Genomic DNA, 54,260 nt, shown 5'->3' with positions numbered 1-54,260 from the left:
GCCGGCGACCCGGCGCTATATCGCCTTGGCGCGCGAGCACGGGCTGGATCCGGCGCAGATGGCGATCGCCTATGCCCTGTCGCGGCCGTTCATGACCTCGGTGATCATCGGCGCCACCTCGATGGAGCAACTGCGCACCGACATCGCCGCGGCCGAGATCACGCTGTCGCCCGAGGTGATCTAGGGCATCGACGCGATCCACACGGCGTATCCGAGCCCCTGCCCGTAAGGGCTGACCGGCGGGGAGGCAACCCTTCCGGTCATCCATGCAGTTCCGTATAGTCCTCGCATGGATTGGGACGACCTGAAGTTCGCCTTCGCCGTCGCCCGGCACGGGTCGCTCAGCGCCGCGGCGCGACAGCTCGGCACCACCCAGCCGACGGTCAGTCGGCGCCTCGACGGGCTGGAGCGCCGGATCGGCGTCAAGCTGTTCGAGCGCTCGGCCGGCGGCCTGTCGCCGACCGCGCTCTGCGTCGCGCTGATCGACGGGCTGGAGCGGATGGAGGAGGGTGCGCTGGCGGTGGAGCGCCGGATCGCCGCGCGCGACACCGGGCTGCAGGGCGCCATCACCGTCACCAGCCTGGACTGGTTCGGCGACCATGTCGTCGGCCCGATCACGGCGCGGTTCGGCGCGCTGCACCCGCTGGTGGCGATCGAGCTGCTGAACGAGCCGCGCATCTTCAACCTGTCGCGGCGCGAGGCCGACCTGGCCTTCCGCTTCGCCGCCTTCGCCCAGGAAGACCTGATCGAGCGCAAGGTGGCGGAGGTCGGCTACGGGCTCTATGCCACCCCCGGCTATCTCGGCCGGCACGGACCGCCGGACTTTGCCGCCGGCTGCGCCGGTCATGCCGTGGTCACCATGTACGACTTCGCCAGGCGGTCGACCCAGGCAGTCTGGCTGGATGGCATCGCGCCGCAGGCGCGGGTGGTCCTGCGCACCAGCGGCCTGGGATCGCAGATGGCCGCCGCCGAGACCGGGGTTGCGATGGCCGGCCTGCCCCGGCTGCTGGGCGATCCGCGACCCGGGCTGCGGCGGATCGAGACGCCGGTGTCCTGCCCGGTGCAGTCGGTGCGCCTGGGGGTGCATGCCGACCTCCGCGACTCGCCCCGCATCCGCGCCTTCATCGACTTCGCCGTTGCCGAGCTGAAGGCGCAGGCAGCGCAACTCAACCCTTAGTTATACGGATTCGTATAGGATGCATACGGACCTCGCCGATGGCCGTCGCGCTGCTCCGGGGCCAAATCCCCTGTGGTCCGGGCCGCAAAACGAGCCCCGGCCTTTCTAGAAGGGGTTTGCTATGTCCGACCCGATCCACATCCTCGGCCTGTCCGGCAGCTTGCGCCGGGCCTCGCTGAACACGGCGCTGCTGCGCGCCGCCGGTGAGCTGCTGCCCGCCGACGCTGTGCTCAAGATCCATCCGCTGCACGACCTGCCCTTCTTCAACGAGGATGTCGAGGCCGAGGGCATCCCCGCGCCGGTCCAGGCGCTGAAGGCGAAGATCGAAGCGGCCGACGCGCTGCTGCTGGCGGTGCCGGAGTACAACTACTCGATCGCGCCGGCGCTGAAGAACGCCATCGACTGGGCGTCGCGGCCCTATGGCGCCTCGGTGCTGGTCGGCAAGCCGGTCGCCATGCTCGGCGCCTCGGCCGGGATGGGGACGGTGCGGGCGCAGCTGCATCTGCGCGACGTGGCCATCACCACCGGCCTGCATGTGCTGAACCAGCCGGAGATCTTCGTCGGCCGCGCCGCCGAAAAGTTCGATGACGAACTGCGCCTGACCGATGAGCCGACGCGGGCGATCCTGGCCCGGATGATGCACCGCCTGGTGCACTGGACCCGTGCGATCCAGGCCAGCGGGCCGCTCCGGGAGTCCGCGGCGTGACGGCAGCGCTCGCGCGGACCGAGGCGACGCCGACCCGCTGGGTTGCGGTCGCCGTGGTGGTCGCTTCCGGTGTTGTCGCGGCGCTGCAGGTCGGCAAGGGCGCCATCGCCCTGCCGGCCCTGCGCGCCGAATTCGGCCTGGGGCTCGAAGCCGCGGGCTGGATCATGTCGGTCTTCGCCCTGCTCGGCGTGGTCGGCGGCATCCCGGCGGGAGCGGCGGTGGCCCGGTTCGGCGACCGCCGGCTGCTGGCGCTCGGTCTCGCCGCACTGGCGCTGGGCAGCGTCGTTGGCTCGATGGCCGGCAGCTTCCCGCTGCTGCTCGGCACGCGCGTGCTCGAAGGGCTCGGCTTCCTGCTGGTCGTGGTCGCGGCGCCGGCGCTGCTGCAGCGCATCGTCGCCGCGCCGGACCGCGACCTCGCCTTCGGCATCTGGAGCGCCTTCATGCCGGGCGGCATGGCGATCGCCCTGCTGCTCGGCGCCGCGCTGGCGGGATGGCGTCCGTTCTGGGTCGCCAACGCCATCCTGGCCGGCGCCTTTGTCCTGCTGGTTCTGCTCGCCGTGCGGGTGTGGGACCGCGTGCCGGACGGCCTGTCCTGGCGTGAGATCGGCCGCGATGCGGCGCTGACGGCGACCTCGCGCGGGCCGCTGCTGCTAGCCTCCGCTTTCGTGCTCTACAGCCTGCTCTACTTCGCCCTGGCCAGCTTCCTGCCGGTGCTGCTGATGGAGCGGATGGGCGTGGCCGTCGCCGCGGCCGGGGCGCTCAGCGCGGTCGCCGTCGGGGCCAATGTCCTGGGCAATCTGGCGGCCGGTGTGCTGCTCGGGCGCGGCGCGGCCCGCTGGGTGCTGATCGCCACGGCGGCCACCATCATGACCCTGACCGGCATCGCCGTCTTCGCCCTCCCGCTGCCGCCGACGGTGGTGTTCCTGCTCTGCGTCGTCTTCTCCGGCGTCGGCGGGCTGCTGCCGGCCACGGTGCTCGGCGCCGCGGCGCCGGTGGCGCCGAAGCCGGGCCTCGGGCCGATGACGCTCGGCCTGATCATGCAAGGCAGCAATCTCGGCCAGGTGATCGGACCGGTGGCGGTCGGTGGCGTGGTCGACGCCGCGGGCTGGCCGGCGGCGGCGATCCCGGTCGCGGTTGCCGGCGTGCTGGCGCTGGCCGTCGCGGCGCTGCTTCGGGGCGTGTTCTCCGCCGGTTGATTGATCGGCGATCTGCCGTTCGTCAGTCGGGGACAGCCCAGCGAGCAGCGGCACATAGGCGGGGAGCCTGCGCGAGAGCCCTTGCCTATCGCTGCGAGTGCGGCTCGTCCGGTTGCTTGCGAACCGCCGACATCGTCCGCCACGGCTTTGGCCGGATCTATTTCGCACCACCCATATGCAAACTTCCGCACTGAACCCCTGACTCAGGCGGACCTATCTCCACGGCCTCGAGGGCAGCGTAGCCGGCATGCCGAGCGCGGGCAGCCATTGTCGCGGCGCAGAGCCCCTCAACGCTGTTCCCGGACGATCCGGGGACGCAGGCCGAAGGAAGCATCATGTCGAGACTGGAAGGCAAGGTTGCCGTGATCAGCGGCGGCAATAGCGGCATCGGGCTGGCCATTGCCCAGCGATTCGCGAAGGAGGGCGCCCATGTGTTCATCTTCGGCCGGCGCCGGGAAGCGCTCGACGAGGCGGTGAAGCTCATCGGCGGCGATGTCACCGCCATCCAGGCGGACGCGTCCAGGCTCGAGGACCTCGACCGTGTCGCCGACGCGGTCCGACGGGCGAAGGGCAAGGTGGACGTGGTCGTGTCCAACGCCGCCCTGGTCGAGCAGGTGCCGCTGCCCGACATCACGGAGGACCATTACGACCGCACATTCGACCTGAACGCCAAGGCAGCCCTGTTCCTCGTGCAGAAGATGCTGCCGATGATGGGGCGCGGCGGATCGATCATCCTCGTCGCCTCGGCCATGCACACCATGGGCCTGGCGAACCACTCGACCTACGCCGCCACCAAGGCGGCGCTGCGTTCCTATTCCCGGACCTGGGCGGCCGAGTTCAAGGACAGCGGCATCCGCGCGAACACGCTGAGCCCGGGCGTCGTCGACACGCCGATGCTCGATTCCCAGGCGACCACGCCCGAAGAGGCCGCCGCGATCCGCAAGGGGTACGCCAGCTACACGCCCATGCTGAGACTGGCTCGGCCCGAGGAGCTCGCCAACGCCGCCCTCTTCCTTGCCTCGGACGAGAGCTCGTTCATGACAGGCTCCGACATGGTCGTCGACGGCGGCGTCAGCAACGTCTGACGGCGGCCATCCGAGCAGACGGCGTCGGCCGCCCGGGACCGGCGCCCTCTCGGAAATCGATCGCTGCAGGGTTGGCGGCCGGGTCGGTGTCGGCGCTGCCGCGGCGATCGCGATGCGCCTCGCTGCCCGGTGGTCATGGGTCCTGACCCTGGCCGAACAGCGCCCGGTGCTCCCGGAACAGCCCGGCCAGCGCGTCGGCCACCGCCCGCACCCGCGGCACCTCGGCCAGGTCGGGGCGGATCAGTAGCCAGATCTCGCGCGGCGGCGGCAGGGCATCCAGCGCGACCGGCGCCAGGCCGGGATCGGGGTCGCCCAGGAAGCGCGGCAGCAGTGCGATTCCCCAGCCGGCACGGGCGGCCGCGGCCTGGGCCATCTGGCTGTCGCAGCGGAAGGCGATCGGGCGGCCGGGATGGTGGCGCGCCAGCCAGGCCGCCTCCGACCCGCCATCCTCGTCGCCGATCAGGGGTGGGGTGCCGCCGGCCGCCGCGCTGGCCGCCACCGCGGGCGCGGCATAGGCGCGATAGGTGATGCTCGCCACCCGCTTTCCGACCAGGGTGCTGTCCGCCGGCCGGCCCAGGCGCAGGGCGATCTCGGCCTCGCGCCGGGCCAGGCTGGTGATCCGGGTCTCCAGCACCAGCTCCAGCGCGATGCCCGGATGGCGCCGGCGCAGCCCGTCCAGCCGGTCGATCAGGAAGCCCAGCGCCAGCGATCGGGCGGTGGTCAGCCGAACCGGCCCGACAGGCCCGTCCTCGGCATGGTCCAGCCGGCGCAGCAGGGCCATCGCCCCGGCTTCCATCGCCTCGGCCTCGGCCAGCACCGCCGCGCCCGCCGCGTTCGGGCGATAGCCGTCCGGGCGGCGGTCGAAGATCGGTCGGCCCAGCGCCCGCTCCAGCCCGTCCAGCCGGCGCGACACGGTGGCATGGTTGACGCCGAGCGCCCGGGCGGTGGCGGACAGGCTGCCATGCCGCGCCAAAGCGACGGCGTAGCGGACATCGTCCCAGTCCAGGGCTGTGCGGTTTCGATCGGGCATGGTGCGGGGATGATAGTCCATGCACAGCCTGCTCGGCAGCTAGAGTCGCGGCATCGACATCCCGCGAGGCCGTGATGACCCTGCTGCGCGCCGCCACCGTCCAGTTCCGGCACCAGGCCGACGACAAGCCGTACAACCTGTCCCGCATCCGCCACTTCACCGCGGCCGCGGCGGCGCAGGGGGTGAAGATCCTGGCCTTCCCGGAGATGTGCATCACCGGCTACTGGCACGTCCGCAACCTGGGCCGAGACGCCATCGCGGCCCTGGCCGAGCCGGTGCCGGATGGACCGTCGGTGCAGGTGGTGCGCGACCTGGCGATGCAGCACGGCATGGCGATCGGCGTCGGGCTGGTCGAGGCGGGCGCCGACGGCCGGTTCTATAATTCCTATGCCGTCTGCCTGCCGGACGGATCGGTGCATTGCCACCGCAAGCTGCACGCCTTCGAGAGCGACCACATCGCCAGCGGCAACCGCTACACCGTGTTCGACACGGCCTGGGGCGTGCGGCTGGGCGTGTTGATCTGCTGGGACAACAACCTGGTGGAGAATGCCCGGGCCACGGCCCTCCTGGGCGCCGAGATCCTGCTGACGCCGCACCAGACCGGCGGCTGCGCCTCGCGCAGCCCGCACGGCATGAAGCCGATCGACCCGGCGCTGTGGGATCGGCGGCACCAGGACCCGGCGGCGATCGAGGCCGAGTTCGCAGGGCCGAACGGCCGCGGCTGGCTGATGCGGTGGCTGCCGGCGCGGGCGCATGACAACGGCATGTTCCTGCTGTTCAGCAACGGCGTCGGCGAGGATGACGGCGAGGTGCGCACCGGCAACGCCATGGTGCTGGACCCCTATGGCCGCATCCTGGCCGAGACCGGCGTGGCCGACGACGCCATGGTGGTGGCCGATCTCGACCTCGACCTGCTGCCGCTGGCGACCGGCCGGCGCTGGATCCGCGGCAGGCGGCCGGAGCTGTATGGCCTGCTGACCGAGCGGCAGGGCCATGAGCTCGACCCCCGCCAGGCCCGCTTCTCGCCGGACCCGGTGGTCAGGCGGCCCTCCTGAATCCTGCCGGATTGACCCCGTAGCGGGTGCGGAAGGCGCGGGCGAGGGCGGAGCCGGAGGCGAAGCCGCAATCGGCGGCGATATCATTGACCGGGCGGTCGGTATTTTCCAGCAGGCGCCGGGCCAGGGCCAGGCGCAGCTCGGCGTAATAGGCCTTGGGGCCGGTGCCGAGCGTGGCCCGGAAGCGCTGCAGCAAAGCGCGCGGGCCGATGCCCAGCTCGGCCGCGATCGCCTCGACCGGCAGTGGCGCCTCGATGTTCGCCTCCATCAGCCGGATCGCCCGCACCAGCAGCGGGTCCTGCCAGGCCAGACGGCCGGCGGCGACCATGTGCTGCGGGTCGTGGCCGGGATGCGTGCCCTCATAGAGGAAGGTGCTGGACACGGCGAGCGCCAGGCTCAGCCCCTGCTCGCGTCGCAGCAGGTCCAGCACCAGGTCCAGCGTCGGCAGCGCCCCGCCGGCGGTGATGCGGCGGCGGTCGACGACGAAGCGATCGGGCACGGCGGTCACCGCCGGAAAGCGCTCGGCGAAATCGCGCAGATCCTCCCAATGCGTGGTGGCGCGGTGGCCGTCCAGCACCCCGGCCAGGGCCAGCACATAGGGCGCCGATTCGAGCCCGGCGATCACGGCGCCGCGCCGGGCCGCCGCCCGCAGGAAGCGCCGGACCGCGGGCGTGGCCCGCGCCTCGGCCTCGTAGCTGGCGACGACATACAGCGTCTCGGCCGCGCCCGCCGCCATCGCCGCGTCGGCGTCGACCCGCAGCCCGCTGCTGCTGGTGACCGGGCCGCCATCCTCACTCAGCACCGACCAGTCGAACAGCCGCCGCCCCGCCATCCGGTTGGCGGCGCGCAGCGGCTCGACCAGCGCCGCCAGGGTGAGGTTGGAGAAGGCGTCCAGCACCAGGATGTCGATCCGCAGCGGCTCGGCCATGGTCCGATTCCGTATCGACTCAGTCCGAAACGGTATCGCCCGGCCGGCCCGCGCCGCAATAGCCTTCCGGAAAGCCAGGGAGGCGAGGATGGATTTCGGGCTCAGCCACGAGCAGCAGCTGGTCGTCGACACGGTGCGCGGCTTCGTCGAGTACGAGCTGCAGCCGCTGGAGCGGGAGGTGGAGCGCACCGGCCATGTGGCGCCGGAGGTCGGGCGCGAGATCCAGCGCAAGGTCCGCGACCTCGGCTTCTACGCTCCTAACATCCCGGAGGAATTCGGCGGCGGCGGCCTCGACCATCTGACCTTCACCCTGCTGGAGCGCGAACTCGGCCGCGCTTCGATGGCGCTGACGTTGTTCTGGGGCCGGCCCTCCAACATCCTCTGCGCCGGCACGCCGGAGCAGCGCGACCGGTACCTCCTGCCCTGCGTCCGCGGCGAGAAGGTCGACGCGCTGGCGATGACCGAGCCCGACGCCGGCTCCGACCTGCGGGGCATGAGCTGCAGCGCCCGGCGCGACGGCGGCGACTGGGTGATCAACGGCACCAAGCATTTCATCAGCCATGCCAATGTCGCCGATTTCGTCATCCTGTTCGTCGCCACGGGCGAGGACGGCGCCGGGCGCAAGCGCATCTCCTGCCTGCTGGTCGACCGCGATACGCCGGGCTTCGGGATCCATCCCGGCTACAATTCCGTCTCGCATCGCGGCTACCACAATTCGACGCTGACCTTCGACGACTGCCGGGTGCCGGCGGAGCAGATGCTGGGCGAGGAGGGGCGGGGCTTCGATCTGGCCAACACCTGGCTGCACGCCACCCGCCTGACCGTGGCGGCGATGTGCGTCGGCCGCGCCCGCCGCGCCTTCGACCTGGCGCTGTCCTATGCCGCCCAGCGCAAGCAGTTCGGCCAGCCGATCGGCCGCTTCCAGGGCACCGGCTTCAAGCTGGCCGACATGATCACCGAGATCGACGCGGCCGACTGGCTGACGCTGTCCGCCGCCTGGCGCATCGACCAGGGCCAGGACGCCAACCGCGCGATCAGCCAGGCCAAGCTCTTCGCCTCGGAGATGCTGGGCCGGGTGACGGATGCGGCGCTGCAGATCCATGGCGGCATGGGGCTGATGGACGACTTGCCGATCGAACGCTTCTGGCGCGACGCGCGGGTGGAGCGGATCTGGGACGGCACCAGCGAGATCCAGCGCCACATCATTGCGCGGGATCTGCTGCGCCCGCTGGGGGCGTGATGACCCGACGTTTCGACCTGTCCCGCCTGCTTCGTCCGCGCTCGATCGCGGTGATCGGCGGGAAGCCGGCGGCGGAGGTGATCCGGCAGAGCCGGCGCATGGGCTTCGCCGGCGAGATCTGGCCGGTGCATCCGCAGCACGACACGGTCGAAGGGCTGCCCGCCTTCCGCAGCGTCACGGAGCTGCCGGGCGCGCCCGATGCCGTCTTCCTCGGCATCAACCGCCATGCCGCGATCGAGGTCACGGCCGCGCTGGCCGAACGCGGCGCCGGCGGGGCGGTCTGCTACGCCTCCGGCTTCGCCGAGACCGGCGGGGAGGGAACCGATCTCCAGGCCCGGCTGGTCGCGGCGGCGGGCACCATGCCGGTGCTCGGTCCCAACTGCTACGGCGTGATCAACTATCTCGACGGCGCCCTGCTGTGGCCCGACCAGCATGGCGGGCAGCGGGTGGAGCGCGGCGTGGCGCTGGTCACCCAGTCCAGCAACATCGCCATCAACCTGACCATGCAGCGGCGCGGCCTGCCGATCGCCTATGTCGCGACCCTGGGCAACCAGGCGGTGGCCGGCCTTGCCGAGATGGTCGAGGCCTTCCTAGACGACCCGCGCGTCACCGCCATCGGCCTGCACATCGAGGGCCTGGCCGAGCCCGCCGCCCTGGCCCGGGCGGCGGCGCGGGCGCGGCGGCAGGGTGTACCGATCCTGGCGCTGAAGACCGGCCGCTCGGCGGAAGGGGCGCGGCTGACCCTCAGCCACACCGCCTCCCTGGCCGGGGCCGATGCGGTGACCGACGCCTTCCTGCGCCGCATCGGCGTGGTCCGCGTCGCCTCGCTGCCGGTGCTGCTGGAGGCGTTGAAGCTGCTGCATGTCGCCGGCCGGCTGCCCGGCCGCGACATCGCCTCGATGAGCTGCTCGGGCGGCGAGGCGGCGCTGATCGCCGACGCCGCGCTCGGCACCGGGCTGCGCTTCCGGCCGCTCGACGCGGCGCAGGCGGCCCGGGTGGCGGCGACGGTGTCGGAGCTGGTTACGGTGTCGAATCCCTTCGACTACCACACCTTTATCTGGGCCGACGCCTCGGCCATGACCGAGACCTTTTCGGCGATGATGGCGGCCGAGTTCGACCTGACGCTGCTGGTGCTCGACCTCCCGCGCGGCGACCGCTGCAGCGATGTCGACTGGGTGCCGTCGCTGGAAGCGCTGGTGGCGGCGTCGCAGCGCACCGGCCGCAAGGCCGCGCTGGTCGCCTCCCTGCCTGAGGGGTTGCCGGAGGATCAGGCGCAGCGCCTGATCGCGGTCGGCGTCGCCCCGCTGCTCGGCCTCGACGACGCGCTGGCCGCCACCGCCGCAGCGGCAGAGGTGGGCGACATACTCAGCGAGACCGATGTGCCGCTGCCGGCGGAGACGGTGCCGTTGGAGCCGGGACCGATCCGCACCCTGTCGGAATGGGACGGCAAGCGACGCCTCGCCGCGCATGGCGTGCCGGTGCCGGTGGGGCGGCTGGCCCTGTCGCCGGAGGAAGCGGTGGCGGCCGCCGAGGCGATCGGCTTTCCGGTCGTGCTCAAGGCCACCGGCGCCGATCTGGCGCACAAGACCGAGCTCGGCGCCGTGCGCCTCAACCTGGCCGATGCCGGCGCGGTGCGCGACGCCGCCGCGGCCCTGGCCGGACTCGGCGAGGCCTTGCTGGTCGAGCGCATGGTCGGCGGCGCGGTGGCCGAGTTGATCGTCGGCATCGGCCGCGACACGATGCTCGGGCCGCATCTCGTGCTCGGTTCCGGCGGCACGCTGGTCGAGCTGGTCGGCGACCAGCGGATCCTGCTGCTGCCGGCCCGCCGGGCGGAGATCGCAGCGGCGATCCGGTCGCTTAAGATTGCCAAGTTGCTGGAGGGCCATCGCGGCCGGCCGCCGGGCGATCTCGACGCCGCGGTCGACGCCGTGTTGGCGGTCCAGGGTTTCGCGCTGGCACACACTGGCCGGCTGGCCGAGCTCGACGTCAACCCGTTGATCGTGACGTCGCAGGACGCGGTGGCCGCCGATGTCCTGCTGCGACTGGTGGAGGACCCCGATGACCGATGATCCCCTGTGCGTCACCCGCGACGGCGCCGTGCTCGAGGTGGTGCTGGACCGGCCGAAGGCGAACGCGATCGATGCCGCCACCAGCCGCCGCATGGGCGAGGTCTTCGCCGGGTTCCGCGATGACCCGGCCCTGCGTGTCGCCATCGTCACCGGCGGCGGCGACCGGTTCTTCTCCGCCGGCTGGGACCTCAAGGCGGTGGCGGCCGAGGGCATCCGGCCGGACGAGGATTACGGCATCGGCGGCTTTGCCGGGCTGCAGGAGCTGCCGGGCCTGAACAAGCCGGTGATCGCGGCGGTCAACGGCATGGCGGTCGGCGGCGGGTTCGAGCTGGCGCTGTCCGCCGACCTGATCCTGGCGGCCGACCATGTCCGGTTCGCGCTGCCGGAGATCAATGCCGGCACCCTGGCCGATGCGGCGACGATCAAGCTGCCGCGCCGCATCCCGTATCATGTGGCGATGGACCTGCTCTACACCGGCCGCTGGATGGAGGCGGCGGAGGCGGCGCGCTGGGGCCTGGTGAACCAGGTGGTGCCGGCGGCGGAACTGATGGACCGCGCCCGTGCCTTGGCCCGGCACCTGGCCGACGGCCCGCCTTTGGTCTTCGCTGCGATCAAGGAGGTGGCGCGGGAGAGCGAGGCGATGCCGGTGCAGGCGGCGCTGGCCCGGGTGATGCGCCGCGGCTTCCCGACCGTGGCGACTCTCTACGACAGCGACGACCAGCTGGAAGGCGCCCGCGCCTTCGCCGAGAAGCGCAAGCCGATGTGGACGGGAAGATAGGGCGAGGGTCAGCGCGATTCCCCCTCACCCTCCCGTCGCCAACGCGACGGGCCTCCCCAAGGAGAGGGAAACAGGCCGCGCTCCCTACACCTCTCCTTGGGGAGAGGTCGAAATCGCGCAGCGATTTCGGGTGAGGGGGTGAGCCGGGACTATCCGAAGAGGGCCGGCGACAGCTCGCGGTCGGCGGCGGCGACCTCGGCCAGGACTTTGGCGAAGGCGGGGCGGGCGGAGAGCCTCTCGTACCACGCGGCCGAAGCCGGGAACCCGTCCAGCCCCGGCCCGCGCAGACGCAGCGCGAACAGCACGGCCATGAACAGGGCGATGTCGGCGACGGTCAACGACTTGAAGACGAACTCGCGGCCGGCCAGCCGGTCGTCCAGCCGGCGCCAATGGCCGCGCAGGGCTTCCTCGGCTTGACGGGCGCCGGCTTCCTGCGCCTCCAGCCGGGCCGGGTCGGGCGGCTCGCTGCGATGCATCAGCGGCCGGATGTCCGGCATCAGGATCTCGTCGGCCTCCAGCTCGGCCAGGCGGCAGCGGGCGCGGCCGGCGGCGTCGCGCGGAAACAGCGGCGGCGTAGGGTAGGCGTCCTCGAGATAGTCGAGGATCACGGTCGAATCGAACAGGGTGAGGTCGCCATCGACCAGCACCGGCACCTGGCCCTTGGGATTGCCGGCCAGCACCACCGGGTGCTTCGGCCGGTAGCCCTCGGTCTGGGTGAAGGGCACCATGATCCGCTCATGGGCCAAGCCCTTCTCGGCCAGCGCGATCTCGACCTTGCGCGAGAACAGGCTCAGCGGCCCGGAATAGAGCGTCATCCCCATGGCGATCCCCTCATTGTTTCGAGAGAGCGTTACGGGAACAATGGCCTGTCCGCAATGGCTGCGGGCGGCAACGAAAAAAGCCCGCGACCGTGGGCGGGCTACTCACGTAAGGGCGCGGCCGGGGCCGCGCCGAAGCCTGGGTCGATCAGGCCGCCTGGGCGGCGGCCTGGGCCTTGATGATGCGGTGCTTCAGGCCGCGCAGCTCGGCGTCCAGGGCCGAGTCCGGGGCGCCGGCGAGATAGCCGTCGAGGCCACCGCGATGCTCGATGGTCCGGATGCCGTTGGTGGACAGGCGCATGCGCACCGACACCCCGAGAACCTCGGAAATCAGCGAGGTGGTCTGCAGGTTCGGCAGGAAGCGCCGGCGGGTTCTGTTCTTGGCGTGGCTGACATTGTTGCCACTCATCACGCCCTTGCCGGTCACCTGGCAGCGTCGCGCCATGGGTCTATCCTCGAAACACGGTCAAAAACAATGGCCCGGCATTGCTGCCGGGACGAGGGCGTTCGTATAAGGGGCCGCACGCCCGGCGTCAAGCCGAGAGTCGCGGGCCCCTCCCGGCCCAGACTACGCCCGCGGCGCGCTCCGGGTCACGATCACGTTCCAGCTGGCCGGCTTTAGCTTCGCCCGCAGCCGCTCGCCATCGACCGAGACGTCCGGATTCGCCGCCGGCGCCACGGTGTTCGGCGCGTCCTTGGTGTTCACCGCCTTGAGGTTGGCGTGGTGGATCTCGGTCGCCTCCACCAGCTGCCGGTCGGCGCCGAGGCCGCGCAGCACGACGTCCAAATCCATCGGGTCGGACAGGCTGCGGTTCAGGGCGAAGACCGTGGTGGTGCCGTCGGCCGGGTTGTCGACCACGGTGGCGTAGAGATACGGGATCTCCGGCCACGACTGGGCGGCATAGCTCGGCGATTCGACCTTGGCTTGCAGGACCCTGCCATGGCCGTGGCGGGCGGCCAGGGCGAAGGGGTGGAAGATGGTCTGGCGCCAGGCGGCGCCGCCGGTCTCGGTCATGATCGGGCCGATGACGTTGACCAGCTGGGCGATGCAGGCGGTCTTCACCCGGTCGGCATTGTTCATCAGGGCGATCAGGGCGCCGCCGACGATCAGCGCATCCTCGGCGTTGTAGACCTCCTCGATCAGATGCGGCGCCTCGGGCCAGCCCGGCTTGCGCATGTGCTCGATCTTGTGGGTCTTGTACCAGACGTTCCACTCGTCGAAGGACAGCATGATCTTCTTGCGCGACCGGCGCTTGGCCCCGACCGCGTCGCAGATCGCCGCCACCTCCTTGATGAAGGCGTCCATCAGCTCGATCACGCCGAAATACTCCGGCGCCGAATCGGCGTTGTTGTTGAAGTAGGTGTGCAGCGAGATGAAGTCGACCTGGTCGTAGCAGTGGTCCAGCACCTGGTATTCCCAGGCGCCGTAGGTCGCCATGTTGCGGTGGGACGAGCCGCAGGCGGCGAGCTGGATGGTCGGGTCGACCCAGCGCATCACCTTGGCCGTCTCCAGCGCCGCCCGGCCGTATTCCTCGGCGGTCTTGGCACCGATCTGCCAGGGCCCATCCATCTCGTTGCCCAGGCACCAGAACTTGACGTCGTGCGGCGCCTCGTGGCCGTGCGACCGGCGCAGGTCCGACAGCGCCGACCCGCTGGCGTGGTTGCAGTATTCCAGGAAGCGGCGCGCCTCGTCCGGCCCGCGGGTGCCGAGATTGACGCCCAGCATCGGCTCGACCCCGGCGGCGCGGGCCCAGTCCATGAACTCGTTGGTGCCGAAGCGGTTGGTCTCGGTCGAGGACCAGGCCAGGTCGCGGCGCACCGGCCGCTGTTCCACCGGCCCGACCCCGTCCTCCCAGTCGTAGCCCGAGAGGAAGTTGCCGCCGGGATAGCGGATGATGGTCGGCCCGAGCTCGCGGGTCAGCTCCAGCACGTCGCCGCGGAAGCCGCGGGCATCGGCGGTCGGATGGCCGGGCTCGTAGATGCCGCCATAGACGCAGCGGCCCATATGCTCGACGAAGGCGCCGAAGACGCGGCGGTCGAGATCGGAGAGGACGAAGTCGCGATCGACGGTGAGCCGTGCGGAGATCATGGGTCGGTGGTCTCGATCGGATGGTGGAAGGATCGGCCGCGCCGGACGGCGCGGCCGGGAAGGGTCAGCGGGCGTTGGCCAGCAGCTCGTTGACGCGGCTCTCCGCGTCGGCCAGGGCCTGGTCGACGGTCTTCTGGTTCTGCGCCGCGGCGTTGAACTCCTCGGTCAGGATCTCCTGGATCCCGAACTGGCGCTTCACCGCCTGGGGCAGGGCTGTGCCGTCCTTGGTCAGGCTGACGATGTCCTTGCGGTGCGGCAGGTCGAGGAAGGCCTGGGACGTCGCGACCGAGGTCCGCACCGGCAGGTGGCCGGTCCGCGCCCATTCGAAATCGTTGTCCCACAGGAACTTCAGGACCTTGACCGCGGCCTTGCGCTTGGCGTCGTCCAGGCCGGCCTTGGGCACCACCCAGCTGTGGCCGTCGGCCCAGACCTTGGCGTTGCCATAGAGCTGCGGGAAGGGCACGACGGTGTAGCCGTTGCTCAGCGCGCCGCCGAGCTTGGCCGCCTCCTCGTTGTAGCTGTCGATCAGCCAGGTGCCCATGATGTAGACGCCGCCATCGCCCTGGGCGAAGCCGGCCGTCGACGCGGAATAGTCCTGGTCCTTGGTGGTGTCGCCGTTCTGATAGATGGACTTGAACAGCTCGACTGCGTTGCGCGCCTCGGGCGTCTGCAGCTTGATCTGGGCCGGGTCGGCGAAGAAGTCGGAGTTCTGCTGGTACAGCAGGGTGTAGAGCGTGCGGGCATAGTTCGCCTGCTCGTTCACCGTCGCCTGCACGAAATAGGGCTTACCGGTCTTCTCCTTGAACTGCTTGGCCTGGGCCAGCAGCTCCTCCGGCGATTTCGGCAGGATCGGCTTGCCGTCGTCCGACACCAGCCCGGCCTGCTTGAACAGATTCAGGTTGATGTGCCACAGCCAGGTATGGGTGTCGAAGGGCAGGGCGTAGATCTTGCCGTCCTTGGTCACCCCGGCCTTGGCTGCTTCGGTGAAGTCGGCGGTGTCGATGCCGGCCGCCTTGAAGTCCTCGTCCAGCGGCTCCAGCAGGTCGCGCGAGGCATAGTCGCTGATCACCGCCTCATGCATCACTGAGATGGTCGGCGGGTCGTCCGAGCGCAGCCGGGCGGTCAGCTGGTCGTAGCCGGGCCATTCGACGATATCGACCTTGACGTGGACGTCCGGGCTCTCGGCGTTGAACTTGTTGATCAGCGCCGTGATGATGCCGCACTCGCCATGCGCCTTCGAGACGTCGGTGACATCGGCATAGTCGGCCTCGCAGGCGCCGAAGAAGCGCGACAGCGAGATCTCGGTCTTGTCCTGCGCCCAGACGGGGCCTGCGGCCAGGACCAGCCCCGCCAGGGCCAAAGCAAAGCGGCTTCTCATGGCTCTCCCTCCTTGGTTCCGGCCGCTTCTGCCGCACGCCTCAACGGACGGCGGCGCCGGCGACGGCCGTGACGATGTATTTCTGGAAGAACAGGTAGACGATCAGCACGGGCAGCCCGGCGAAGACCGACTGTGCCATCAGGTAGCCCAAGCCCTCGGACTGGGCGAAGTTGGTCTGGGTCGAGGCCAGGCCGACGGTCAGGGTGAACATCTCCGGCTTGGTCGCCGAGATCAGCGGCCAGAGGTAGTCGTTCCAGGCGCTGAGGAAGGTGAAGATCCCCAGCGTCGCCTGGGCCGGCACGGTCAGCGGCAGCAGCACGCGCCAGAAGGTCTTGAAGCGCGAGGCGTTGTCCAGCAGCGCCGCCTCGTCCAGCTCGCGCGGGATCGCCTTGAAGTACTGCGTCATCAGGAAGACGCCGAAGGGCGCCGACAGATGCGGCAGGATCAGCCCGAGATAGGAGTTGTGGATCTTCAGGTCGTTGAACATCTGGAAGCGGGCGATGATCACCGCCTGCTCCGGTACGGCCAGCCCGATCAGCACCAGCGCGAAGACAATGCCGCGGCCCGGGAACTGGGCGCGGGCGAAGCCGTAGCCGGCCAGCGAGGCCAGCACCAGCACGCCCAGGGTCTGGCCCAGCGACACGATCACACTGTTCAGCACCCAGCGGAACACGCCGGAATTGGCGAGGATGTCGGTATAGTTCTTCAGCGTGTAGGGCGCCCGGAACAGCGTGCCGGTGCTAGTCATCAGCTCGCTGTTCGGCTTGAACGACAGGCCGGTGATCCAGGCCACCGGCACCACCCAGATCACGGCCAGCAGGATGACGGCCCACAGGATCAGCCGGTCGCCCAGGCTGCGGCCGACCATGCCCTGCCGCGGCTGCGCCGTGGTGATGGCGGTCATCCCTCGGCCCTCCGGCGGGTCAGCAGGTACTGCGCCATGGCGGCGATCAGCATCAGCCCGAACAGCACCTCGGACGCCGCGGCAGCGTAGCCCAGGTCCCAGTTGCGGAAGCCCTGCTCGTAGATGAACTGCACGATCGGGCGCGAGGCGTTGTTCGGCCCGCCGCGGGTCAGCAGGTAGGACTGCCCGAACAGCTGGAACTGGTAGACGATCTCGACCACGGCCACGAGCACCACGGTGCGCCGGATCGAGGGCAGGGTGATGTGCCGGAACGAGCGCCAGCGGCCCGCGCTGTCCAGCGCCGCGGCCTCGTACAGCTCGCGCGGGATCTGCTGCAGCGCCGCCAGGAACAGCATCATCGGCAGGCCGATGCCCCACCACACCGTGGCGGCGGCGATGCCCGGCAGGGCCAGGTTGGGGTCGCTCAGGATCGGGATCGGCGCCTGCCCGAACACGCCCAGGACATTGGTCAAGAGGCCGCGGTCCGGCAGGTACACCATCTTCCAGACGATGGTGACGATGGTGACCGACAGCACCGAGGTGGCGAAGAAGGTGGCGCGCAGCGCGGCGGCGGCCCGGGTCGGCCGGTTCAGCGCCAGGGCCAGGATCAGGCCGACGACGACGAAGGCCGGCACCGTCATCAGCACGAACAGCACCGTGTTCCAGACCGCGCCGAGGAAGATCTTGTCGGCGAACAGGCGCTTGTAGTTGGCCAGGCCGGCATAGGTGCCGGTGCCGTCGAACATGTCGAACTTCTGCAGGCTGATCCAGATGCCGTCGATCAGCGGCCAGACCAGCAGCAGCACGTAGACGATCAGGAAGGGCAGGACGAAGCCGACATTGCGCCAGTCCGCCCCGATCCGGGCGCCGCCCAGGCGGCGGGTCCGTTCGATGCTGCGGCCGGCGGCGGTGGCGGCGTCGGTCACCATGTCCTCCTCACACCGTGGCGTGGCGGCCGACGCCGTCGGCGCCGAACAGGTGGACGGCGGCCGGGTCGATGCGCAGGCCCACCCGGTCCTCGACCGCGACGCCGCTCAAGCCGGCATCCTCGGCGATCAAGGTCGACCCGTCCTGCAGCCGGACATGCAGATGGGTGCGGTCGCCCAGCCGCTCGACCACCTCGACCGTGCCCTGCATGCCGCCCTGATGATCGATCCGCACCGCCTCGGCCCGCAGGCCCAGCGTGATCGGCTGATGCGACGGCAGCCCGTCGGCCGGCACCGGGGTGCGCAGCTCGGTCCCGTCCGGCAGGCGCAGCACGGCGCCGCCGGCCTCGCCCACGACGGTGGCATCGAGGAAGGTCATCGCCGGCACGCCGACGAAGCGGGCGACGAATTTGGTGGCCGGCCGGGTGTAGATCTCCATCGGCGTGCCGACCTGCTCGATCCGGCCCTCGTTCATCACCACGATGCGGTCGGCCAGCGTCATCGCCTCGACCTGGTCATGGGTGACGAAGATCATGGTGGCGCGCAGCCGGCGGTGCAGCCGCGCCAGCTCGACCCGGGTGCGCACCCGCAGCGCCGCGTCCAGGTTCGACAGCGGCTCGTCGAACAGGAAGGCCCGCGGCTCCTTGACGATGGCGCGGCCGATGGCGACGCGCTGGCGCTGGCCGCCGGACAGCTGGCCCGGCTTGCGCTGCAGCAGCTCCTCGATCTCCAGCGTCCGCGCGGCGCCCTGGACGCGCTGCTCGATCTCCGGCTGCTTCAGGCCGATGTTGCGCAGCCCGAACGCCATGTTCTCGAAGATCGTCATGTGGGGGTACAGGGCATAATGCTGGAACACCATCGCCACCCGGCGGGCGCCCGGCGGCAGGGTGTCGACCCGGGTGCCGGCGATCCGGATCTCACCGCCGTCGACGCTTTCCAGACCGGCGATCATGCGCAGCAGGGTGGACTTGCCGCAGCCGGATGGTCCGAGGAAGACCATGAACTCGCCCGACTCGACCGACAGCGACAGGCCGTCGAACACCGTGACCGGCCCGAAGCGCTTGCTGACATCCCGGATCTCGATGTCCGCCACCCATTTCCTCCCCAATGGTATTATCATATGATTCGATCATCGGGGCGATCGGCGGGTTTTGTCAACCGGGGCTTCCCCGGCCTGTTCGATAAAAGGGGAAGGGTGGAGACGGTCTGATGCTGGAACGCGAGATGGTGCTGGTCGGGACGATGAGCGCCCAGGTCTCGAACAGCCTGGGCATGCGCATTGTGTCCGGCGAGTTCCGGCCTCACGATTCGCTGCCGATCGAGAGCGAGCTGTGCCAGACCTACGGCGTCAGCCGGACCACCCTGCGCGAGGCGATCAAGAGCCTGGCGGGCAAGCGGCTGATCGAGGTGTCGCCGAAGACCGGCACCCGGGTGCTGCCCTTCGGCGAATGGAACCTCTTGGACCGCGACGTGCTGCAGTGGCGGCTGGAGGCGCAGTTCGACGCCAAGATCGTCGAGGACATCTTCGAGATGCGGCTGTGCTTCGAGCCGCGGGCGTCATTCCTGGCGGCGCGCGACGGCACGGCCGACGACCATGCCGCGATCGAGCGCCACTTCCACCAGCTGGCCCGCGCCTATGACGAGAAGCAGCCGGTGAAGGCGTCGTCCGAGGCGGCGCTGGAGTTCCACCTGGCCATCATCACCGCCTCGCACAACGGCCTGTTCGTGACCATCGGCGCGGCGGTGAAATCGGCGCTGCGGGTGTCGTCGGAGATGCTGCAGCGCCACGCCACCCGGCCCAGCGAGGACGTGGCGCTGCACGACGCGGTCCGCACCGCGATCATCGGGCGTGAGCCGGAGGCCGCGGCGGGCGCGATGGCCCGGCTGCTGGAGGCATCGCACGCCCGGCTGCTGCCGCTGACCACGGAGCCGAGGACGTAACCGTCAATACTGGCTGCGCTTGGCCGAGACGATGTGGATGATCGCGGCAGGGTCGGAGATCCAGAAGCCGTCGAAGCCGTCGGGCAGGCGCTCGATCTCGTCGCGGCGGGCGACGCCGGCGGCGGCGAAATGCTCGGCCGCTTGCGGCACGTCGTCGGCCACGATCTCCAGCCACAGCTCGGCCTGGCTGAGGATGTCGACCCGGTCGATCCACAGCTGGTTGGCGCCGAATTCGAAGCCGATCGCCGGCGGGTGGTTGTCCAGCGGCTTCAGGCCGATCACGTCGCGGTAGAATTTGACGGTGGCGTCGTATTGGTGCGGCGGCACCTTCAGCGCGATGTTGCGGCCGCCGGCGAAGGTTGCGGTCATGGTCGTGTCCTCCGTGAGGGGTGGTCAGGCCGAGGCGATGCGCTTCTCGTACTCGCCCTCGAGCCGCGAATGGGTGATGAAGAAGGGCTGCGGCACCCGGCCATGCAGATGGTCGACCAGGATGCCGAGATGGGTGTGCCAGCCGCCGGCGACGCTCGTCATCTGCTCCGCGCCGATGCGGCGGTGGGTCAGCACCAGGAGGATGTCCCCACCCTGCGGCGTCAGCTCGAAGGTCACCTCCGACTCGTCGCCGGACGGCTCGGGCCAGCTGTGGCTCAGCAGCCGCGGCGGCTCCCAGCGCGTGACCCGGGCGGTGAAGCTGGCACCCTTTTCCAGCGACTTGTACTTGGCCGGAATCTCGTCCGGCAGCGGCGACAGCCCGGAATGGAGGAAATTCAGCCCCACCTGGCCGCCCGCACGCGGCTCGACGGCGCCGGTGGCGAGCCAGGTACCGCGCTTGTCCGTCTCCGTCAGATAGGCCCAGACCCGCTCGATCGGGCCCGGCAGCAGCCGCTCGAACCGGACCGCGCCGGGGGCGATGATGGTGCCGTAGTCGCTCATGATGCTTCTCCTGTGTCGGGGGCGGCGCGCAGCCGCCGCTCCAGCTCGTCCAGCCGGCCGCCCCAGAAGCGGCGGATGCGCCGCAGCCACTCGTCCAGCGCGTCGAAGCCCCTGGGGTCGAGCGCGTAGATGCGCCGCTGCGCGTCGGCCCGGACGGTGATCAGCCCGGCCTCGCGCAGCACCTTGAGGTGCTGGGAGACCGCCGGTCCGCTCATCGCGAACTGGGCGGCGATCTCGCCGGCGCTGCGCTCGCCCGCCGCCAGCATCTCGACGATCTGCTGCCGGGTAGGGTCGGCAAGGGCGGCGAAGGCGTTCATGAGTCTTTTATGAAGAATTCACTTAGATAAGTCAATTCTTAAATTAAGGCATCATCGCGAGCGCAGCGAAGCGATCCAGCGGCACCGGCCACTGGATCGCCACGCCGCTTCGCCCCTCGCGATGACGGAACCGTATGTCCGGAGAGCGTTGTCCCGGTCAGGCCACCGCGGCCGACGGCTCCTCGACCAGGCGGCCGGGGGCCGAGCCGTCCTTCTCGATCCGCCAGCGGCGGTTGTGGAAGGCGGCGACCTTGGGGTCGTGAGAGATGGTCAGCCAGGTGGTGCCGGGCAGCCGGTCGCGCAGCAGCGCGAACATCCGCTGCTCGGTCGCCTCGTCCAGCGCGCTGGTGGCCTCGTCCAGGAACAGCCAGCCCGGCCTGGCCAGGACCGCCCGGGCGATGGCCAGGCGTTGCTGCTCGCCCGGCGACAGGCGGCGGGCCCAATACTCCTCCTGCTCCAGCGCGGGCACCAGATGGCCGAGATCGACCGCGCGCAGGGCCTCGGTCGCGGCTTCGGCGGACACCTCCTCCGGCCTGGCCGGATAGGCGACGGCGGCGTGCAGCGTGCCCAGCGGCAGGTAGGGTCGCTGCGGCAGGAACAGCACCTTCGCGTCCTTGGGGATGCGGATCTGCGCCCGGCCGAAGGGCCAGATCCCGGCCAAGGCGCGGAACAGCGTCGACTTGCCGGTGCCGGACGGGCCGGTCAGCAGCAGCCGGTCGCCGGGGCGGACCGACAGGTCGCGGCCTTCGATCAGCGCCTGGCCGTCGGGCAGGGCGAGTTGGACCGAATCGACGGCGAGGTCGGCGCGGGGCTCGGCCGCGACGTTGATCTCGGCCGAGCGCGCCTGAGCCTTTGCCGTATTGAGGCTGCGGCGGAAACCGGTCAGGCGGTCGACGGTCGCCTTGTAGTCGGCCAGCGTGGAATAGGCGCTGACGAACCACGACAGCGAATCCTGGACGTTGCCGAAGGCCTGGATGACCTGGACGACACCGCCCAGCTCGATGGTCTTGGCGAAGTATTGCGGGGCGACGAGGATGCCGGGGAACACGGCGGAAGCCTGGCCATAGGCGGAGGTGAAGAAGCCGAGCTTCTTTGTCCGGCTCATCAGCTGGTAGAAGTTGTCCATCACCCCGCCGAACAGACGCAGCAGCCCCTGCCGCTCACTCGGCTCGCCGCCATAGAGCGCGATCGCCTCGGTGTTCTCGCGGAACCGGACCAGGCCGAAGCGGAAATCCGCCTCCCGCTTCTGCTGCAGGAAGCTCAGCCGGATCAGCGGGCGGCCGATGAGATGGGTCAGGATGGTTCCGACGATGGCGTAGACGATGGCGGCCCACAGCATGAAATGCGGGATGGTGATGCTGCTGCCGCCCAGCAGCGGGATCGTCAACGGCGCTGCCAGCCCCCACAGGATCACGGCGAAAGACGCAAGGTTCACCACATTGCCGAGGAAGCTGAGGCTGAGGGTGAGGGTACCGTCGACGAATTGCTGGATGTCCTCGGCGATGCGCTGGTCGGGATTGTCGGTCGCACCCGCCGTCAGCTGCTGGCGGTAATAGGCCCGGTCGGCCAGCCATTCGTTGAGCAGGTGGTCGGTCATCCAGCGCCGCCAGCGGATGCGCAGCCATTGCCCGAGATAGGTCGCGTAGACGCCACGCAGGACGGACATGGTCGCCAGGCCGGCGAAGATCGCGATCTCGCGCCAGAACGCGGGCTGATTGTAGTCCTGCAGCGCCTGGTAGAAGCGGTTATACCAGAAGCTGAACTGCACACTCAGGAACACGGCGCCGAGGGTGAAGGCGGCGATCACCACCAGCAGCCCGATCGCCGGCCATTTCTCCTTGGACCGCCAGAACGGCATCAGGAGGGCGAAGAAATCCTTCCAGAACCGGCGCGTGCTTTGCTTCATCGGGTGCGTCCGCCACGCGGCGGATCCTCGGCTGCCACTGCAGCAGCCGTGATATCCCCCGCAAGCGGGCCGCACCCGTGAATTTCACGTAAGTTTCCAGTAATCCTGGCGTTATCAGCGCAGGCCGGACAGGATTTCCTCCCGCTCCACCGTGGTCCAGGTGCCGGGCGCCAGGTCGCCGAGCTCCAGGCCGCCGAGGGCGACGCGGACCAGCCGCAGGGTCGGGTGGCCGACCGCCGCCGTCATCCGCCGCACCTGGCGGTTGCGACCCTCGGTCAGGGTCAGGCGCAGCCAGGCGGTCGGGATCGACTTGCGGTCCCGGATCGGCGGGTCGCGCGGCGGCAGGTCGGGCTCCTCCGCCAGCCGCTCGATCCCGCACGGGCGGGTCGGGCCGTCGGTCAGGGCGATGCCGCCGGCCAGCGCGGCCAGCGCCTCCTCCGCCGGGTCGCCCTCGACCTGCGCCAGATAGGTCCGGGGGTGGCCGTGCTTCGGGTCCAGCAGGCGCTTGATCAGCGGCCCGTCATCGGTCAGCAGCAGCAGCCCCTCGCTGTCGGCGTCCAGCCGTCCGGCGGCATAGATGCCGGGCGGCAGGCCGAATTCGTTCAGGCCGCGCCAGCGCCCCTCCGGCGTGAACTGGCTCAGCACGCCATAGGGCTTGTGGAAGACGACGTAGCGGGCCTGGTCCGGCTCCGGCGCCGGGCGCATGCGCCGTTCTTCGCGCCAGCGCTCGCCTGGTTTTGCCGGCGGCGGCTTCGGTGCTCCGGTGTCGCGGCCGATCCGGCGCGACGAGGTCAGCGGGCCGCGCGGTGCGGTCCTGGCCCGCGCCGCGGGGGCCTCCGTCGGCTCGGCGGGCTCATCGCGCACCGGACCGCGCGGGCGGCCGCGCCGGCGTGGGACGGTGTCTTCCGCCGGCTCCTCACCGCCGTCCCACAGCCATTCCGGGATCGCGGCGCGCGCGGCCTCCTGCGGCGTGGTCGCCTTGGATCGCGACCCGCGCGGCTTGCCGGCGGTCGGGGGGCGCCGTCCGGCCGCGGCCGGGCCGGCCCGCTTCGCGCCGCGTGGCGCCGTCTCGTCCTCAGCCTTCGCCGCGGCGAGGCGGGAGGGCGTCTTGCCGCCGCGGGGCGGCCGGCCTTTCGGCGTCGCCTCCGGTTCGTCCCGCCGGCCGCCGCGGCTGGAGGGAGCGCGCGCGGTGCGGCGAGGAGCGGGTTCGGCCTCCTGGCGGTTCGCTGGGCCCCCACGGTCCGACGGCTTGCCGTCGCGGGGCGGCCTGCGCTTCGGCATTGCCTCCGGCTCGTCCTGTCGGGCGCCGCGGCTGGTGGGTGCGCGCGCGGTGCGGCGGGGAGCGCGCTCGGCCTCCTGGCGGTCCGCCGGAGCCCCGCGGGACGGCGGCTTGCCACCACGGGACGGCTGGCGCTTCGGCTTTGCCTCCGGCTCGTCCTGCCGGGCGCTGCGTCCGGCGGGAGCGCGCCCGGTGCGGCGGGGCGCGCGTTCGGCCTCCTCGCGGTCCGCAGGGGCTCCGCGGGACGGCCTGTCGGGGCGCCGGGTGTCCCGCGCCGGCCGTTCGGCCTGGGCTCCGGCCCCGCCGGCGGGCTTGCGTCCGCGCGGCGGGCGCTGTTCGTCGCCGGCTTCGGAGGATCGGCCGGGGCCGCGCGCGCGTCCGGCGCCGGGCTTCGGCGGGCGAGGGGGGCGGCTCATGCCGTCGCCTGCCGGCGCAGGAAGGCGGCCAGACGGTCGATCTCGGCCCGCATCACCTCGACGTTGCCGGCCATGTGCAGACAGGCGTGGATCATGCCGCGCCACAGCCGGAATTCGTGCGGTTGCCCGGCCAGGGCCAGGCGGTAGGCGAGCTGTTCACTGTCGGTCCTCAGGCAATCGTATTCCGCCGCGGTCAGGTACAGCGGCGGCAGGCCGGCGAGATCGGCGTAGAGCGGCGCGGCCAGCGGCGTGCGCCGGTCGGTGCCGGCCGGGACATAATGGCCCCAGAACCACTCCATCTCGGCAGTCGACAGGAAATAGCGGTTGTCGCCGCCATATGCCAGATGCGATGGCGTGTCGTGGTCGGGGGCGAACACGCCATAGACCAGCGCCGCCCCTCGCAGCGGCTGCTCGCCGGCGTCGCGCAGCGCCAGCAGGGTGGCAAGCGACAGGTTGGCCCCGGCCGAATCGCCGGCGATCACCAGGCGGTCGATGCCCCAGTCGCGGCCCTGGGCGGCAAGCCAGCGCACCGCCGCGACGCAATCCTCGAGCGCGGCCGGGAACGGATGCTCCGGCGCCAGCCGGTAGCCGAGGCTGACCACCTTGAGGCCGGAGCGCTGCGCCAGCTCCCGGCACACGCCGTCATGGCTGTCCAGGTCGCACAGCACCCAGCCGCCGCCATGGATGTAGACGATGGCGGGCGAGGGGGTGGGCGTGCCGGGATCGTAGACGCGTGCGGCGATCGGTCCCTCAGCACCCGGCAGGGTGCGGTCCTCGACCCGCGCCACGGCCGGCGCGTGCTCGTTCAACAGCGGCAGCACCGCGGCCATGGCGCGCCGCGCTTCGGCCGGCGCCAGGCGCTCGGCCGGCGCTGTGTCCCCGGAAACAGCGGTGATCCGCTCAAGCATCGTCATGATCTGCGGGTCGACCGCCATGATCCGGCCTTCTTTACTTGATGAAACCGATCGCCGCCCGGCTGGTGGGAACCAATAGATCGATGCAGCGTTCGACCGCTGCCTCTCCCGCCTTGCACGTCAACACGTCGTTCAACAGCACACGGCCGAAACTACCGCAATCATGACCGGCAATCTCGAACACCTTGACCATGGTTTTGCCGGCGCTCAGCGGAGCCATGTCCACGGCCAGCTGGTCGACGATGATGCCCTTCGGGTCGAACACCACGAGGTCGAGCTGCAGGTTGCTGTAGCTCCGGTCGGTGCCGTTGTGCATGACCATGAAGGCCCGGCAGCCATTGTTGCCGGGTTCGAGCTTGTTCAGCTCGATGTCGATCGCTTCCTTCGGTGCCGACTCGGGGGCCGGCTTGTCCTGCGCCAGGGCCGGAAAGGCGGCAATCGCGATAAAAAAAGCGAAAAAACGTGCCGGGCGAACCCAGGCGGAACGGCGGATTTCAGCGGTTTTGCGGGACATATGGCCTTCCGTCGGTCTGGACTCGCAGCGCGCGCCATGATACCCGCGCCCCCCGTGACCGCAATGAAATGCACTTGGGCGGTCGGTGTTCCCGGATCCGTTGCGATCATCCCGGGCCCCGATCGCCGGCGCAGAGCGTTGCCCCGTCTCCCGGCGGCGCCGGGTGGAGTGCGCCCGGATGGGCTCCGCCCCACGCGCCGACAAGGGGGAGGTCGGGCATGACGTCGAAGGGCCTCCTTCTTCTGTCGATCGCGCTGGTCGGGGCTGCCGCCCTCGGCGGCGCGATCGCGATCGATTCCGCGCGCCCGAAATCGCCGCCCGTCATCGCGGTCGACCTCGCCGGGATCGCGGTCGAGCCGGCGCATGTGGTCGATCCGGCGGAGGCGGTGCGGCCGCAGCCCGCTATCGCCACGACGCGGCGCCTGGCCGAGGCGCCCCCCGCCCCCGCGCCGAGTGACAACCCGATGCGGGTCCTCTTCGGCTCCGCCTTCGCCGCGGTGCCGCGCCTGCCCGAGCCGGCGCCGCCGCTCGACCCCTGGGCCGACGCCCTGCAGGAGGTGACGCGCCCGGTGCCGGAGCCGCAGGAGGCCGAGCCGGTGCTGGTGCCGATCAGCCTGCCCGGCCCCAGTGCCGAGGCCGCGCGGCTCGACCCGCCGGCCCGCCTGGCCGACCCCTTGCCGCTGCCCGGACAGCCGGTGGCTACGCCGCCGGTGCAGGCGACCACCGAGCCGCCCCTGGCCCCGGCCGAAGGCCTGGCGGACACGGCGGTGGTGGAACCCGTCGCCGCTCCGGCGGCGCAGCCCGGCACCGCGGCCCTGATCGATGTCGCCCCGAACGAGGCGAAGCCCGTGGTCGTCGCCTCGCTGGGACCGATGGCGGAATTGCTGACCGACACCGCGGCCGCGTCGCCGTCCTCGATCGCGCCGGTGGCCGCGGTGATGCCGGCGACCGCCGATCCGGTCCCGGCCCAACCGGCTTTGGCCGCCCTGTCCGGGTCGGGCCAGGCGGTGGTCGCGGCCGATGCCGTGGCCACGGTGCAGCCCGCCGCGCCCGGCGCCGCGCCGGTCTCGGCCCGGTCGCGCTCCTCGCTGCTGCGGGTCGACCGGCCCGAGCCGGAAGAGACCGAGCGGCTGGATGTCGCCTTGGCCCGTGCCGTGTCGCTGCTCCAGCCGGCGGGCGCCCCCTGGCTGCGCGACGCCGAGGCCGATGATGCCGGCCGCCGCCTGACCGGCTGCGGCCCGGGCGACCTGGCCTGCACCATCTTCGTCTCCGCCGGCGGCACCGCGCTCGACCAGCCCTCGCCGCTGCTGCGGCTGTACGGGTCGGCGCCGATGAGCATCGGCGGCGTGCCACTGCCGGCCGAGCCGACCGAGGCGGAGCGCGCTCTGCGCTGCCTCGCCTTCACCGCCTATACCGAGGCCGGCAACCAGGGCACGCGCGGCATGGCGGCGGTGGTCTGGGTGGTGATGAACCGGATCGCCGTGGCCAACGACTTCGGCGATTCGCCTTGCGAGGTCCTGGCCGATCCGGGCCAGTTCGAGCCGCTGTCGCGCCCGCGCTTCCGCGCCTTCGCCAAGGCCGTCCGCGCCGGCGCCATGCCGAAGTTCCCGCAGCCGCTGAGCGCCCAGGACGAGATCCTGCAGCGCACCGCGCGCCTCGTGGTCTGGCAGATGCTGGACGGCTATTTCGCCGACGATCCGACCGACGGTGCCCAGTATTTCCTGGCCCCGTCGGCTATGCGGGCGCTGGGCCGCGGCATGCCGGCCTGGACCAACCGCTTCCGCCGCAGCGCCTCGATCGGCGACCACGTGTTCTACCGGCCGAAGCGCGGCGGCTGATCCGGAGCCGTCGCGCCGTCCGTCCGGGGCGGCGAGGGGCTGGTCCGCCCGGCTGTTCGACCCACCTTACCTGCGGGCCGGGACCAGCGGGGCGGCTTGCCCTGAAATCGTCACGAATCTTCCCTGGCTCCGGCCTTTCGGCCGACCTAGAACGGACGCGATGGCTGCCACCACCCCCGCTTCCGCGACACCTTCGCTCGGTTCGGTCCTCCTGGCCGTGGCACCGCTGCTGTTCAGCGCCGCGATCATGATCATGGGCAACGGGCTGTTCGGCACGCTGCTGGCGGTGCGGATGGATCTCGACGGCTTCGACGTCGGCACCATCGGCTTCGTGCTCGCCTTCTATTCCGGCGGATTCGCCCTGGGCACCTTGATCGGTCCGCGGATCGTGCTGCTGGTCGGCCATATCCGCACCTTCGCCGCCTTTGCCGCCATCGCCTCCGCCGCGGCGCTGTTCCACGCCCTCTGGGTCGACCCGATCGTCTGGGCGGCGCTGCGCCTTCTCACCGGCATCAGCATGGCGGTGCTGTTCACCATCATTGAAAGCTGGCTGAACGCCCGTGCCGTGAACGCCGTGCGCGGCCGGGTGATGTCCTCCTACATGGCGGTGAACTACACTGCCTTCGGCCTGTCGCAGCCCTGGCTGACGGTGATGGACCCGGCCAGCTTCGCCCTGTTCTCGGTGGTGGCGATGCTGGTGTCGCTGTCGCTGGTGCCGCTGTCGCTGACCCCGGTCGAGACGCCGCCGGTGATCAAGGTCAAGCGCTTCGGCCTGCGCACCCTGATCGCAATCTCACCGCTCGGCGTCGCCGGCTGCGTCTCGGTCGGGCTGATCAGCGCCGCCTTCTCCGGCATGGGGCCGGTCTACGCCCGCACCATCGACCCGGCGCCGAACTGGATCGCGAGCTTCATGATGACGGCGATCTTCGCCGGCTTCCTGCTGCAATACCCGGTCGGGCGGCTGTCCGACCGCTTCGACCGGCGCCAGGTGTTCCTCGGCATCACCATCGCGCTGGCCCTGGTCAGCGCCGCGCTGGCGCTGTTCGGCGGCACCTCGATGACGCTGCTGCTGGTGTTGCTCGCGGCCTTCGGCGGGCTGTCCTACACCATCTATCCGCTCAGCCTCAGCCACGCCAACGACTTCATGACGTCGGAGCAGCTGGTGCCGGCCGCGGCGGGACTCCTGCTGTGCTACGGTAGCGGCGCGATCTTCGGGCCGATCGTGGCGTCGCAGGTGATGCAGCTGCTGGGTCCGGACGGGCTGTTCGTCTGGACCGGCTCGGTCGCGGCGCTGCTGGCGCTGTTCACCGTCTACCGCATGACCCGGCGCGCGGCGAAGCCGAACGAGGAGCAGGGCAGCTTCGTCTCGGTGGCGCCGACCACCACGGCGGTGGCGGCCGAGCTCGATCCGCGCGCGCCGGACGAGTCGCCGCCGACCATGCGCGACGCCGCCTGAAGGGGACCACCATGCCGCTCACCCGCCGCCGCCTGCTGACCACGGTGCTTCCCGCCGCCGGGATGGCCGCGGCGGGGCTCGGCGGGGTGCTGCCGGCGCGGGCGCAGGACCCGCTGTTCTTCCGCATCGGCACCGGCACCACCGGCGGCACCTATTTCCCGATCGGCGGCATCATCGCCGGCGCCATCTCCGGGCCCCCGGGCCTGCCGCCCTGCGGCAGCGCCGGCGGCAGCTGCGGCGTCTCCGGCCTGATCGCGGTGGCCCAGGCCAGCGCCGGGTCGATCGACAACATCCGCCGAATCCAGAATGGCGAGTTCGATTCCGGCCTGGCTCAGTCCGACGTCGCCTTCGCCGCCTATGCCGGCGAGGGGCCTTTCGCCGGCGAGCCGCCGGTGACCAGCCTGCGCGCCATCGCCCATCTGTTCTCCGAATTCGTCCATGTCGTGGTGCCGGCGGACAGCCCGATGCAGTCGGTGGCCGATCTCAAGGGCAAGCGCGTCTCGGTCGGCGCCGAGGGCTCCGGCACGATCTACGACATCCGCCTGATCCTGGCCGCCTACGGCCTGAAGCAGACGGATGTGACCGAGGTCTTCGAGCGGCCGGAGCCTTCGGCCGACCTGCTGGCCGAAGGCGGGCTCGACGCCATGGTGATGACCGGCGGTCCGCCGCTCGGGGTGATCGCAGACCTGGCGCGGCGGCGGCCGATCCGGCTGCTGCCGATCACCGGGCCGGAGGCCGAGGCGCTGGTCGCCAGGGTGCCGTTCTTTACCCAGGAGCCGATCCCCGCCGGCCTCTATGACGGCGTCACCGTGGAGGTGCCGGCCCTGTCGGTCGGGGCGATCTGGCTGGTAGCGGAGCGGATCGCGGAGGCCACGGTCTACGAGATCGCCCGTGCCCTGTGGCAGAAATCGACCCTGGACCTGCTGGCGGCGGGCCATCCGCGCGGCAAGGAGATCTCGATCGACGGTGCCGCGCGCGGCCTCGGCGTGCCGCTGCATCCCGGCGCCGCCCGCTACTATGCCGAGCATGCGGTGCTGAGCCTGCCGGCCCGGGCGACACCGTGAGCCGAAGTCCGGCGAACCGGACGTCGCCGCGCATTCATCCAGTTGAAATATGCGGGCGGACCCCGTAGAACTTGCGGCACATCAGGAGTTGGGCACTGCCCGACGCCAACCTGCTTCCCGAGCAAGGTGGCGCCCCCGAGAGGGGGGATGTGGTCGAACCGACAACCAAACGGGTCCATCCACAATCGGTCCTGCTCACGACACGCGGAACAGAGCCGAATGCCGATCAAGATTCCGAACGACCTGCCCGCCCGGCCCGTCCTCGAAGCGGAAGGGGTCATGGTGATGCTCGAGGCGCAGGCGGTGCGGCAGGACATCCGGCCGATGCGGATCGGCCTGCTGAACCTGATGCCGAACAAGGTCAAGACCGAGACCCAGTTCGCCCGGCTGCTCGGCGCCTCGCCGCTGCAGGTCGAGCTGACGCTGGTCAAGATGACCAACCACGTGCCGCGCAACACGCCCAGCGACCACATCCTATCCTTCTACCGCGACTGGCAGGATGTCCGGGCGGAGAAGTTCGACGGCTTCATCGTCACCGGCGCGCCGGTCGAGACGATGCCGTTCGAGCAGGTGACCTATTGGGACGAGCTGCGCCGGGTCTTCGACTGGACCCAGACCAACGTCCATGGCTGCTTCAACATCTGCTGGGGCGCCCAGGCCGCCGTGCATCATTTCCACGGCGTGCCCAAGCATGCGCTGCCCGAGAAGAAGTTCGGCGTGTACCGCCATCGCATCATCGAGGCGGCCTCGCCCTATCTGCGCGGCTTCTCGGACGACTTCACCATCCCGGTGTCGCGCTGGACCGAGAACCGGCGCGAGGACATCCCGGCCGCCAGCGGCATGAAGGTGCTGATGGAGTCGGACGAGGCCGGGCTGTGTCTGCTGGAAGATGCCAGCCGCCGGTCGCTGCACATGTTCAACCATGTCGAATACGACACCGACACGCTCGGCGAGGAGTATTTCCGCGACGTCGCTGCCGGTAAGGCGATCGCCCTGCCGCACGACTATTTCCCGGGCAACGACCCCAAGCTCAAGCCGCAGAACCGGTGGCGCAGCCATGCCCATCTGCTGTTCGGCAACTGGATCAACCAGATCTACCAGACCACGCCGTACGACGTCGGCGACATCGGCCGGGGTTAGAACGTCAGTACCCAGGGCTCGGCCATCCCGGCCTCGACCCAGCGCCGCATCGCCGGCAGGGCCAGGACCGCGTCGGCATAGGCCCGGCAGGCGGGGTCGAGCGGCACCCGGTAGCGGTCGAAGCGGATGACGACTGGGGCATACATGCAGTCGGCCGCACTGAAGGCGCCGAACAGGAACGGCCCCTCGGCACCGGCCGCCGCGCGGCACTGCCGCCAGATGGTGGTGACGCGGGCGATGTCGGCCTCGGCCGCATCGCTGCGGGCCTTGCCGGGGTCGGTTGGCGCCAGGTCCATCGGCAGCTCGTTGCGTAGACCCGTGAAGCCGCCATGCATCTCCGCCGAGATCGACCGCGCCAGCGCCCGGCGCGCCGGGTCGCGCGGCCACAAAGCGAGATCCGGGAAGCGTTCGGCCAGATATTCCAGGAGGGCCAGGCTGTCCCAGACCGTCGTTTCGCCGTCGATCAGGGCCGGCACCTTGCCGCTCGGCGAATGGCGCAGGATCGCCTCCTTCGACCCCTCGCGGTAGAGCGGGATCAGGATCTCCTCGAAGGCGATCTCATGATGCGCCAGGGCCAGCCAGGGTCGCAAAGACCAGGAGGAGTAGCGCTTGTTGCCGATGATGAGGCGCATGACGGTCCGCTCGGGCTGAGGGGTTGGCAAGGGAAACGGGCTGGAGCATGGTGTGCCGCCCCGAGTTCCCGAACGCAAGAAGGCCTGCGCCGTGCTGCCGAATCTGGTCGATGCCGCCGAGGGAGAGACCGTCTCTCTGATCCCGCTCAGCAAGGCTGCGCTGGACAGCTGGCGATCCGCTGCCACGCCGGCGCAGCGGGCCTGGGCCGAGGCCAACGGCTTCGCCGCAGAATCGGGCCGCACCCTGGCGCTGCCGGGCGAAGGCGGGCGGGTCGACGCGATCCTGGTCGGCCTCGACTCCGCCTCCGACCCCTGGGCCTTCGCCGGGCTGCCGACCGGGTTGCCGGCGGGCACCTACGCGCTGGATGATTCGGCCGAGCCGGCGACCGCCACCGCCGTGGCCTTCGGCTGGGCGCTCGGCGGCTATCACTATGGCCGCTACAAGGGGCCGGACCGGGTCTCGGCGAAGCTGGTCTGGCCAAGGGCCGCCGACCGCGCCGCGGTCGAGCGCGCGGCCAGCGCCACCACGCTGGTGCGCGACCTGGTCAACACCCCCGCCAACGATCTCGGCCCGGCCGAGTTGGCCGCGGCGGCCGAGGCGCTGGCGAAGGAGTTCGGCGCCCGCTTCAGCGTCATTGCCGGCGACGAGCTGCTGACCCGCAACTATCCCTTGATCCATGCCGTCGGCCGCGCCTCCAGCCGGGCGCCGCGGCTGATCGACATCACCTGGGGCGACCCGTCGGCGCCGAAGGTGACGCTGGTCGGCAAGGGCGTCGTCTTCGATTCGGGCGGGCTCGACCTCAAAGACGCCGGCAACATGCTGCTGATGAAGAAGGACATGGGCGGCGCCGCCCATGCCCTCGGCGTCGCCCGCATGGTGATGATGGCGCAACTGCCGGTGCGGCTGCGCGTGCTGGTGCCGGCGGTCGAGAACGCGGTGTCCGGCGACGCCTTCCGGCCGATGGACGTGTATCGCAGCCGCAAGGGGCTGACGGTCGAGATCGGCAACACCGACGCCGAGGGGCGGCTGGTGCTGTGCGACGCGCTGGAGGAGGCGTCGTCGGAGAAGCCGGAGATCATCGTCGACTTCGCCACCTTGACCGGCGCTGCCCGGGTCGCGCTCGGCACCGACGTGCCGGCGATGTTCTCGAACGACGACGCCACCGCCGACGCGCTGGCCGCGGCGTCGCGCCGGGTCGAGGACCCGCTGTGGCGCCTGCCGCTGTGGCAGCCCTACAACCGGCTGCTGAAATCCGGCATCGCCGACATCAACAACGCACCCGACACGCGCTTCGGCGGGGCGATCACCGCGGCCCTGTTCCTCGAACGCTTCGTGGCCCCGGACGTGCCCTGGGTGCATATCGACCTCTACGCCTGGAACGGCACCGACCGCCCGGGCCGGCCGAAGGGCGGCGAGGCGATGACGATGCGGGCGGTATACGCCCTGCTGGAGGAGCGGTTTGGAGGCCGGCGCTGATTCAATCGACCGTATCGCCGTCGCCGGGGATGAGTGCGGCATGACCGTCGCCCTGACCTCGCTGCAGGCGCTGGAGCTGTGGCGCCATGCCCTGACCGCGGCGGTCCGGCGCGAGGCGCCGGACCTGTCGTCGCGGCAGATCGCGCTCCTGCTCACCATCTACCTGACACCGGCCCCGCACACGGTGCGTGGGCTGTCCTCGACCCTGCACATCTCCAAGCCGGCGGTGACTCGTGCGCTCGACCGGCTGGGCGAGCTCGACCTGACCCGCCGCACCGTCGACACGGCCGACCGGCGCAACGTGCTGATCGAGCGGACCCAGGCCGGCCAAGCCTATCTCGACGGCTTCGCCGACCTGGTGCGCCAGGCGGCCAGCATGATCGGCGTCGCGGCGTGACCGAGCCGGACCGCAACCTGGTGCCGCGGCGGCCGGATCTCGCGGCCGAAAGCCTGCGCGGCGTCCATGCGGCGGAGCGCTACGCCGCCGGCACGCTGCACCGGGCGGTCCGCGGCATCGTGCCGATGCGCGCGGCGCCCGATGCGGCGCGCGGCCAGGCGACCGAGATGCTGCATGGCGAGACCATCACGGTCTATGAGGTGAGGGACGGCTGGGCCTGGGGCCAGCTCACGGCGGACGGATATGTCGGCTATGTCGAGGCGGCCGGCCTGTCCGACCGGATCGCCGCGCCGACCCACCGGGTGCGGGCCTTCCGCGCCTTCCTCTACCCGGGCCCGGACTTCAAGCTCCCGCCGGTCCGCGCGCTGAGCTTCCGCAGCCCGGTCGAGGTGATCGGGACGGCGAAGGGCTATGCTCGGATCCGCGAGGCCGGGGAACCCGGCGGCTGGCTGCCGGAGGTGGCGCTGGGGCCGCTCGACGCGGTCGAGCCGGACGTGGTGGCGACGGCACAGCGCTTCCTCGGCGTGCCTTATCTCTGGGGTGGCCGCTCCAGCCTCGGCATCGACTGCTCCGGCCTAGCCCAGCTCGCCTGCGCCGCCGCCGGCCACGCCATCGAGCGCGACACCTACCGCCAGGTGCAGACCGCCGGAACCTTGGTCGGGACGGATGACAGCGTTGGCTTGCGGCGCGGCGACCTGGTCTATTTCCCCGGCCATGTCGGCCTGATGGTCGACGGCGAGACCCTGATCCACGCCAATGTCCGCGCCGCCTGCGTCTCGCTCGACCCGGTGCGCGAGGTCGCGGCCCGGTCCCAGGCGGCCGAGGGCAAGGGCATCACCGCAGTGCGGCGGTTCGCCGAAGGTCTCGCCCAGAATAAGTGAGCCGATTGATGATCGGACTCCCATCCTAAACAGTCATGCCCGGGCCTGACCCGGGCATCCAGAGACTGTCGACATATTCTGGATTGCCGGGTCATGCCCGGCAATGGCAATAAAAGAACGATGTCCTCTTCTCTGGAGTATTACTTCTCAGACGACGCGTAAAGTCTCAATACCCTCGCGACCGGTCGACCACATCCTCCATCGGCTCGCCCCGTTCGAAGCGGGCGATCTGTTCGGCCAGGCGCAGCGTCGCGTAGGTCGCGTTGTTGTTGGCGGCGACATGCGGGGTCAGCACCACCTTCGGATGGGTCCAGAACGGGTGGGCGGGCGGCAGCGGCTCGGTCCGGAACACGTCCAGCACCGCGCCGGCGAGATGGCCGGAATCGAGCGCCGCGATCAGATCGGCATCGACCAGTTGATGGCCGCGCCCGGCATTGATCACCCGGGCGCCGCGCGGCAGGGCGGCGAACAGCCGGCGGTCGAGAATGTTCTCGGTCTCCGCCGTCAGCGGCAGCAGGCAGACCAGGATCTCGGATTGCGCCAGGAAGGCGTCGAGCCGGGCCGCGCCGGCAAAGCCCTCGACGCCCTGGACCGCCTTGGGCGTGCGGCTCCAGCCCGCCACCCGGAAGTTCAGCGCCTTCAGCGCTCGCGCCACGGCGCTGCCCAGCGTGCCGAGGCCGAGGATGCCGATTGTGACGTCACGGGCCAGCCGCTGATCGTGCTGCTTCCACACCCCGGCCGCTTGCTGGGCGCGGTAGGTCCGAGCCTGGCGATGGATCGCCAACACCTGCTCGGCCACGAACTCGACCATGCCCTCGGTCAGGCTGAGATCGACCATGCGCACCAGCGGCACGTCGGCCGGCAGGGTCGGGTCACGCAGCATGGCGTCGATGCCGGCGCCGAGCGAATAGATCACCTTGAGGTTGGGCAGCCCCGCCAGCATCCCGGCCGGCGGCTTCCAGACGATGGCGTAGTCGATCTCGGCCGGGTCGCCGATCTCGGGCCAGACCCGGACCTCCAGCGCCGGCATCGCCGCGCGCAGCGCCGGCAGCCACTGGGCGGGATCGTCGGTGGCCGAGGCGAAGACGGCGACGGGCATTTGGCAATTCTCCGGGATCAGCATTCAGAGCGACCGTACGAGATCCCGGCCCGCCATTGCGAGCCCCAAGGGAGGCGCGGGCGTTCCCGCATATAGGCCCTGGATCGCTGCAGCTCATCGTTATAAACACGATAGCATGTTGAAATAAAAATCTAATCACACGATTTATGTAGTACCAAAGAATTCATCTCCGCTGATGACAAGCCGCCGGGGAAGTCCTATCTCACTTCAATGGTCATTGTGCCGGGCGCAGCTCCCCGCCGCCCGGCCCGGCAAAGGGGAAGAGGTCATGCCCGACACCGCCCTGGCGCGGAAGGCCGACGTCGCCGGCCCGATCGTGTTCGACCGGAACGCCGAGGTCTTCGCGCTGATGCGCGATTCCGCCACGGTGTTGGCGCGGCAGGAGCCGATCCTGGCCCCGGTCGTCGAGCGCATCGTGCTCGGCGCCGCTGATTTCAGCGATGCGCTCGCCCGCCTGTTGGCCACCAAGCTGGAATGCGATACCGCCTGCCATGACCGGCTGCTGGCGTTGGCGACCGAGGCGATGCGCGCCGATCCGACGATCGCCGGCCACGCCGTGCTCGACCTCGACGCGATCAAGGACCGCGACCCGGCGGCGCGCAACCATCTGACGCCGTTCCTGTTCTTCAAGGGCTTCCACGCGCTGCAATGGCACCGAGTCGGCCATTGGCTGCTCGGCCAGGGACGCCACGCCCTCGCCAGCTTCTTGCAGAGCCGGGTGTCGGAGAGCCTCGCGGTCGACATCCACCCCGCCGCCCGGATCGGCTGGGGGCTGCTGATCGACCACGGCACCGGCGTCGTCATCGGCGAGACCGCGGTGGTCGGCAACGACGTCTCGATTCTTCACGGCGTCACCCTCGGCGGCACCGGCAAGGAGAGCGGCGATCGTCATCCCAAGGTGCGCGACGGCGTGCTGATCGGCGCCGGCGCCAAGATCCTCGGCAACATCGAGATCGGCGAGGGCGCCAAGATCGGCGCCGGCAGCGTGGTACTGGCCTCCGTGCCGCCGCACCGGACCGCAGTGGGCGTCCCCGCCCGCATCATCGGCTCGTGTTCTGAGCCGCTGCCGGCCCTCACCATGGACCACTCGATCCCGGTTCCCCCCGGCATCGACTTCGTCATCTGACCGCGTCGGGTTAAGCTCCTCCCGCAGGCTGCGGGAGGAGCCGCCATGACCGACAGCTTCGATCTTGATGCCTATCTGCGGCGCATCGGCCATGACCGGCCGGTGGCGCCGGATCTGGCGACCTTGCAGGCGCTGGTGTTCCGCCATGCCTGCACCATCCCGTTCGAGAATCTCGACCCGCTGCTGGGCCGGCCGCCGCTGCTCGACCCCGCTTCGCTGCAGCGCAAGCTAGTGTGGGGCGGCCGCGGCGGCTACTGCTTCGAGCAGAACCTGCTGCTGCGCCTGGCGCTGCTGGCGATCGGTTTCCGGGTGACCGCCCACACCGCCCGCGTGCTGTGGGGCCAGGCGGAAGACCACGTCAGCCCGCGCAGCCACATGCTGCTGCGGGTGGATCTCGATGACGGGCCGCGGATCGTCGATGTCGGCTTCGGCGGCCAGACCCTGACCGGCGTGCTGCGCCTGGAGCCCGGTATCGAGCAGCCGACGCCGCATGAGCCCTTCCGGCTGCTTCCGGTCGACCGCGATCTCAAGCTGCAGGCGAAGACGGGGGAGGAGTGGCGGTCGCTGTACCGCTTCGATTTGCAGGAACAGTGGCCGGTCGATTACGAGACGGCCAACTGGTACCTCGCCACCCATCCCGACTCGCATTTCGTCACCGGCCTGATCGCCGCCCGGCCCCAGCCCGGCAGCCGCCACGCCCTGCGCAACGCCGACTATGCGGTGCATCGGCTGGACGGCGGCACCGAGCGGCGGACCCTCGCCGATGCCGCCGAGGTGAAGGCGGTACTGACCGAGATGTTCGGCCTGGCCCTGCCGGACGGGCTCGACCAGGCCCTCGCGCGGCTGCTTCCGCCGGCTACGCCGCTCCGGTGACCCAGTCGAACAGCAGCTTGACGTTGAGCACGATGATGATCGTCGAGACCAGCCAGGCGGTCCATTTCAGCCAGGCCGGGTTGGCGAAGGCACCCATCTTGGCGCGGTCGCTGGTGAAGGCGACCAGCGGCACCACGGCGAAGGGCAGTTGCAGGCTCAGCACCACCTGGCTCAGCACCAGCAGATGGGCGGTGCCGCTCTCGCCGTACATCGCGGTGACGATCACCGTCGGCACGATGGCGATGCCGCGGGTGATCAACCGCCGCAGCCAGGGCTTCAGCCGGATCGAGAGGAAGCCCTCCATCACGATCTGCCCGGCCAGGGTGGCCGTCAGGGTCGAGTTCTGGCCGGAGGCCAGCAGCGCCACCGCGAACAGGGTGCTGGCGATGCCGATGCCCAGCACCGGCGCCAGCAGCTGGTAGGCGTCCTGGATCTCGGCCACGTCGGTCCGGCCGGTGGTGTGGAAGGCGGCGGCGGCCAGGATCAGGATCGCGGCGTTGATGAACAGGGCGAACATCAGCGCCACGGTCGAATCGACGGTGGCGTAGCGGATCGCCTCGCGCTTGCCGATCTCGGTCCGGTCATAGGCCCGGGTCTGCACGATCGAGGAGTGCAGGTACAGGTTATGCGGCATCACCGTCGCGCCGATGATGCCGATGGCGATGTACAGCATCTCCGGGTTGGTGACGATCTCGGGCGAGGGGATGAAGCCGCGGGCGATCTCGGCGATCGCCGGCTGGGCCAGGATCAGCTCGACCAGGAAGCAGCCGGCGATGATCAGCATCAGGCCGATGATAAAGGCCTCGAGGTGCCGGAAGCCCCGGTTCTGCAGGTACAGCACCACCATGACGTCGAGCGCGGTCAGCACCACGCCCCACAGCAGCGGGATGCCGAACAAGAGCTGCAGCGCGATCGCGGTGCCGATCACCTCGGCCAGGTCGCAGGCGACGATCGCGACCTCGCACAGGAACCACAAGGCCATGGCGACCGGCTTCGGATAATGGTCGCGGCAGGCCTGGGCCAGGTCGCGCCCGGTGACGATACCCAGCTTGGCCGACAGCGCCTGCAGCAGGATCGCCATCACGTTCGACAGCAGGATCACCGACAGCAGCGTATAGCCGAAGGCCGAGCCGCCGGCCAGGTCGGTTGCCCAGTTGCCCGGGTCCATATAGCCGACGGCGACGAGATAGCCCGGGCCGACGAAGGCGAACAGCTTGCGCAGCCAGCCGACGCCGACCGGCACCGCGATGGTGCGATGCACCTCGGGCAGGCTTGGGGCGGACGGGTCCGTGCGCCAGCCGGAGCCGGCGGCACTGCCCTGCTGGGCGATGTCCTGGGCTGCGATATCGCTTCTCATCATGCGTGCTCGTTTCTCTCCGCTGCCGCGCAGCGGGCGAAGGTCGTCTGCCGATTCGATCTCCCTCGTCCTGTATAATGTAGCCATGGCTACATTCTTGGCAAGCGTCATCACCTTGTCATTTTCCGATCTGCCGGTATGATGCGCCGCAACCGCGCCGGCCTGTGGACCGCGGCACCGCGGTCCAGACTCATCAATGGGGCCAGGAGGCATCCGGCTCCGAAGGACTGACGAGATGACGGAACAGGATCGCCCGACCGACACCGGGCTGCAGGCCGCGGGATTCAGCCGGGTGCGCCAGGCCCGGCAGACCGAGACGGCCGAAGACTATGTCGAGATGATCGCCGAGCTGATCGACAGCCAGGGCGAAGCGCGGATCGTCGAGCTGGCGGAGCGATTCGGCGTGGCCCATGCCACGGTGAACAAGACCGTTGCCCGGCTGCAGCGAGAAGGGCTGGTCAGCGCCCGGCCCTACCGCTCGATCTTCCTGACCGATGCCGGCCGCGAGATGGCCGATTCCTGCCGTCGGCGCCACCGCATCGTGGTCGAATTCCTGAAGTCGATCGGGGTCAGCGACGAGGCGGCGGAGATCGATGCCGAGGGCATCGAGCACCATGTCAGCGCGGAGACCCTGGCCGCCTTCGAGCGTCTGGTGGTGCTGAAGAGCTGATGGCTGCGGTCAGGCCGCCGGCACGGTCGCTGACGGGGCGGTTCCGGCCGCCGCGGCCTTCACCGCATCGATGAAGGCGCGCAGGGCCGGGGCCATCTGGCGCTGCTGCGGATAGCACAGGAACAGCCCGGGGAAGGTCGCGGACCAGCGCTCCAGCATCGGCACCAGCCGGCCCGCGGCAACGTCGCCGGCCACGGTCTGCTCGACCGGGAAGGCGATGCCGATGCCCTGCAGCGCCGCGCGCCGCGCCATCTCCTTGTCGTTGACGATCAGGGGGCCGTCGACCGCGACCGAGAACCAGCCGCCATCGTCGAAGAACTCCCAGGCGTAGGGCGTGGCTCGCCCGGGCCAGCGCCAGCGGATGCAGCGATGCTGCACCAGGTCGCGCGGGTGCTCCGGCCGGCCATGGGCGGCCAGATAGGCGGGGGACGCCACCGCGACCTGGCGCATCGCCGGGCCCAGGCGGACCGCGACCATGTCCCGCTCGATCACCTCGCCGATGCGGATCGCGGCATCGAAGCCGCCGCCGACGATATTGGTCACCTCGTCGTCGAGGGTGATGTCGAGCACGACGTCCGGATAGGATTCGGCGAAGGCGGCCAGGATCGGCTGGATGAAGGCCTCCGCCGCCGAGCGGAAAGCGTGGATCCGCACCGTGCCCGCCGGGCGCTCGCGATAGCGCCGCACCTGGCCGATCGCCTGGCTCAGCTCCGACACCGCCGGCCGCACCCGGCGCAGCAGGTTCTCGCCGGCATCGGTCAGCGCCACGCTGCGCGTGGTCCGGTTCAACAGCCGCACGCCGACGCGCTCCTCGAAGCCGCGCACCATCTGGCTCAGGGCCGAGGGCGAGACGCCCAGCATCTCTGCCGCCCGGCTGAAGCTCAGCAGATCGCCGACGGCGACGAAGGCCCGCAGCTGGTTGTAGTCGCTGCCCGACAAAAGAGAATCCATGAGCCACTGAACTGCTTTTAAGGTCAGCTTACAAGCTCTGTCAGAAGGGCACGCATTCTGAAGGTGGGTGGCGGGGCCTATCTCGAGGTCGCACAAGGGAGACCTCTCATGAAGACCTGGTTCATCACCGGCATTTCGCGCGGCCTTGGCCTTGCGCTGGCCAAGGCGGCGCTGGCGGATGGCGACACCGTCATCGGCACTGTCAGAAGCGGCAGACCCGACCTGCCGGCCGGGGCGGGGACGCTGCATGTCCTCACCCTCGACCTCGCCGACGGCGCCGCGGCGGAGGCGGCCGTCGAACGGGCCTTTGCCCTGGCGGGCCGCGTCGACGTGATCGTCAACAATGCGGGCTACGGCCTGCTCGGCGCCGTCGAGAAGGCCGGCGACGCCGACGTGGCCCGGCTGTTCGATGTCGACGTGTTCTCGCCGTTCCGCATCATCCGGGCGGCGCTGCCGCATCTGCGGGCCCAGGGCTCCGGTCACATCGTCAACATCACCTCGATCGCGGGCCGGGCGCCCGGCCCCGGCTCCAGCCTGTACGCGGCGGCGAAGCATGCGCTGGAGGGGTTGAGCGTGGGCTTGGCGCAGGAGGTCGCGCCCCTCGGCATCAAGGTCACCGCGGTGGCGCCGGGCGCCTTCCGGACCGACTTCCTGTCGACGCATTCGATCCGCAAGAGCGAGGCGGAGGACGCCGCCTATGCGGCCAGCGTCGGGCGCAGCGCGGCCGCGTTCGACAGCATGGCCGGGAAGCAGCTCGGCGATCCCGACCGGGCCGCGCGGGCCATCCTCGCGGCCGTCCGCGCGGACGACCCGCCGCTCCACCTGCTGCTGGGAAGCGACGCCCTGCAGCGCGCCCAGACCAAGCTCGACGCGCTGATCGAGGAGATGAATCGCTGGGAGGACGTGACCCGCAGCACCGATTTCCTGGCGGCCAACCCGGCCTGAGATCCGGGGGCGGGAGGAAGGCGGCCGTCAGGCCGCCTTCTTCGCCTCGATATACTCCGCCGATTGCATCTCCATCAGCCGGCTCTCGGTGCGAGCGAATTCCAGCGCCTGGCTGTCGCCGGCATAGAGCTGGGTGACCGGCACCTCGGCCGCGATCACCACCCGGCGGCGGGCCTCGTACAGGCTGTCGATCAGGACGATGAAGCGCTTCATCTCGTGGCGCTTGGCCTCGGTGAAGCGCGGCACGCCCTCGATGATCACCGTGTGGAAGGCGTCGGCCAGGGTCAGGTAGTCGGCGGCGCCGAGCGGCCGGGCGCACAGCGCGTCGAAGTCGCACCAGGCCACGCCCCGGGCGGCGCGCGGCACCTCCAGCGTGCGGGCGCCGGGGACGGGCAGGATGACGGGGGCGCCCTCGGCGCCGTCGGTCAGGTCGGCGAACAGGTCGGCCAGCGCCTTGTGCGCCATGCCGCCCAGCGGCGAATGGTAGACCGGGCGGCCGCGCAGCCGGTCCAGCCGATAGTCCCGGCCGCCATCCAGCTGCACCACCTCCAGCTTCTTCTTGATCATGGCGATGAAGGGCAGGAAGCGGTCGCGTTGCAGCCCGTCCTTGTACAGCTCGTCCGGCGGCCAGTTCGAGGTCGCGACCACGATCACGCCCAGGCCGAACAGCGCCTGGAACAGCCGGCCCAGGATCATGGCATCGGCGATGTCGACGACATGGAACTCGTCGAAGCACAGCAGCCAGGCTTCGGCGGCGATGCGGCGGGCCAGCGGCGGGATGGGATCGGCGTTGTCGCCTTCGGATGCGGCGCCGGACTGGCGCCACTCATGGATGCGCTGATGCACCTCGAGCATGAAGGCGTTGAAATGCACCCGGCGCTTCTTCGGCACCGGCGTGGTGTCGAAGAACAGGTCCATCAGCATGGACTTGCCGCGCCCGACGCCGCCCCAGAAATACAGGCCGCGCGGTGGGTCGACCGCCGGCTTCTTCTTGCCGAAGCCGAGGCGGGACAGCAGGCCGTTGCTCTCCGGCTCGGGCGGGGTGTAGCTGCGCAGCTGCCGGTGCAGCCGCTGCAGCTTCTCGACCGCCGCGGCCTGGGCGGGGTCGGGCCGCAAGGCGCCGTCGGCGATCCGGCGGCGGTAGAGGGCAAGCGGCTCGTCGTCTTGCGCTGCAACATCGGGCATGGCGACGGTGCTTACCGCAAGCCCCGGCGAAATGCCAGACAAGGCGGCGCATCCCTGGGCTGAACCGGCGGCGCGTCAGGCCGACGCTACGGCGGGAACCGGTCTGGGTTGCGGAGCGGCAAGACCCGAAGGCGCGTACGCCGCGGATCGACCGTCAGCAAAGCACCTCGATACAGCTCGCCGGCCATCTGGCTCAAGGCGTCGATGACGGGTTTGCCGATCGCACCCGGGCTGATGTCGTCGGCGCGAATCTGCACCACACTGGGCTTGTCGCCATGCGTGGCCGCCAGGATCGCACTGAAATCGAGATCATGGGTCAACACGACATAGTCATTGGCGCGGGCGAAGATAGTCATTGGCGCGGGCGAAGGCCATGATGACAGCGTCCGGCGCATTGGCCGGACCGAGAGTCGACCAATGCGCTGCCTTCATACCGGCGTTGGTCAGCAGATCAACCCAGCGCGGCGACAAGTTCATGTCGACCAGGATCTTCATGCGCTGGTCAGCAGCACTTCCCGCTCTTCGGCCAGCCACGCGGCATAGCGCAGCGCCTGCATCACGTCCTCACGATCCAGATAGGGATAGTCGGCGAGGACGTCGTCGATGCTGTGACCGGCGCCGATCTGGCTGACGATCATGCCGACCGTGACCCGCATTCCGCAAATGCACGCCCGCCCGCCCATCACTTCGGGCTGTTGGGTAATGCGGTCCAACTGTCCCACGAGGCTCTCCGTTCCGACACAGACCGAAGTTAACATGGTGCGTCGATAGCGGCGAGGGAACCCGCGCCGGCGCGTCAGGCCGCGCGCAGGTCCAGCTGCACCCGGCGCTCGATCAGAGTGAAGCCGGCGCGTTCATAGACCCGGCAGGCCGCCGGGTTGAGGTCGTTGGTGGCCAGCAGCGCCATGGTCACGTCCTCGGCCCGCAGCGCCGCCAGCAGGCCGGCCAGAATACGCCCGGCCAAGCCTTCGCCGCGGCGGGCAGGGTCGACCAGGAAGTTGCCGATCATCGCCCGGCTGCCGGCGCGGGCGAGGACGCCGCCGGCAGCGACCGGGCGGCCATCCTCGACGATGGCAACGAAGGGCAGGTGCAGCATCCAGACGGAGAACACCGTCGTCGGGTAATGCACGGCGTAGAAGCGGCGCAGCGGCTCCCGCTCGGCCTGCCCCATCCGCCGGCAGGCGGGATCGGGCTCGAAAAGGCCGGCGAGCGGCCGGGCGTAGAAGCGCAGCCCGTCCTCCAGCGCCAGCCGATCGCCGCAGGCCTGGCGCAGCCGCTCGGCCTGGTCGTGCGTCAGATGCAGCTCCAGCGGCCGCGGATCAGCCGTCAGCGACAGCAGGGCGGCGTCGCCAACGGCACCGACCGGCGTATAGGCGGTCAGCTCGTCGAAATCGATGCCCAGGACGGCGCCCTCCGGCTCCAGCCGCACCGACCGGCTGCGGTCGCCCGCGGCCGCGGCGTCGAGCGCCGCGTCCCAGTAAAGCGCGAACACCGGGTGGCCGGCCACCAGGGCGCCAACCTGCGCCCGCTCCGTGCGGGACAGGCCGGCGACCGGGCGGAAGCCGGTCACACCACCCGGATGTTCTTGAACTGCCAGGGGTCCTCGGGGTCGATGTCCTCGGGGAACAGCTGGCCGCGGCCCTGCAGCGGGTTCCAGTCGGTGAAGGCGCCGGCCAGCTCGCCGAGATAGGGCGCCGCCACCTGCAGCACCCGCTCGTGGTCCATCTCCTCGGGCTCGACCAGCCCGCGGTCCGGATTCTCGATCGCCCAGACCAGCCCGCCCAGCACCGCCGCCGTCACCTGCAGGCTGGTGGCGTTGTTGTGCGGCGCCAGCTCGCGAGCCTCGCCGATGGTCAGGCGCGAGCCGTACCAATAGGCGCCCTTGGCGTGGCCGGCCAGCATCACGCCGAGCTCGTCCATGCCCTCGATGATCTCGTCCATCATCAGCCGCTTGCTCGGCTGCAGCTCGTAGTTGCGGCCGGCGAATTCATGCACCGACAGCACCGCGTCGTCCGACGGGTGGTAGGCATAGTGCACGGTCGGCCGGTACTCCGGCTGCGCGCCCGACCCGACGGTCAGGTAGTCGGCCAGCGAGATCGCCTCGTTGTGGGTGATCAGGAAGCCGTGGATCGGCCCGGCCAGCGGCGTCCAGGTCCGCACCCGGGTCGCGGCGCCAGGGCGGGCCAGCCAGATCGCGGCCTGCGACCCGGCGGCGTGTCGGTTGCCGTCGGCCGGGAAGTGGCGCTCATGGCTGCCCCAGCCCAGCTCGGCCGGCTGGCAGCCCTCGCCGACGAAGCCGTCGATCGACCAGGTGTTGACGAACTCGCCCGGCTTCTTCGGGAAGCGGGCGACCTGGGTGTCGCGCTCGGCGATATGGATGACTTTCACGCCTAGCGTCTTGGCCAGGCCGGCCCAGCCGGCGCGGTCGGCCGGCACCGGCGGCTCGAAGCCGGTCGCGGACGCGATGTTCAGCAACGCGCGCTTGACGAAATGCGAGACCAGGCCGGGATTGGCGCCATGGGTCAGCACCGCCGTCGGGGCGCCCGGGTTGCGGCCGAGCGCCAGCGCCGCCTCGCGCAGCGCGTAGTTCGACCGGTCGGCCGGGCCGAGATTCGGGTCGGTGTAGCCGCCGAGCCAGGGCTCGACGCAGGTGTCGATGTAGAGCGCCCCGCGCTCCCGCGCCAGCTCGATCAACGCCACCGAGGAGACGTCGACCGAAAGGTTGACCAGGGCATCGCCCGGGCCGAGGAGCGGTTCGAGAAGTGTCCGATAATTGCCGCGTGTCACCGGTTCATGGATGAAGCGGACGCCGTAGAGTTCCGCCTCCTTCTGGCCTCTCGTCTCCGCCGTCACGATGGTGACGCGGTCGGAGGTCAGGGTCAGGTGCCGCAGCAGCAGCGGCAGCACGCCCTGGCCGATCGAGCCGAAACCGACCATGAGGATGCGGCCGGTGAAGGGTGTGCGCGCGGGTTTCGCCATTTAGAAGGACACTCCTCGAGTGTGTTGCGTGCAGGATCGCTCCGTCAGGTGGGCAGACCGTGGGTTAACTGGGCGGTTGATATGAAAAAAGCGCCGGGGTCACCAGCGCTTTTTTGTGACGTTTTACTGCGGTTGGACGCAGGTCAGCCGGCGCGTTCCAGCATCAGCTTCTTGATCTCGCCGATCGCCTTGGCGGGATTGAGGCCCTTCGGGCAGGTCTTGGTGCAGTTCATGATGGTGTGGCAGCGGTAGAGGCGGAACGGGTCCTCCAGCGCGTCCAGTCGCTCGCCGGTCATCTCGTCCCGGCTGTCGGCGATCCAGCGATAGGCCTGCAGCAGCACCGCCGGGCCGAGATACTTGTCGCCGTTCCACCAGTAGCTGGGACAGCTGGTGGTGCAGCAGAAGCACAGGATGCACTCGTAGAGCCCGTCCAGCTTCTCGCGCTCCTCCGGGCTCTGCCGGCGCTCGCGGTCGGGCGGCGGCGGGCTCTCGGTCCGCAGCCAGGGCTTGATCGACGCGTATTGCGCGTAGATGTGGGTCAGCTCCGGCACCAGGTCCTTCACCACCGGCATGTGCGGCAGCGGATAGATCTTGACGTCGCCCTGGACCTCCTCGATCGGCTTGAGGCAGGCCAGCGTGTTGGTGCCGTCGATGTTCATCGCGCAGGACCCGCAGATGCCCTCGCGGCAGGAGCGCCGGAAGGTCAGGGTCGAGTCGATGTCGTTCTTGATGTGGATGATCGCGTCCAGCACCATCGGCCCGCAGCGCGCCAGGTCGATCTCATAGGTGTCGAGCCGCGGATTCTCGTCGGTGTCCGGGTTCCAGCGGTAGATCTTGAAGGTCCGCGGCTTCTTGATCTCGCCGGAGACGCGGATGGTCTTGCCGGGCTGGACCTTGGAATTGCGGGGCAGGGTGAATTCGGCCATGTCGTCCTCAGTACACCCGCGCCTTGGGCGGGAAGCTCTGGACTTCGTTGGTCATCGGCTGGAGATGGACCGGGCGGTAGTCGATGCGGGTCTTGCCGGCCTCGTCGATCCAGACGACGCTGTGCTTCATCCAGTTGACGTCGTCGCGGTCCGGGAAGTCCTCGCGGGCATGGGCTCCGCGGCTCTCCTCGCGGTTGACGCCGGAGCGGATGGTGGTCACGGCGTTGATCATCAGATTCTCGAGCTCCAGCGTCTCCACCAGGTCCGAGTTCCAGATCAGCGACTTGTCGTCGACGCCCAGGCCCGTCTGCTTGTCCCAGGTGACGTCCATCTTCTCGCAGCCCTCGGCCAGGGTCTGGCCGGTGCGGAACACGGCGGCGTCGTTCTGCATCGTCCGCTGCATCTCCAGCCGCAGGTCGGCAGTGCGGACCTCCTGCTTGCCATGGCGCACGCGGTCCAGCCGGTTCAGTGCGAACTGGCCGGCATCGGCCGGCACCGGCTTGTGTGTCTGGCCGGGCTTGATCAACTCGGCGCAGCGGATGGCGGCGGCGCGGCCGAACACCACGAGGTCGAGCAGCGAGTTCGAGCCCAGCCGGTTGGCGCCGTGCACCGAGACGCAGGCGGCCTCGCCGATCGCCATCAGCCCCGGCACCACGCGGTTCGGGTCGGCGGCGGTCGGGTTGACCACCTCGCAATGCACGTTGGTCGGCACGCCGCCCATGTTGTAGTGCACCGTCGGCAGGACCGGGATCGGCTCCTTGGTCACGTCGACGCCGGCGAAGATCTTGGCGCTCTCGGCGATGCCGGGCAGGCGGTGGTGGATGATGTCGGCGTCGAGATGCTCGACATGCAGGTGGATGTGGTCCTTGTTCGGGCCGACGCCGCGGCCCTCGCGGATCTCGATCGTCATCGACCGGCTGACCACGTCGCGCGAGGCCAGGTCCTTGGCCGAGGGGGCATAGCGCTCCATGAAGCGCTCGCCCTCGCTGTTGGTCAGGTACCCGCCCTCGCCGCGCACGCCCTCGGTGATCAGGCAGCCGGCGCCGTAGATGCCGGTCGGGTGGAACTGCACGAACTCCATGTCCTGCAGCGGCAGCCCGGCCCGCGCCGCCATGGCGCCGCCGTCGCCGGTGCAGGTATGGGCCGAGGTGCAGGAGAAGTAGGCGCGGCCGTAGCCGCCGGTCGCCAGCACCGTCTGGTGGCCGAAGAAGCGGTGGATCGTGCCGTCGTCCAGGTTCCAGGCGACGACGCCGCGGCAGGCGCCTTCCTCGTCCATGATCAGGTCGATGGCGAAGTACTCGACGAAGAACTCCGCCTCGTGCTTCAGCGCCTGCTGGTACAGGGTGTGCAGCATGGCGTGGCCGGTGCGGTCGGCCGCGGCGCAGGTGCGGTAGGCGCGGCCCTTGCCGTATTCGGTGGTCATGCCGCCGAAGGCGCGCTGGTAGATCTTGCCCTCCTCCGTGCGGCTGAAGGGCATGCCGTAATGCTCGAGCTCGATGATCGCCGGGATCGCCTCGCGGCACATGTACTCGATCGCGTCCTGGTCGCCGAGCCAGTCGGAGCCCTTGACGGTGTCGTACATGTGCCAGCGCCAGTCATCCGGCCCCATGTTGCCGAGCGCGGCGGAGACGCCGCCCTGGGCCGCGACGGTGTGGCTGCGGGTCGGGAAGACCTTGGTGATGCAGGCGGTCTTCAGCCCCTTCTCGGCCATGCCGAAGGTGGCGCGCAGGCCGGCGCCGCCGCCGCCCACCACGACCACGTCGTAGAAATGATCGATGAAGGTATAGGACGCTGGCATGGGGTTACCCCGAGATGGCGATCTTGAGGACGGAGACGGTCATCGCCGCCCCCAGGAGCACGGCCAGGCCCTTGGTCGCCAGGTCGGCGATCAGCTTGGTGTGGTGGCCGTGGACGTAGTCCTCATAGACTTCGGTCAGGCCATTGGCGGCGTGGTGCAGGCCGATGGCGATGAACAGGATGAACAGGGCGGCGTTGAGCGGATGGCCAAGCCACGCCTTGATCTCCGGCAGCGGCGAGCCGAGATGGGCGATCACCGCGATCACGAACCAGATGGTCAGCGGGATCAGCGCCAGCGCGGTGACGCGCAGGCCGCGCCAATGGGCAAAGCCGGACTTGGCGGAGCCGAGGCCGCGGGCATGGGCCAGCGGGTTGCGCAGGGAAACGGGCTTGGTCGTCATCACCACACCACCAGGCCGATGATCCAGGCCAGCACGGTCAGCACCGCGGTGGCGATCAGCACGGCGTAGCCGGTCTTGTGCATGGTCGGCAGGTCGTAGCCCCAGCCGGCGTCCCAGGCCAGGTGCCGGATGCCAGCGCAGAGGTGGTAGAACAGCGCCGCCGTCCAGCCGAACAGCATCAGGAGGCCGAGCCAGGAACCGATGAACCACTGCGCCGCCTCGAAGGCCTCGGGGCCGGCGGCCGCCGCGATCACCCACCAGGCCAGCAGCAGGGTGCCGATGGCCAGGGCGATGCCGGTGCCGCGATGGAAGATCGAAAGCGCGCTCGACATCTGCGGACGGTAGATCTGCAGATGGGGCGAAAGTGGCCTCGGCCGTTTCTGAGGAACTGCCTCGGAGGCGGACATGCGGATTTACTCCGATGCGCAATGGGCATCAGGCGCGGGCGCGGCCTGTCGCGATCGAGCCTGAACGGGTCGGGGAGTGACTTACGCGCCGCACTGCAGCAAGTCAACGAACAGGCCAATAGTTTCAAGCAGATGCGAGCCATTCGCAACTGGACTCCCATGGGCCGCAACCGCTACGCGCCGCTGCGTTCGGCGATGGCGCGGTGCATCGCCACCACCCGCTCCGCATCGCTGACATGCAGCGCCTCGACCAGCCGGCCGTCGACGATGGTGACGCCCTGGCCGGCCGCCAGGGCCGCGGCATGGGCGGCGATCACCCGCAGCGCGGTCTCCACCGCCTCCGTGCTCGGGGCGAAGGCGGCGTTGGCAGCGGCGAGGGTCTTCGGGTGGATCAGCGACTTGCCGTCGAAGCCCAGCGCCGCGCCCTGGCGGCACGACTCGGCGAAGCCGGCCTGGTCCTCGAGGTCGAGATGGACGCCATCGATCACCGCCAGGCCGTGGGCGCGGCCGGCCAGCAGGCACAGGCCGAGCGCGGTCAGCAGCGGCTGTCGCCCCGGCTCATGCGCCGCCCGCAGATCCTTGGCCAGGTCCGAGGTGCCGAGGATCAGCCCGGCCAGGCGGCCCCCGGCTTGGCGCGGCGAGGACCCGGCGATGGCGGCGGCGTTGAGCACGCCGAGCGGCGTCTCGATCATGCACCACAGCATCAGGTCCTTCGGTGCGCCGGCTGCGGTCAGGGCGGCCTCGGCCGCCTTCACCGTCTCCGGCCGCTCGACCTTGGACAGCACGACGCCGTCGGCGCCGCTGCCGGCCAGCGCGGCCAGATCGTCGGCGCCCCAGGGCGTGTCGGCGGCGTTGGCGCGGACCAGCACCTCGCGCGGCGCCCAGCCGCCGGCCCGGACGGCGGCCACCACCCGCTCGCGCGCCGCCACCTTGGCGTCCGGTGCGACCGCGTCCTCCAGGTCCAGGATCAGCCCGTCGGCGTCCAGCGTGCGCGCCTTGTCCAGCGCGCGCGGGTTGGAGCCGGGGACGTAGAGCAGCGAGCGGCGGGGGCGGATGGTCATCGGTGCACCTCTCTGCTCTCTACCTGTCATTGCCGGGCTTGACCCGGCAATCCAGAAGATGTCGACAGCCTCTGGATGCCCGGGTCAAGCTCGGGCATGACAGCTTAAAATCGAGCAGGACGTGATGGAGGCGCACCCTAGCGCCTGTTCGCTTCGTCACGGTCGAAACGAAAACCGGGCGGCAAGGACCGCCGTAGCCTGCGCAGTTGTTCCAGCGCCTGCTGCCGGTCGCGGTTTCTTTCGACCAGGACAGCGCGGTCGGCGGCGATGCGAATCTCGATCTCGTCGCCTTCCTTCAGATTAAGCGCTTCAACCACAGCCGCAGGCAGTCGCACCGCCAGGCTGTGACCCCACTTCGCCACGCGCATGATCTCTCCATGACGCACAGTGTCATCGTATATCACGCGTGACGAGAATGGGTCATTCGTCGGCCTTTCCAACAGCGTGAATCGTGCCCGTGACCGCGGTCACAGTCGATTCACGGAAGGCGGCGTAGACATGATCTCGGGCCTCGAGCCCGAGGATAAGGTCATGATGCTCCGCACCATCATCTGGGTTTACGGCGTACTCGTTCTCATCGGCTTCTACATGGGCTCGACGCCTATCTGAGCCGCCGCGATACGGACGATACAATTGGGCCGTCGCGCCGACATCCCACCGATACACTCGGCGCGTAGTCTTCCCTGCATCGGATGCCGCTGGCGGCGGCGCGAGGGAGGGGGCTATGGTGCTGCGGACGGTGCTCTGGGGTTACGGCGTGATGGTCCTGCTGGGCCTCTATTCGGGCGCCGTGCCGGTCTGATCCGGTTCAGGCAGATCCCGCCTTGCCGCGATCGAGATAGTAGCGCAGCAGCGCGATCGAGCTGTCGTCGTCCCATTCGGCGGCGCCCTCCTGGCGGCCGACCACGGTGCCGTCGCGGTCGATCAGCAGCGTCGTCGGCAGGCCGCGGGCGCCGAATGACGCCGGGGACCGGCCGCCGGGGTCGAGATAGGCCGCCAGCGCGCCGATCTTGTTGGTGGCGAAGAAGGGCTGCACCTTGGCCAGCCCCTCGCGGTCGATCGACAGCGCCAGCACGGTGAAGTCGGCGCCGCCCAGCCTGGCCTGCAGCCGGTCCAGCGCCGGCATCTCCTTGACGCAGGGGGCGCACCAGGTCGCCCACAGATTGACCAGCACCACCTTGCCCCTGAAGTCGGCGAGATGAAGGGTGTTGCCCGCGGCGTCGGAGAAGGTAATCTCCGGTGCCGGCTCAGGCCGGTCGGCCAGGACGAAGCTGGCGACGGTGCCGCCCAAGGGCGGCCGGCCCTCCGGGGGCCGCAGCGTCCACCAGGCCGCGCCCGCCGCCAGCAGCGCCAGGCCGGCCACGCCAGCGGCGATCATTGCTCTCTTCCTCATCCGGTCCGCACCCCATGTCCGATCCGACCCAGCCTGCCACCCCCGTCGTGCCCGATAAAGGCACCAATCCGATGTGGGGCGGCCGCTTTGCCGCCGGGCCGGCCGCGATCATGGAGCGGATCAACGCCTCGATCGGCTTCGACCGCAAGCTCTGGGCCCAGGACATCGCCGGGTCGCGCGCACATGTCGCAATGCTCGCCGCGCAAGGCATCGTGTCCGCCGTGGACGCCGCCGCGATCGACCGCGGGCTTGAGCAGATCGCCGGCGAGATCGCCGACGGCCGCTTCGAGTTCAAGACCTCGCTCGAGGACATTCATTTCAATGTGGAGTCGCGGCTGACCGAGATCATCGGCCCGGCCGCCGGGCGGCTGCACACGGCGCGCAGCCGCAACGACCAGGTGGCGACCGATTTCCGCCTCTGGGTCCGCGATGCCTTCGACCGGCTGGAGCAGGGGCTGCAGGCGCTGCAGGCGGCGCTGATCGGCCAGGCCGAGCGGCACGCCGACACCATCCTGCCGGGCTTCACCCATCTACAGGTGGCGCAGCCGGTCACCTTCGGCCATCACCTGCTGGCCTATGTCGAGATGCTGGGCCGCGACCGCAGCCGCGTCGCCGACGCCCGCGCCCGGGCCAATGAATCCCCGCTCGGCGCCGCCGCCCTGGCCGGCACGCCCTACCCGATCGACCGGCACATGACGGCGCAGGCGCTGGGCTTCGACCGGCCGACCGCCAATTCGCTCGACAGCGTCTCCGACCGCGACTTCGCGCTCGACTACCTCGCCACCGCCGGCATCTGCGCCATGCACCTGTCGCGGCTGGCGGAGGAGATCGTGCTCTGGTCGACGCCGCAATTCCGCTTCGTCCGCCTGTCCGACGGCTTCTCCACCGGGTCGTCGATCATGCCGCAGAAGCGCAACCCGGATGCGGCGGAGCTGGTGCGCGGCAAGACCGGCCGGGTGTTCGGCAGCCTTGGCGCCCTGCTGACCGTGATGAAGGGCCTGCCCCTGACCTACCAGAAGGACATGCAGGAGGATAAGGAGCCGGTCTTCGACGCCGACGACACGCTGATGCTGTGCCTCGCCGCGATGACCGGCATGGTCGAGAGCTGGACCGTCAACGCCGAGGCGATGCGCCGGGCCACCGAGGCCGGCTTCCCGACCGCGACCGACCTGGCCGACTGGCTGGTGCGGCAGCTCGGCGTGCCGTTCCGCGACGCCCACCACATCACCGGGCACCTGGTGAAGCGGGCGGAGGACAAGGGCTGCCGCCTGTCCGACCTGCCGCTCGCCGAGATGCAGGCGGTCCATGCCGGCATCACCGACGCCGTCTACGCCGTGCTGACCGCCGAGGCCTCGGTCGCCAGCCGGAAGAGCTATGGCGGCACCGCGCCCGACCGTGTTCGCGAGGCCGTCCAAGCCGCAAAGGAGCGTTTCCTGTGATCCTGCGAATCCTGCTCGCCGTCACTCTCGCCTTCGGGCTTGTCGCCTGCGGCAAGAAGGCGGCCTCGGTCAGCGCCCCCGACAGCAAGACCTCCGCCTATCCACGAGGCTACCCCAGCACATGACCGCCTTCGCCTATAAGAACGGCGCCCTCTTCGCCGAGGACGTCGATCTCGCCGCCGTGGCCGCTGAGGTCGGCACGCCGGCCTATGTCTATTCGACCGCGGCGCTGGTGGCGAATTACCGCGCCTATGTCGACGCGCTGGCCGGCCTGCCGATCGCGGTCTGCTTCGCCGCCAAGGCCAATTCCAACCTCGCCGTGCTGCGCACCCTGGTGCAGCAGGGCGCCGGCATCGACGTGGTCTCGACCGGCGAGATGAAGCGGGCCCTGGCCGCCGGCTGCCCGGCCGACCGCATCGTCTTCTCCGGCGTCGGCAAGACCGCGGAGGATCTGGAGGCGGCGCTGCTGGCCGGCATCCACCAGATCAACGTGGAATCGCTGCAGGAGCTGGAGCTGCTGTCGCAGGTCGCGGTGCGGCTGCGGCGCGACGCGGTCGTCGCCTTCCGGGTGAACCCCGATGTCGACGCCAAGACCCACACCAAGATCTCCACGGGCCGCAAGGGCGACAAGTTCGGCATCGAGCTCGAGGATGCGGCCGAGGCCTATCAGCGGGCGCGGGCCCTGCCGGGCGTCCGCCCGGTCGGCATCGCCGCCCATATCGGCAGCCAGCTGCTCGACCTGTCGCCCTATCGCGACGCCTATCGCCGCCTGGCCGAGCTGGTGCGCGACCTGCGCGCCGCCGGCCATGTGGTCGATCGGCTCGATCTCGGCGGCGGCATCGGCATCTCCTACAGGGGCGACCCGGCGCCGGCGCTGGCCGACTATGCCCGCATCGTGCGCGAGACGGTGGGCGACCTGGGCTGCCATCTGATGTGCGAGCCGGGTCGGTCGATCTGCGGCGATGCCGGCGTCCTATTGTCGCGGGTGATCTTCATCAAGCCCGGCCGGACGCGGAACTTCGTCATCCTCGACGCGGCGATGAACGACCTGATCCGGCCGGCGATGTACGAGGCCTGGCACGGCATCGTGCCGCTGCGCCAGCCGGCGGAGGGCGCGGCCGAGGCCGAGTTCGACGTGGTCGGCCCGGT

General features: G+C 70.2%; 57 protein-coding genes and 1 riboswitch (2 of these 58 running past the window's edge). Of the genes, 24 read left to right on the top strand and 33 right to left on the bottom strand.

The window, feature by feature from the left end; all coding sequences use genetic code 11:
- From QFZ27_RS02190 to QFZ27_RS02170, 5 genes are all read left to right on the top strand, one after another.
- Positions 1–184: the end of an aldo/keto reductase gene (locus QFZ27_RS02190; RefSeq protein ID WP_429224446.1), read on the top strand. Its footprint begins 812 nt before the window's first position; the window shows 184 of its 996 coding nt (coding positions 813–996); its start codon lies beyond the left edge, outside the window; its stop codon occupies positions 182–184.
- A 105-nt stretch (positions 185–289) separates the two neighbouring features.
- Positions 290–1,177 carry a LysR family transcriptional regulator gene (locus QFZ27_RS02185; protein ID WP_429224445.1) on the top strand — a complete coding sequence of 296 codons (888 nt, stop codon included), beginning with the start codon at positions 290–292 and terminating at the stop codon, positions 1,175–1,177.
- A 121-nt stretch (positions 1,178–1,298) separates the two neighbouring features.
- Positions 1,299–1,883 carry an NADPH-dependent FMN reductase gene (locus QFZ27_RS02180; RefSeq protein ID WP_429224444.1) on the top strand — a complete coding sequence of 195 codons (585 nt, stop codon included), beginning with the start codon at positions 1,299–1,301 and terminating at the stop codon, positions 1,881–1,883.
- The gene (locus QFZ27_RS02175; protein WP_429224443.1) at positions 1,880–3,079 is read left to right on the top strand and encodes an MFS transporter; all 1,200 of its coding nucleotides are present in this window, start codon (positions 1,880–1,882) and stop codon (positions 3,077–3,079) included. Before QFZ27_RS02180 ends, QFZ27_RS02175 begins: the two co-directional genes overlap by 4 nt.
- 362 nt (positions 3,080–3,441) lie before the next feature.
- Positions 3,442–4,164: an SDR family NAD(P)-dependent oxidoreductase gene (locus tag QFZ27_RS02170; RefSeq protein ID WP_429224442.1), complete on the top strand. Its 723-nt coding sequence runs from the start codon at positions 3,442–3,444 to the stop codon at positions 4,162–4,164.
- Positions 4,165–4,297: 133 nt separating this feature from the next.
- On the opposite strand, the gene QFZ27_RS02165 is transcribed toward QFZ27_RS02170, so the two are convergent.
- Positions 4,298–5,215, bottom strand: a complete 918-nt coding sequence (locus QFZ27_RS02165) for a LysR family transcriptional regulator (RefSeq protein WP_429224441.1) — start codon at positions 5,213–5,215, stop codon at positions 4,298–4,300.
- A 53-nt stretch (positions 5,216–5,268) separates the two neighbouring features.
- Here QFZ27_RS02165 and QFZ27_RS02160 point away from each other — a divergent pair, with 53 nt between their 5' ends.
- Positions 5,269–6,249 (top strand): nitrilase family protein, encoded by a 981-nt coding sequence (locus tag QFZ27_RS02160; RefSeq protein WP_429224440.1) that lies wholly within the window; start codon positions 5,269–5,271, stop codon positions 6,247–6,249.
- Here QFZ27_RS02160 and QFZ27_RS02155 read toward each other — a convergent pair.
- Positions 6,233–7,177: a GlxA family transcriptional regulator gene (locus QFZ27_RS02155; protein ID WP_429224439.1), complete on the bottom strand. Its 945-nt coding sequence runs from the start codon at positions 7,175–7,177 to the stop codon at positions 6,233–6,235. The two genes, QFZ27_RS02160 and QFZ27_RS02155, sit on opposite strands and share 17 nt — an antisense overlap.
- An 88-nt stretch (positions 7,178–7,265) precedes the next feature.
- Here QFZ27_RS02155 and QFZ27_RS02150 point away from each other — a divergent pair, with 88 nt between their 5' ends.
- Genes QFZ27_RS02150 through QFZ27_RS02140 form a run of 3 tightly spaced genes read left to right on the top strand, consistent with a single transcriptional unit; the run spans position 7,266 to position 11,264 of the window.
- Positions 7,266–8,417, top strand: a complete 1,152-nt coding sequence (locus QFZ27_RS02150) for an acyl-CoA dehydrogenase family protein (RefSeq protein WP_429224438.1) — start codon at positions 7,266–7,268, stop codon at positions 8,415–8,417.
- Entirely contained in the window at positions 8,417–10,486 is a 2,070-nt protein-coding gene (locus tag QFZ27_RS02145) for an acetate--CoA ligase family protein (protein ID WP_429224437.1), read from the top strand. Before QFZ27_RS02150 ends, QFZ27_RS02145 begins: the two co-directional genes overlap by 1 nt.
- The gene (locus QFZ27_RS02140) at positions 10,476–11,264 is read left to right on the top strand and encodes a carnitinyl-CoA dehydratase (protein WP_429224436.1); all 789 of its coding nucleotides are present in this window, start codon (positions 10,476–10,478) and stop codon (positions 11,262–11,264) included. The genes QFZ27_RS02145 and QFZ27_RS02140 overlap by 11 nt, the downstream gene beginning before the upstream one ends.
- A 149-nt stretch (positions 11,265–11,413) precedes the next feature.
- Here QFZ27_RS02140 and QFZ27_RS02135 read toward each other — a convergent pair whose 3' ends face one another.
- The 7 genes from QFZ27_RS02135 to QFZ27_RS02105 all read right to left on the bottom strand — a co-directional run bounded on the left by QFZ27_RS02135 (position 11,414) and on the right by QFZ27_RS02105 (position 18,472).
- On the bottom strand, positions 11,414–12,085 hold the full coding sequence (locus tag QFZ27_RS02135) for a glutathione S-transferase family protein (protein ID WP_429224435.1): 672 nt from the start codon (positions 12,083–12,085) through the stop codon (positions 11,414–11,416).
- Between the two features lie 145 nt (positions 12,086–12,230).
- Entirely contained in the window at positions 12,231–12,527 is a 297-nt protein-coding gene (gene rpmB, locus QFZ27_RS02130) for a 50S ribosomal protein L28 (RefSeq protein WP_429224434.1), read from the bottom strand.
- Positions 12,528–12,650: 123 nt separating this feature from the next.
- Entirely contained in the window at positions 12,651–14,171 is a 1,521-nt protein-coding gene (gene arfA, locus QFZ27_RS02125) for an arabinosylfuranosidase ArfA (RefSeq protein WP_429224433.1), read from the bottom strand.
- A 64-nt stretch (positions 14,172–14,235) separates the two neighbouring features.
- A complete protein-coding gene (locus QFZ27_RS02120; protein ID WP_429224432.1) occupies positions 14,236–15,549 on the bottom strand; it encodes an extracellular solute-binding protein in 1,314 nt (437 codons plus the stop codon).
- A gap of 40 nt (positions 15,550–15,589) precedes the next feature.
- Positions 15,590–16,453 (bottom strand): carbohydrate ABC transporter permease, encoded by an 864-nt coding sequence (locus QFZ27_RS02115; protein WP_429224431.1) that lies wholly within the window; start codon positions 16,451–16,453, stop codon positions 15,590–15,592.
- Positions 16,450–17,382, bottom strand: coding sequence for a carbohydrate ABC transporter permease (locus QFZ27_RS02110; protein ID WP_429224430.1), 933 nt, complete (start codon positions 17,380–17,382; stop codon positions 16,450–16,452). The genes QFZ27_RS02115 and QFZ27_RS02110 overlap by 4 nt, the downstream gene beginning before the upstream one ends.
- 7 nt (positions 17,383–17,389) lie before the next feature.
- The gene (locus tag QFZ27_RS02105) at positions 17,390–18,472 is read right to left on the bottom strand and encodes an ABC transporter ATP-binding protein (protein ID WP_429224429.1); all 1,083 of its coding nucleotides are present in this window, start codon (positions 18,470–18,472) and stop codon (positions 17,390–17,392) included.
- A 116-nt stretch (positions 18,473–18,588) separates the two neighbouring features.
- On the opposite strand from QFZ27_RS02105, the gene QFZ27_RS02100 reads away from it, so the two are divergent.
- Positions 18,589–19,320 carry a FadR/GntR family transcriptional regulator gene (locus tag QFZ27_RS02100; protein ID WP_429224428.1) on the top strand — a complete coding sequence of 244 codons (732 nt, stop codon included), beginning with the start codon at positions 18,589–18,591 and terminating at the stop codon, positions 19,318–19,320.
- A gap of 3 nt (positions 19,321–19,323) precedes the next feature.
- On the opposite strand, the gene QFZ27_RS02095 is transcribed toward QFZ27_RS02100, so the two are convergent.
- From QFZ27_RS02095 to QFZ27_RS02065, 7 genes are all read right to left on the bottom strand, one after another.
- Entirely contained in the window at positions 19,324–19,689 is a 366-nt protein-coding gene (locus QFZ27_RS02095; protein WP_429224427.1) for a VOC family protein, read from the bottom strand.
- Between the two features lie 24 nt (positions 19,690–19,713).
- Positions 19,714–20,250: an SRPBCC family protein gene (locus QFZ27_RS02090; RefSeq protein ID WP_429224426.1), complete on the bottom strand. Its 537-nt coding sequence runs from the start codon at positions 20,248–20,250 to the stop codon at positions 19,714–19,716.
- Positions 20,247–20,567, bottom strand: coding sequence for an ArsR/SmtB family transcription factor (locus tag QFZ27_RS02085; protein WP_429224425.1), 321 nt, complete (start codon positions 20,565–20,567; stop codon positions 20,247–20,249). The genes QFZ27_RS02090 and QFZ27_RS02085 overlap by 4 nt, the downstream gene beginning before the upstream one ends.
- A 157-nt stretch (positions 20,568–20,724) precedes the next feature.
- Positions 20,725–22,473, bottom strand: a complete 1,749-nt coding sequence (locus QFZ27_RS02080; RefSeq protein ID WP_429224424.1) for an ABC transporter ATP-binding protein/permease — start codon at positions 22,471–22,473, stop codon at positions 20,725–20,727.
- A gap of 114 nt (positions 22,474–22,587) precedes the next feature.
- A complete protein-coding gene (locus QFZ27_RS02075; RefSeq protein WP_429224423.1) occupies positions 22,588–23,754 on the bottom strand; it encodes a pseudouridine synthase in 1,167 nt (388 codons plus the stop codon).
- A gap of 410 nt (positions 23,755–24,164) precedes the next feature.
- Positions 24,165–25,103 carry an alpha/beta hydrolase gene (locus tag QFZ27_RS02070; protein WP_429224422.1) on the bottom strand — a complete coding sequence of 313 codons (939 nt, stop codon included), beginning with the start codon at positions 25,101–25,103 and terminating at the stop codon, positions 24,165–24,167.
- A gap of 13 nt (positions 25,104–25,116) precedes the next feature.
- Entirely contained in the window at positions 25,117–25,596 is a 480-nt protein-coding gene (locus QFZ27_RS02065) for a Tat pathway signal sequence domain protein (protein WP_429224421.1), read from the bottom strand.
- Positions 25,597–25,814: 218 nt separating this feature from the next.
- On the opposite strand from QFZ27_RS02065, the gene QFZ27_RS02060 reads away from it, so the two are divergent.
- The 4 genes from QFZ27_RS02060 to metA all read left to right on the top strand — a co-directional run bounded on the left by QFZ27_RS02060 (position 25,815) and on the right by metA (position 31,094).
- Positions 25,815–27,434: a cell wall hydrolase gene (locus QFZ27_RS02060; RefSeq protein WP_429224420.1), complete on the top strand. Its 1,620-nt coding sequence runs from the start codon at positions 25,815–25,817 to the stop codon at positions 27,432–27,434.
- Between the two features lie 160 nt (positions 27,435–27,594).
- Positions 27,595–28,890: an MFS transporter gene (locus QFZ27_RS02055; protein ID WP_429224419.1), complete on the top strand. Its 1,296-nt coding sequence runs from the start codon at positions 27,595–27,597 to the stop codon at positions 28,888–28,890.
- Positions 28,891–28,901: 11 nt separating this feature from the next.
- Positions 28,902–29,954 carry a TAXI family TRAP transporter solute-binding subunit gene (locus QFZ27_RS02050; protein ID WP_429224418.1) on the top strand — a complete coding sequence of 351 codons (1,053 nt, stop codon included), beginning with the start codon at positions 28,902–28,904 and terminating at the stop codon, positions 29,952–29,954.
- 73 nt (positions 29,955–30,027) lie between these two features.
- Positions 30,028–30,133: riboswitch (SAM-I-IV-variant riboswitch) on the top strand.
- Between the two features lie 40 nt (positions 30,134–30,173).
- Positions 30,174–31,094 (top strand): homoserine O-acetyltransferase MetA, encoded by a 921-nt coding sequence (gene metA, locus QFZ27_RS02045; protein WP_429224417.1) that lies wholly within the window; start codon positions 30,174–30,176, stop codon positions 31,092–31,094.
- Here metA and QFZ27_RS02040 read toward each other — a convergent pair.
- Positions 31,091–31,726 carry a glutathione S-transferase family protein gene (locus tag QFZ27_RS02040; RefSeq protein WP_429224416.1) on the bottom strand — a complete coding sequence of 212 codons (636 nt, stop codon included), beginning with the start codon at positions 31,724–31,726 and terminating at the stop codon, positions 31,091–31,093. The two genes, metA and QFZ27_RS02040, sit on opposite strands and share 4 nt — an antisense overlap.
- A gap of 91 nt (positions 31,727–31,817) precedes the next feature.
- Between QFZ27_RS02040 and QFZ27_RS02035 the strand changes: the two genes are divergently transcribed.
- Genes QFZ27_RS02035 through QFZ27_RS02025 form a run of 3 tightly spaced genes read left to right on the top strand, consistent with a single transcriptional unit; the run spans position 31,818 to position 34,481 of the window.
- The gene (locus QFZ27_RS02035) at positions 31,818–33,203 is read left to right on the top strand and encodes a leucyl aminopeptidase family protein (protein ID WP_429232408.1); all 1,386 of its coding nucleotides are present in this window, start codon (positions 31,818–31,820) and stop codon (positions 33,201–33,203) included.
- Positions 33,204–33,243: 40 nt separating this feature from the next.
- On the top strand, positions 33,244–33,600 hold the full coding sequence (locus QFZ27_RS02030) for a MarR family transcriptional regulator (RefSeq protein WP_429224415.1): 357 nt from the start codon (positions 33,244–33,246) through the stop codon (positions 33,598–33,600).
- Positions 33,597–34,481 (top strand): C40 family peptidase, encoded by an 885-nt coding sequence (locus tag QFZ27_RS02025; RefSeq protein WP_429224414.1) that lies wholly within the window; start codon positions 33,597–33,599, stop codon positions 34,479–34,481. Before QFZ27_RS02030 ends, QFZ27_RS02025 begins: the two co-directional genes overlap by 4 nt.
- A gap of 166 nt (positions 34,482–34,647) precedes the next feature.
- Here the strand turns inward: QFZ27_RS02025 and QFZ27_RS02020 are convergent, their stop codons facing one another.
- Positions 34,648–35,580, bottom strand: coding sequence for a 2-hydroxyacid dehydrogenase (locus tag QFZ27_RS02020; RefSeq protein WP_429224413.1), 933 nt, complete (start codon positions 35,578–35,580; stop codon positions 34,648–34,650).
- A 289-nt stretch (positions 35,581–35,869) separates the two neighbouring features.
- Here QFZ27_RS02020 and cysE point away from each other — a divergent pair, with 289 nt between their 5' ends.
- Both cysE and QFZ27_RS02010 read left to right on the top strand, forming a co-directional pair.
- Complete coding sequence (gene cysE / locus QFZ27_RS02015; protein WP_429224412.1) at positions 35,870–36,727, top strand: serine O-acetyltransferase; 858 nt, start codon at positions 35,870–35,872, stop codon at positions 36,725–36,727.
- A gap of 45 nt (positions 36,728–36,772) precedes the next feature.
- Entirely contained in the window at positions 36,773–37,600 is an 828-nt protein-coding gene (locus QFZ27_RS02010; protein WP_429224411.1) for an arylamine N-acetyltransferase family protein, read from the top strand.
- Here QFZ27_RS02010 and QFZ27_RS02005 read toward each other — a convergent pair.
- Complete coding sequence (locus QFZ27_RS02005; protein WP_429224410.1) at positions 37,584–38,960, bottom strand: Nramp family divalent metal transporter; 1,377 nt, start codon at positions 38,958–38,960, stop codon at positions 37,584–37,586. The genes QFZ27_RS02010 and QFZ27_RS02005 overlap by 17 nt on opposite strands.
- A 232-nt stretch (positions 38,961–39,192) precedes the next feature.
- Between QFZ27_RS02005 and mntR the strand changes: the two genes are divergently transcribed.
- Positions 39,193–39,627, top strand: coding sequence for a manganese-binding transcriptional regulator MntR (gene mntR / locus QFZ27_RS02000; RefSeq protein ID WP_429224409.1), 435 nt, complete (start codon positions 39,193–39,195; stop codon positions 39,625–39,627).
- A 9-nt stretch (positions 39,628–39,636) separates the two neighbouring features.
- Here mntR and QFZ27_RS01995 read toward each other — a convergent pair whose 3' ends face one another.
- Entirely contained in the window at positions 39,637–40,578 is a 942-nt protein-coding gene (locus tag QFZ27_RS01995; protein WP_429224408.1) for a LysR family transcriptional regulator, read from the bottom strand.
- Positions 40,579–40,686: 108 nt separating this feature from the next.
- Here QFZ27_RS01995 and QFZ27_RS01990 point away from each other — a divergent pair, with 108 nt between their 5' ends.
- Positions 40,687–41,523 carry an oxidoreductase gene (locus QFZ27_RS01990; RefSeq protein WP_429224407.1) on the top strand — a complete coding sequence of 279 codons (837 nt, stop codon included), beginning with the start codon at positions 40,687–40,689 and terminating at the stop codon, positions 41,521–41,523.
- Between the two features lie 27 nt (positions 41,524–41,550).
- Here QFZ27_RS01990 and zapE read toward each other — a convergent pair whose 3' ends face one another.
- The 13 genes from zapE to QFZ27_RS01925 form a co-directional block, all read right to left on the bottom strand.
- A complete protein-coding gene (zapE, locus tag QFZ27_RS01985; RefSeq protein WP_429224406.1) occupies positions 41,551–42,708 on the bottom strand; it encodes a cell division protein ZapE in 1,158 nt (385 codons plus the stop codon).
- Between the two features lie 86 nt (positions 42,709–42,794).
- Complete coding sequence (locus QFZ27_RS01980; RefSeq protein WP_429224405.1) at positions 42,795–43,064, bottom strand: DUF5615 family PIN-like protein; 270 nt, start codon at positions 43,062–43,064, stop codon at positions 42,795–42,797.
- The gene (locus QFZ27_RS01975; RefSeq protein ID WP_429224404.1) at positions 43,039–43,203 is read right to left on the bottom strand and encodes a DUF5615 family PIN-like protein; all 165 of its coding nucleotides are present in this window, start codon (positions 43,201–43,203) and stop codon (positions 43,039–43,041) included. The genes QFZ27_RS01980 and QFZ27_RS01975 overlap by 26 nt, the downstream gene beginning before the upstream one ends.
- Complete coding sequence (locus tag QFZ27_RS01970; protein WP_429224403.1) at positions 43,200–43,430, bottom strand: DUF433 domain-containing protein; 231 nt, start codon at positions 43,428–43,430, stop codon at positions 43,200–43,202. Before QFZ27_RS01970 ends, QFZ27_RS01975 begins: the two co-directional genes overlap by 4 nt.
- A gap of 74 nt (positions 43,431–43,504) precedes the next feature.
- Entirely contained in the window at positions 43,505–44,278 is a 774-nt protein-coding gene (locus tag QFZ27_RS01965; protein ID WP_429224402.1) for a GNAT family N-acetyltransferase, read from the bottom strand.
- Complete coding sequence (locus tag QFZ27_RS01960) at positions 44,275–45,687, bottom strand: homospermidine synthase (RefSeq protein WP_429224401.1); 1,413 nt, start codon at positions 45,685–45,687, stop codon at positions 44,275–44,277. Before QFZ27_RS01960 ends, QFZ27_RS01965 begins: the two co-directional genes overlap by 4 nt.
- A 143-nt stretch (positions 45,688–45,830) precedes the next feature.
- Complete coding sequence (locus QFZ27_RS01955) at positions 45,831–46,613, bottom strand: succinate dehydrogenase iron-sulfur subunit (protein WP_429224400.1); 783 nt, start codon at positions 46,611–46,613, stop codon at positions 45,831–45,833.
- A gap of 7 nt (positions 46,614–46,620) precedes the next feature.
- Positions 46,621–48,411, bottom strand: a complete 1,791-nt coding sequence (sdhA, locus tag QFZ27_RS01950; RefSeq protein ID WP_429224399.1) for a succinate dehydrogenase flavoprotein subunit — start codon at positions 48,409–48,411, stop codon at positions 46,621–46,623.
- Between the two features lie 4 nt (positions 48,412–48,415).
- A complete protein-coding gene (sdhD, locus tag QFZ27_RS01945; protein WP_429224398.1) occupies positions 48,416–48,811 on the bottom strand; it encodes a succinate dehydrogenase, hydrophobic membrane anchor protein in 396 nt (131 codons plus the stop codon).
- Complete coding sequence (sdhC, locus tag QFZ27_RS01940; protein ID WP_429224397.1) at positions 48,811–49,143, bottom strand: succinate dehydrogenase, cytochrome b556 subunit; 333 nt, start codon at positions 49,141–49,143, stop codon at positions 48,811–48,813. The genes sdhD and sdhC overlap by 1 nt, the downstream gene beginning before the upstream one ends.
- Before the next feature lie 248 nt (positions 49,144–49,391).
- On the bottom strand, positions 49,392–50,279 hold the full coding sequence (locus QFZ27_RS01935; RefSeq protein WP_429224396.1) for an HpcH/HpaI aldolase/citrate lyase family protein: 888 nt from the start codon (positions 50,277–50,279) through the stop codon (positions 49,392–49,394).
- A gap of 137 nt (positions 50,280–50,416) precedes the next feature.
- On the bottom strand, positions 50,417–50,647 hold the full coding sequence (locus tag QFZ27_RS01930; protein ID WP_429224395.1) for an AbrB/MazE/SpoVT family DNA-binding domain-containing protein: 231 nt from the start codon (positions 50,645–50,647) through the stop codon (positions 50,417–50,419).
- 440 nt (positions 50,648–51,087) lie between these two features.
- On the bottom strand, positions 51,088–51,657 hold the full coding sequence (locus QFZ27_RS01925) for a TlpA family protein disulfide reductase (RefSeq protein WP_429224394.1): 570 nt from the start codon (positions 51,655–51,657) through the stop codon (positions 51,088–51,090).
- A gap of 29 nt (positions 51,658–51,686) precedes the next feature.
- Here QFZ27_RS01925 and argH point away from each other — a divergent pair, with 29 nt between their 5' ends.
- The 3 genes in view from argH to lysA are tightly spaced (each overlapping or abutting the next) and all read left to right on the top strand, a layout consistent with a single transcriptional unit that may run on beyond the window.
- Entirely contained in the window at positions 51,687–53,111 is a 1,425-nt protein-coding gene (argH, locus tag QFZ27_RS01920) for an argininosuccinate lyase (RefSeq protein ID WP_429224393.1), read from the top strand.
- Positions 53,108–53,236, top strand: coding sequence for a hypothetical protein (locus tag QFZ27_RS01915; protein WP_429224392.1), 129 nt, complete (start codon positions 53,108–53,110; stop codon positions 53,234–53,236). The genes argH and QFZ27_RS01915 overlap by 4 nt, the downstream gene beginning before the upstream one ends.
- A protein-coding gene (lysA, locus tag QFZ27_RS01910) for a diaminopimelate decarboxylase (protein WP_429224391.1) crosses the window boundary here: on the top strand, positions 53,233–54,260 show its 5' portion. The gene runs 235 nt beyond the window's last position; 1,028 of the gene's 1,263 nt are visible here — the first part of the coding sequence; it begins with the start codon at positions 53,233–53,235; its stop codon lies beyond the right edge, outside the window. Before QFZ27_RS01915 ends, lysA begins: the two co-directional genes overlap by 4 nt.

The sequence above is a fragment of the Inquilinus ginsengisoli genome, assembly GCF_050434925.1.
Lineage (GTDB): Bacteria > Pseudomonadota > Alphaproteobacteria > DSM-16000 > Inquilinaceae > Inquilinus > Inquilinus ginsengisoli_B.
Note: the sequence above shows the minus strand (reverse complement) of the source record. Positions and strands in the feature narration are given on the sequence as shown.

Excerpts from the sequence above, each read along its gene's own strand:
- sdhC (WP_429224397.1), bottom strand. The coding sequence starts at position 49,143 with ATGTCGAGCGCGCTTTCGATCTTCCATCGCGGCACCGGCATCGCCCTG.
- QFZ27_RS02185 (WP_429224445.1), top strand. The coding sequence starts at position 290 with ATGGATTGGGACGACCTGAAGTTCGCCTTCGCCGTCGCCCGGCACGGG.
- QFZ27_RS02085 (WP_429224425.1), bottom strand. The coding sequence starts at position 20,567 with ATGAACGCCTTCGCCGCCCTTGCCGACCCTACCCGGCAGCAGATCGTC.
- QFZ27_RS02060 (WP_429224420.1), top strand. The coding sequence starts at position 25,815 with ATGACGTCGAAGGGCCTCCTTCTTCTGTCGATCGCGCTGGTCGGGGCT.
- QFZ27_RS02120 (WP_429224432.1), bottom strand. The coding sequence starts at position 15,549 with ATGAGAAGCCGCTTTGCTTTGGCCCTGGCGGGGCTGGTCCTGGCCGCA.
- QFZ27_RS02030 (WP_429224415.1), top strand. The coding sequence starts at position 33,244 with ATGACCGTCGCCCTGACCTCGCTGCAGGCGCTGGAGCTGTGGCGCCAT.
- QFZ27_RS02115 (WP_429224431.1), bottom strand. The coding sequence starts at position 16,453 with ATGACCGCCATCACCACGGCGCAGCCGCGGCAGGGCATGGTCGGCCGC.
- QFZ27_RS02150 (WP_429224438.1), top strand. The coding sequence starts at position 7,266 with ATGGATTTCGGGCTCAGCCACGAGCAGCAGCTGGTCGTCGACACGGTG.
- QFZ27_RS02110 (WP_429224430.1), bottom strand. The coding sequence starts at position 17,382 with ATGGTGACCGACGCCGCCACCGCCGCCGGCCGCAGCATCGAACGGACC.
- QFZ27_RS01975 (WP_429224404.1), bottom strand. The coding sequence starts at position 43,203 with ATGAAGATCCTGGTCGACATGAACTTGTCGCCGCGCTGGGTTGATCTG.
- QFZ27_RS02155 (WP_429224439.1), bottom strand. The coding sequence starts at position 7,177 with ATGGCCGAGCCGCTGCGGATCGACATCCTGGTGCTGGACGCCTTCTCC.
- QFZ27_RS01995 (WP_429224408.1), bottom strand. The coding sequence starts at position 40,578 with ATGGATTCTCTTTTGTCGGGCAGCGACTACAACCAGCTGCGGGCCTTC.
- QFZ27_RS02140 (WP_429224436.1), top strand. The coding sequence starts at position 10,476 with ATGACCGATGATCCCCTGTGCGTCACCCGCGACGGCGCCGTGCTCGAG.
- QFZ27_RS02040 (WP_429224416.1), bottom strand. The coding sequence starts at position 31,726 with ATGCGCCTCATCATCGGCAACAAGCGCTACTCCTCCTGGTCTTTGCGA.
- QFZ27_RS01960 (WP_429224401.1), bottom strand. The coding sequence starts at position 45,687 with ATGGCGAAACCCGCGCGCACACCCTTCACCGGCCGCATCCTCATGGTC.
- QFZ27_RS01955 (WP_429224400.1), bottom strand. The coding sequence starts at position 46,613 with ATGGCCGAATTCACCCTGCCCCGCAATTCCAAGGTCCAGCCCGGCAAG.
- QFZ27_RS02050 (WP_429224418.1), top strand. The coding sequence starts at position 28,902 with ATGCCGCTCACCCGCCGCCGCCTGCTGACCACGGTGCTTCCCGCCGCC.
- arfA (WP_429224433.1), bottom strand. The coding sequence starts at position 14,171 with ATGATCTCCGCACGGCTCACCGTCGATCGCGACTTCGTCCTCTCCGAT.
- QFZ27_RS02180 (WP_429224444.1), top strand. The coding sequence starts at position 1,299 with ATGTCCGACCCGATCCACATCCTCGGCCTGTCCGGCAGCTTGCGCCGG.
- QFZ27_RS02080 (WP_429224424.1), bottom strand. The coding sequence starts at position 22,473 with ATGAAGCAAAGCACGCGCCGGTTCTGGAAGGATTTCTTCGCCCTCCTG.
- zapE (WP_429224406.1), bottom strand. The coding sequence starts at position 42,708 with ATGCCCGATGTTGCAGCGCAAGACGACGAGCCGCTTGCCCTCTACCGC.
- QFZ27_RS02020 (WP_429224413.1), bottom strand. The coding sequence starts at position 35,580 with ATGCCCGTCGCCGTCTTCGCCTCGGCCACCGACGATCCCGCCCAGTGG.
- QFZ27_RS02010 (WP_429224411.1), top strand. The coding sequence starts at position 36,773 with ATGACCGACAGCTTCGATCTTGATGCCTATCTGCGGCGCATCGGCCAT.
- QFZ27_RS02100 (WP_429224428.1), top strand. The coding sequence starts at position 18,589 with ATGCTGGAACGCGAGATGGTGCTGGTCGGGACGATGAGCGCCCAGGTC.
- QFZ27_RS02145 (WP_429224437.1), top strand. The coding sequence starts at position 8,417 with ATGACCCGACGTTTCGACCTGTCCCGCCTGCTTCGTCCGCGCTCGATC.
- QFZ27_RS01990 (WP_429224407.1), top strand. The coding sequence starts at position 40,687 with ATGAAGACCTGGTTCATCACCGGCATTTCGCGCGGCCTTGGCCTTGCG.
- QFZ27_RS02095 (WP_429224427.1), bottom strand. The coding sequence starts at position 19,689 with ATGACCGCAACCTTCGCCGGCGGCCGCAACATCGCGCTGAAGGTGCCG.
- mntR (WP_429224409.1), top strand. The coding sequence starts at position 39,193 with ATGACGGAACAGGATCGCCCGACCGACACCGGGCTGCAGGCCGCGGGA.
- QFZ27_RS02055 (WP_429224419.1), top strand. The coding sequence starts at position 27,595 with ATGGCTGCCACCACCCCCGCTTCCGCGACACCTTCGCTCGGTTCGGTC.
- QFZ27_RS01980 (WP_429224405.1), bottom strand. The coding sequence starts at position 43,064 with ATGACTATCTTCGCCCGCGCCAATGACTATGTCGTGTTGACCCATGAT.
- QFZ27_RS02065 (WP_429224421.1), bottom strand. The coding sequence starts at position 25,596 with ATGTCCCGCAAAACCGCTGAAATCCGCCGTTCCGCCTGGGTTCGCCCG.
- cysE (WP_429224412.1), top strand. The coding sequence starts at position 35,870 with ATGCCCGACACCGCCCTGGCGCGGAAGGCCGACGTCGCCGGCCCGATC.
- QFZ27_RS01925 (WP_429224394.1), bottom strand. The coding sequence starts at position 51,657 with ATGATCGCCGCTGGCGTGGCCGGCCTGGCGCTGCTGGCGGCGGGCGCG.
- QFZ27_RS01930 (WP_429224395.1), bottom strand. The coding sequence starts at position 50,647 with ATGCGCGTGGCGAAGTGGGGTCACAGCCTGGCGGTGCGACTGCCTGCG.
- QFZ27_RS02160 (WP_429224440.1), top strand. The coding sequence starts at position 5,269 with ATGACCCTGCTGCGCGCCGCCACCGTCCAGTTCCGGCACCAGGCCGAC.
- sdhD (WP_429224398.1), bottom strand. The coding sequence starts at position 48,811 with ATGACGACCAAGCCCGTTTCCCTGCGCAACCCGCTGGCCCATGCCCGC.
- QFZ27_RS01935 (WP_429224396.1), bottom strand. The coding sequence starts at position 50,279 with ATGACCATCCGCCCCCGCCGCTCGCTGCTCTACGTCCCCGGCTCCAAC.
- metA (WP_429224417.1), top strand. The coding sequence starts at position 30,174 with ATGCCGATCAAGATTCCGAACGACCTGCCCGCCCGGCCCGTCCTCGAA.
- QFZ27_RS02075 (WP_429224423.1), bottom strand. The coding sequence starts at position 23,754 with ATGCCGAAGCGCAGGCCGCCCCGCGACGGCAAGCCGTCGGACCGTGGG.
- QFZ27_RS02090 (WP_429224426.1), bottom strand. The coding sequence starts at position 20,250 with ATGAGCGACTACGGCACCATCATCGCCCCCGGCGCGGTCCGGTTCGAG.
- QFZ27_RS02005 (WP_429224410.1), bottom strand. The coding sequence starts at position 38,960 with ATGATGAGAAGCGATATCGCAGCCCAGGACATCGCCCAGCAGGGCAGT.
- argH (WP_429224393.1), top strand. The coding sequence starts at position 51,687 with ATGTCCGATCCGACCCAGCCTGCCACCCCCGTCGTGCCCGATAAAGGC.
- QFZ27_RS02135 (WP_429224435.1), bottom strand. The coding sequence starts at position 12,085 with ATGGGGATGACGCTCTATTCCGGGCCGCTGAGCCTGTTCTCGCGCAAG.
- rpmB (WP_429224434.1), bottom strand. The coding sequence starts at position 12,527 with ATGGCGCGACGCTGCCAGGTGACCGGCAAGGGCGTGATGAGTGGCAAC.
- sdhA (WP_429224399.1), bottom strand. The coding sequence starts at position 48,411 with ATGCCAGCGTCCTATACCTTCATCGATCATTTCTACGACGTGGTCGTG.
- QFZ27_RS02070 (WP_429224422.1), bottom strand. The coding sequence starts at position 25,103 with ATGGCGGTCGACCCGCAGATCATGACGATGCTTGAGCGGATCACCGCT.
- QFZ27_RS02165 (WP_429224441.1), bottom strand. The coding sequence starts at position 5,215 with ATGGACTATCATCCCCGCACCATGCCCGATCGAAACCGCACAGCCCTG.